This window comes from Paenibacillus hunanensis, from assembly GCF_014645615.1.
Lineage (GTDB): Bacteria > Bacillota > Bacilli > Paenibacillales > Paenibacillaceae > Saccharibacillus > Saccharibacillus hunanensis.
Genome location: NZ_BMMB01000018.1, coordinates 1 through 43375, shown reverse-complemented (window position 1 = coordinate 43375; position 43375 = coordinate 1). Strand labels below are relative to the sequence as shown.

Here is a 43375-nt window from a genome sequence, read left to right as displayed (position 1 = left end):
CTGATCATAGATTTTCAGATAGCCATATCCCTTTTGCACTGGTTCATCGAAATTCAGACGCAAATATCCACTCAGGGCGCTATATTCAAATGTCGCTTGCGGAGCAGTATGATCCGCTGTTCGGAAACTCCACGTATTCGGTTCTGTGAAGTTTGTCAGCTCGCGATCGCCCCAATCCATAAATGTTCCCGACGTAGCTGTGACATAATAATCGGTATTGTCTGCTAGCGCTTGATTCGGTTCCACTTGTAGCGTCTGATTCCCACTGAACCAGTTATAGCTAGCTCCCGACATCGCTCCATCATGAATGGTCATCGTTTGCTGGATCGCATGATCCGCACTCCGATAAATACGAATACTTCCTTCTCGACCAAAATGCATCGGTTTATTGAAGAACATATTCAGGGATGCTTTTTCTCCAGCTCCAGGATCATACAGGTGCACGCTTTTCAAAGCTGGCGTGGAGACATCCGTTACATTAAAGCTCCATCCGGAATCGCCGGTTCCTGCATACGTATTACCTGAAAGGTCGTGGAACATGCCTGACCAGACCACTACTTTATAGCTGTGGTCGTTTTGCAGACCTGTCACATGGAACCAAGCACTATGTTCAGATAGACCCGTGGTATCGATATGGTAGCCCGAAATCATGGCATTTCCTGAAAATAAAATCGAAGCAGCCACTTCGTCTGTCGCCTGATCATAGATTTTCAGATAGCCATATCCCTTTTGCACCGGTTCATCGAAATTCAGACGTAGATACCCACTCAGGGCGCTATATTCAAATGTCGCTTCGGGGGCTACCGTATCGCTAGCTACCCTTGCATATACATCATTACTAACAGTATGAGGTTGTTGATTGTTTTCACTCTGGCTTTGCTCCATGAATGTATCAGCTGCCGAAGCATAGTTCATGGCCATTGGCATTGACATACTGCTTAGCTGAATAATCGTCAGGCTGACACCAATCGCTTTAGTTGTCTTTTCCCATTTTGCTAAACGTAATTTTTTCCTTTTTGTCATCGTTGTACTCCTTTATTTCTATATTTTAGCTAGCTCTTATTTAACTAGAGAGCACTTCTATCATATTTTCGTAAAATGGTCTTACTTCCTGATCGACTTGCAGTGTATGAGTAATAAACAGTGCATAATAATGCATAATCAACTTAGCTTTTCGCACAGGATTGCGTTCTTTCAACACATTTTCAACCTGACTATATAAAAGTTCATATTGAGTGCGACTAGCTGGAATAAGGAGTAATTTAGAATATAGATTATTCAGCCAGCGATCAAATGCACTGTCAAAAATAACGAAGAGTTGCTGTAATTCGTCTCGCTGTTCATGATTTGCATAAAAGTGCATATCTTTAAAAATATGTCTGAATTCTTCAAATGACCTGGTTAGCTCTTGGCGTTCTTTTTGAAGTAAAGCTAATTGATTAGCTAATGTAAATGAAGTCGAATTGGCTGTAGGGTGTAGAAGCCAATCTGTTTCAACTGTATTTGGCGTTAAATACTTAGCTCGGATATCTTTCAAGGCTATAAATGTAGTACCCTTGATATCAGCACCGCCCTGTGTCGTATTAAAAACGTCTTTTTTATTAAATAAGCCGATGTATAATTCCATCTCTTTCTTCATACTCATAAAAGCTGGATTGGTGCCTATCATATCGCCTTGTACGCTAGATGTTTTTACTAATGGAGCCCCTTCAAAATAATGCACAGGATCGATATGATCGATATGCTGTGCGTATCGTAATGCTCCTTTATAAGCGAAATTTTGACCGACTAGAATGATCGGCCCTGCGCCCATCATGCACAGTAGCTGTAAGGTAATAATTGCAATCGAAGAAGCATCATATACAACAGGTAACCCCGTCTGTGCAGCCGGCAAAAAGTAAGCTGCAATCGTGTCCTGACTCGTAATCATATGCCATTTCGGTCCCGGATAATTCCCCAAATCGATCCCACCTACTGACGAGCCAAATATAAGTGGAATATCGTCGATTCCTTGCTCCATCACCTGCTTGACCACGACACCGTTACCTGGATTCGGGTCATAGCTGCATATTGCATCCGGATGTATCCCATGATGAATTAATGTAGATAAAGCTGAGCCGACAGCCAGAATGTAGGCAGAGCGCTCCTGCTTGATCATTTTCAAGTGCTCTATTTCTTCATTCAGCGAAGGCCCTGCCGAGACGATAATAACGGGCTTATTATAGAAGTTTTCTCGCTTTTTTAAGATGTTAGGCGTACTGCGTACATATTGAAAATTACGCAGGCTATTGCTAAGCCAGAACACACTAAATTTATTACTGATCTGCAAATTGCCATGCTTTCCCTTGAGCGTGTTGGACAGTAGGGTGTTAAAAACCTGCTTTTCCTGCTCAAATACATGTGCATACGCGGAAAGTGCACAACTGGAAATCGTACCCGGTGTCCGATCAACAAACCCTCTCAGATGCTTCGCCAATTCCTGCTCATGATCACCCACAAACAGATTCCGCCACTGATCCATATTCCATTCATCCAATACTGCATGCTTCGTGAATTGCTGGAAAACCTCCACGCTCGGCTCATAAATAGAAAATGGAATATGCGGAAATTGCCGCTGAAATTGCAAAATATGATGTCCCAATCCCATCCCAAAAAACATCATATGATCGATCGATGCATTCTTTAATTGTAAAAATAAATCATGTGCTTCCTGCCAGGGAGATTCCTCATTATGTATGGTGGCTTCTCGGTTGCCATAACGGATATGCAAATTGCTATTATCGCCTGTATGAATAGGCTCAATTTCAATCGCTTTCGCCTGCGAACTCCTTCCCTGTAAGATGTCATCCAAATGTGGAAATTTCGTTTTTATTATATATTCATTTTTTAAATCTCCCATTTCATCCTCACTTTCTTATAATTTCAAAAAATTCCTTCTATTAATTGGATTATAATAAACTGCTAATCCTTACTATTATTAATCGGAAAAAATTGCGTCTTTTTTAGCGCTATTTTTTTTATTTAATTCCAGCACAATGAAAACCCTTTCATTTTTCTTCATATACATGTATGCTGAAGTTAATGACGCTAGCAAAATTACCCTTATCCATCTTCGTCACGCTATTTGGGCTGATCCAGCATGTTGGAGTCGAATTTCACGCAACCATAAATGTGAGATTGGAGGTTATCTATGTCCACTTCCTTTATTTCTCCGGAATGGGGTCTCAGTGTATCGGAAACCGTTTGCCCGGATGTACAGACATCGGTTAATCTGCTCGGGATTCATATGCGCGAGGTTAGCCGCGACTGGGAATGTCCGAGCCATGCGCATCATCAGTATGAGATCAATTATGTGCTTCAAGGGACACAGCAAATGAAGATCGGGGATTACAGCTATGTACAGCAGGCTGGTGATCTAGTTATTTTGCCTCCAGGGGTCAATCACATGAGTCGCAGCATTAGCGAAGGAACGCTGGTGTATGTATGCATTCATTTTGAAATGAATGATCGTGTATTCCTGTCCTTGCTGGAGCGAACCAATCAATTGATTTTCCGCAAAAATAGTCTTGCCGCCAGACAGATCGAGCCCTGCATTATGAAGCTCGTACAGGCAGCCGAGCATGGTGGACAGCATATGATCACTCGCCGCATTCGTTTGCAGGCGGCATCATTTGAGCTGTTCAGTGTGCTATGGGAGATTTTGCTGAACGAAGCGGCGCAGGCGTCTCCATCGACGTATGCCCATATGGAGCTGGCTCACCAGATTGCTGCCCGTTTACAGGCGATTGTCAGCCGTAATCTGACGGAGGAAGAGCGTCCAGAATCGCATTATGGCATCGACGACATTGCGGCTGAACTGGGTATCAGTCCGTCGCACTGCAACCGCATTTTCCATCAGGTATTTGCGATTTCCCCGCGCAGCTATTTATCCAATCTGGTCTTGCACAAATCCAAGCTACTGCTCGCCGATCCGCATATGTCCATTCAGGATATTGCAACCACACTCGGCTACCGGGATATTGCACATTTCAGTCGTCAATTCAAACGCTGGTCTGGCATTTCACCAAGTCATTATCGTAAAACACAGTTGCATATGAGTCAGCCGCTTGAAGCAGGTGTGTAATACATTCCGGCAATCTACAGGGGTGGAGGCTGTTCGTCAGAAACAGGCTACCCACTTTTAATGTAGAATCGTCTGAGCGGCTGTCCGATATTTGCTAGCGTTTATACCGTATATCGCATGCAGCCGGGCAGACGTGGCGCTATTGCCCGGTTTTTTTGTTTCGTTTAACCTGTTTTTGTCATGGCACTTCAGGCACCATTACCCATTCGATTATGGAGGATGATATCTTTATGCGCATGGTATTTCGCTGGTTTGGTGAGCAAAATGATACAGTAACTCTGGAACAGATTCGTCAGATTCCAGGTGTGGAGGGCATTGTCTGGGCGCTCCACGATATTCCTGTCGGTGAAGTATGGCCGCAGGAACGCATACGCGAGCTACAAACACTCGCAGAGCAGCATGAATTACATATCGAGGTCGTGGAGAGCGTGAATATTCATGAGGACATTAAGCTCGGTTTACCTTCACGCGACCGTTATATCGCTAATTACAAGCAGACGATTGAGCATCTGGGTGAAGCCGGGGTCAAGGTGATCTGCTATAATTTTATGCCGATCTTTGACTGGCTGCGAACCGATCTGCACCATCCGCTACCAGATGGCTCGAATTCGTTATTTTATGAATATAGCCGTATTGAAAATATCGATCCATTCGAGCTGGTCATGCAAATCCAGTCTAACTCTGCACTGACGATGCCCGGCTGGGAGCCAGAGCGACTAGCGCATCTGACTGAGCTGTTTGAAGCCTATCAGGGCTTTACAGAGGAAGACCTGTGGCGTAATGTGAAGTATTTTCTGGATGAGATTATTCCGGTTGCTGAAGCGAATGGCATCCAGATGGCGATTCACCCGGATGATCCGCCATGGTCGATCTTCGGATTGCCACGTATTATTCGCAATCAGGACAATATTCGCCGCTTCCTCAGCCTGTCGGATAGTCCAGCACACGGCATCACCCTGTGTACTGGCTCGCTCGGTGCTAATCCGGACAATGATATTATCGGGATGGTGCATGAATTTGCGGATCGGATTCCGTTTACCCATATTCGCAATGTGAAGGTGGAGCCGAATGGTGATTTTCAGGAAACGTCGCACCGGACGCAGGATGGTAGCGTAGATATCGCTGGAATCGTAGAGGCGTATCATGAGGAAGGCTTTACAGGCTATTGCCGCCCGGATCATGGACGCCATCTATGGGATGAGCAATGTCGCCCGGGCTATGGATTGTATGATCGTGCACTTGGCATTATGTATCTATGGGGATTGTGGGACGCTCACGCACGAGGTCAAGCGAAGTCCCTCGCATCTGCACAGCAGAGCAGCAAGGAGGATGCATCATGAGCGAACACGAGCAGCAGCATACACAAGCAGCTTCGGATTCTGCCCCTCCTACTTCTCCAGCTGCGCCAACGACGGGTAACAAGCTCGTTGACCAGACACTGCGTGAGGTCATTCGCCATGTAGAGGGCGAACAGCCGCCGACCGAAACAGAATTAAAGCCCTTACCGCTACATGATTCGCTTAGCGGCAAGGTGGTGGTCATTACAGGCGGGGCGGGTGTGCTGTGTCGCTCCATGGCATTGGAGCTGGCACGTCAGGGCTGCCGTGTAGCGATTCTCAATCGGACACTGGAAAAGGGTGAAGCGGTCGTTGCCGATATTCGGGCACAGGGTGGCGAGGCGATCGCGGTTGCCTGCGATGTAACGAAAGAGGATAGCGTGATCGTAGCGGAGACGGCAGTGACAGAGCAGCTAGGTCCGTGCGATATTCTGATCAATGGCGCAGGCGGGAATCGACCGGATGCGAATACAACGGGTGAGACGTTTAGCGAGCAGGATCTGAATGTAGAGAATATGCAGACCTTTTACGATATCGGGGTCGATGGATTCCGACAGGTGCTTGATCTGAATATGATCGGTACGCTGATTCCGACACAGATTTTCACCCGTCGCATGGTGGGACGTCCCGGCGTTACCGTGATCAATATCTCATCCATGAGCGCGTATAGCCCGATGACCAAGGTGCCTGCGTACTCTGCTGCCAAGGCGGCAATCAACAATTTTACGCAGTGGCTGGCGGTACATTTTGCTGAGAGTGGTATCCGAGTTAATGCGATTGCGCCGGGCTTCTTCCTCACGGAGCAAAATCATCGTCTGCTCAAACACGAGGATGGTTCACTGACAGAGCGCTCAGAGAAGATTATTTCTCATACACCCATGCGGCGCTTCGGTGTGCCGAATGATCTACTTGGTACGCTGTTATGGCTGTCTGATGCGGATACATCGGGCTTTGTAACAGGGATTACGGTACCGGTGGATGGTGGATTTATGGCGTATTCAGGTGTGTAGGGAGAGGTTGTATTGGAGGATGTCACGGCATTGCTATAGATGTAGAATGGTATAACGTGAAATGTTTGCTAGAGCGAGCGTGTACGCCTACGTGTATAACTCTGCCTATATCTATATCTATGTCTATGTCTATGTCTATGTCTATGTCTATGTCTATGTCTATGTCTATGTCTAAATAAAGCTTATGACGGTGTACCCTCTATCTAAACGAAATCGCCTATACGCTATGCTAAACTAAATACTAGACTAAAAAGCCTTCCGTTCGTCGGAAGGCTTTTCGCTTTGGAAAAGAGAACGTCCAGTGGAGCAATCTCATTTTCACTATGCAGTTTCGGTTATACGTGTGCGATGCATTAAAAACGATACTGTTCGTTTTCTAAATCTCATCAAAGTGCGAATTTTCCCATAACTGCAACGATTCTGTATACATTAAGCCTTATTCACAACTGCCATTTCTTCCGTCTCATACGACTCGGACAGTTCCTTGCGAAACACCGACCGGCAGACATAGCCTACAATAACAGCAACTGTTGTTAACAGCCCTGCCAGCAAATACATATCCCGCATACCAAAGCGATCCGCGAACCAGCTCAGGAACAGCATCGCCAGTGCAAAGGTCAGATTACTCAGTGCGCTCAGTGCGGACATGACACTTGGCGCTTCCGCAGGCGTAAGATTTTGCTGAATCAAGGTCGAACGAATAACACCTGCTACCTGTACAGGCAGACCGGTAAGCATTAGTAAAATAAGGGCTGGAACCGGATATACATTGAGCGCAAATGCAACAGCAATCGCCACATAGATCATCAGACTTACCAGCATGTATAGGTAAGCGTTCGTCCAGATTCGTTTACCAATCGCTACGACCAGCAGACCACCGACAATCGAGCCGATAAAAAAGCCTGCATTCATAAAGCCGAGCCAGCTTACATCCTGATGTAGCACCTGAATAACAAATGCGAGTACAAACGCACCAATCCAAGCCGCTCCCCCTAATGTATCGATATTATCGATAATCGCAATCAGACGCACACGGCGATTAGCCAGCAATGCTTTCCAGCCACTGGATAGCTGATCACCATAGGAGGGCTTGCTGACTGTATTGTCCGCGTCTCCATCTACAGCTTCCGGTGCAGCTGTTAGTCCAGCACGCGCATACGGATCACGGATAAACGCAGTGAAGAACATCGCCAGAAAATAACTAACCGAGGCAATCCACATCGTCGGTAACGCGCCGATCACAGCGACGATAATACCGCCGAGTGCCCAGCCGGAGCAACGTACAATCTGATCGCTCACCGACATCAGACCATTTGCCTTGATCAGCCCTTCACCTTCTGCCAGCCTAGGAATTAATGCGTTACGCGCTGGATCTGTCCAGCCATCCAGAAAGGACATACCGATGACCGTCAAAAATACCAGTGGAAAATAAGGTGTTGGTGCTAGCCATAAATAGCTGATCAAGCCCGTAAACACGACAAATTGTCCTAGCTGTGAGCCTAATAAAATCGATGTGAGCGGATAGCGCGCCATTACGATAGGTGCGACCAGCCCACTCACCATTTTGGACAATAAGCGAAGGAGCGGAATAAAGATCGTCGTCACCAGCGAGCCACTTGTTGTGAATACAAGTGTGATCAGGCTAAGCTGATAGACAATATCGGCTATATTGGACACCGTCTGTGTACCCCATAGCATATAAAACGATTTTCTTATCACTTGCTACATCCCTCTCTATATAAAGTAAAAGCTAGAGAACACAATATTGATGGTAAGAATCATGGCATAATGCGGTGTAGTATGTATGGATTAGAAATCGGGTACATCTACAATACAATCGCAGATCAATGCAGTACATGTTTATTGATTTTTTTGAAATAAAATACATGTGGCGATGAAAAATCAGGGATGTGATTTTCTTTTCTCACTTATCATTTTTAAGTATCGCACGTCAGCTTACAATTGTATAGCACTTACACACAAAAAAATTCAATAAAATGGAATTTATTTTTATCATTTTATACGCATATACGATATTTATCTATATAAAAATAGCGCAATTAAGAATTATAATAATATAAAAAAATATACAGCAGCCGATGGGGACTGCTGTATAAGTGAATGATCCATAACCTCATCCTAGATAATGCGCTATCCTGAATCCGTTAATGACCTGTTATTTTGAAGCGACGCTGGCAGCTGTTCCTTCATTAATCCTTATATGGATCAAATTCATCCGCACCTGCCATGCACACACCAATCGGACGCAGCACATGCAGTACATCCAGCGTCTCGCGATGCGCATCCAGCACCGTTTGCAGCTTACGGTACACAAATGGACTCTCATCGGTATCCGCACCGCGTAGCTCGACACCATAATCCGTGATCGCCTGACGCATTTGTTCCCGTGTAATGGCTCCACCAGAACGAGTCCGTGTTTTCCAATTCATTTTGCCCGCCGCCTGTGTACGGCTCATCACCCGTCCAGCTCCATGCACAGTGCTGTAGAATGATTCTACATTTTCGACGCTATCTTTGCCACGGACAATGACCGAGATATCACCCATACTGCCGCCAATAAAGCCCAGCTGTCCCGGTGCAGAAGGGGTTGCCCCTTTACGTACAACGATCGTATCCTGTCCAGCATGCTTCTCTTTCCAGGCAAAATTATGATGATTGTGCACGGCAAAATCAGCTTCTGCTCCAATCAATCGTAGCACCTCATCAATCACTACATCTCGTCCTGCGTACGCATAGCGTCCAGCCAGCTTCATCGCACGGTAGTACAGCTCGCCCACCTCATCATCCAGATTCAGTAGCACCGGCGGCTGATCCATATGCTCTCCTGGTGCCTTGGCAAAAAATTCCCGACCTGCCGCCAGATTCAAAAATCCACTCGCCGTCTTATGCCCAAAGCCTCGGCTTCCAAAATGGTTCCCGATCCACAGCCGATCTGTCGCAGGCTCAACGAACAGATCGACATAGTGATTGCCACTGCCTACGGTTCCTAATTGCTGACGAGCCAGCTGCTTCAGATCATTATGCCCTTTTTGCCCGGCAACCTGCATGTATACATTCCAATCTGGATCATCAAACAATTCATGATCGACCATATACCGATTGCCCCGTCCTACGCCAAAGGCGATCGTGCTGGCGATTCGATCCATGATACTGCCGATATGCGGCATCACATCAGATGCCAGCAGATTCGTACGCACTGCCTTATTCCCACAACCGATATCGTATCCTACCCCCGACGGTGAAATTTGACCGCTGTACGCCACCACACCGCCAATCGGCTGACTGTAGCCCTTATGATGATCCGCCATCAACAGTGTTTGCACGACATTGCCATGCTGCGAACAGGTAATCGCCTGACTCACCGCCCCTGCATCAGGATCACCCCATATTCGTACGCCTTCAATCATTTGAAAAGCCATTGTTTTTCCTCCTTTATCGTAAGCTGCCTAGCGTTATGATGAGACAGCTGAGTTCGTATGCTACTTTTAATGTGATACTAAATGCTGCGGCTGCGCTATGGGCATCGTTCTTTTGCTGCTTTACTGCATTGATTATGTTCGATAGACAGATAATTTTTTGATCTTGATGTATTCTGTTTTGCTGAGTTGGTTTTTAGATGCTTTTTATTGTGACTTTGTGTATGACTTCATTGAATTATGAATGGGTATGCATCTGTTTGGATGGGAAGCTTACATCACTTACGGTAAGGAATAAGGGAACGGACTCAGGTGGAGCCCAGGAATCTTTTGAAGTAGTAGAAAATGAAGATTCCTGGGCTCCAAAGTCGTCCTTTTCCCTTATTTCCTTCCCTCCGTTCCGTAGTACTCGCATCAACTTCAGCGTACTTTTGATATCCTATTTACTTTCTAACTTTAAAGCTACAAACAAGTAATTAATATTTATATAGAAAGAACTTTTTAGATGAAGCTATAGATCAAGCTACTTTTTAAAACTCAGAAAATTAAATGCATCATAATATCCAGTTAAGATATTTTTATCTTCTATATAAATCAACTAGCGTGATGAATCTATTATTTAAATGACTACATTATACCTATCTGAATGCTTCAATCACTACCTCAGCACAAGCATCACTGACTCTATATACAGCATGAACTATAAAACAATTGTAGTAGACCTTTAACCGCACATATACAGTCATACCATCGCACCACTATAAAATCTTCAAACGTCCTGCGCACATAGCTTATTACAAAATCCTACAACTGCCAGAGTAGCACAACACACTCGGAACGAAGGCAGCTAGTGATAACCAACCTTTCATCCAATCACAGAACGGAAGGCAGAGAACGATGCCAAAAGACCGACCTTTAAGCCGGGATACGTCCGCTTTTCCCCATTCCAAGTATCCCGGCTTAACCGGAGGTCGTTGGCATGTTCTCTGCCTGGAGTGGTGGCTGCGACAGATCCATCCTTGCTCTCCCCGTCCAGAGTGGCTGGTGCCACAAGTATGCCAGTATGTTCAACGTCCCAGAGCGGTTGATGCAACAAACACACCGATACGCTCACCATCCAGAGCGGCTAATGCAACAAACACATCGGTACGCTCACCATCCAGAGTGGCTCATACAACAGGCACAACAAGCTTGCTCACCATGCAAAGTAGCGATTGCCAAAAGTACATCTCCACGTCATTTGCATTGTCATCTACAGCCGCGGATCAACCGCATCTGCCTCCAGTGCAAGTGCAGCCAGTACACACTCGTGCATACGCTCCAATGGCTCCTTGCGAACGAAGCGTTCGATCGATTCTATGCCCAGTGCAAATTCCATCAGTGCATGGCGTTCTTTTTTGCGAGTTTTGCGCTGCTTGAGACGCTTGAGGTTGTCGGGGTGCAAATAATCCATACCATAAATGATGTGCAAATATTTGCGTCCGCGTACTTTGATCGCTGGCTGGACTAATCTGCCGCTAGCGTGCATAGTCATATATTCCGGCTTGATGACCAGCCCCTCGTGTCCTTCCTCGGTAATGCTTGTCCACCAATCGATCAGCCGCTGCTCATCCTCACTATCCTCATCCAGCTCGACTACCTTATATTCGGTCTCCATCAGCAGATCAGAGCAAGCGGCAAGCTCCTTCGCATGCTCCATATGCCATACATGCTCATGCTCAGTGAAGGCATGATTTTGATGAGCCAAAATGTGGAATGGTGCGATGCGAATGCCTTCCATGCCATCGGTATCCCAGCAATACGCCTGGAACGCTTCGGCAAAGACATTTGCATGTTGCAGCAGCTCTGTCCATTCGCCAACCCATTCCTGTACCGGACGACCGTTCGCTTCGGCAGTCTGCAATGTATTCAGAATCGTCTGCCGATCATGCAGGGCAGCTTCAGCTACATGGGCATACTGGGATGCGATCAGCTCGCGTGCCTTCAGGTTCCACGGTACAATCTCGGCATCAAGCAGTACCATATCGGTCTGATAGCGATCAAAATAGCCTGCCTGCTCCAGATCACTACGTAGCCGCTCCAATATCTCGCGCTCTAGCTGTGGCTGGAAAAAGGCGCGTCCGGTACGTGTATAGATACTGCCCTGTAATGGACGTCCGATATATGGAAGTGCAGCCTGTTCATTGCGGAATAGCAGTACAATCGCACGACTTCCCATATGCTTTTTCTCAGCCACCAGTCGCTTCACATTACGCGAACGATAATATGCTACAGCCTCAGCCGGATGCTCCAGATAATCTGGCAGTGCCGACACATGAGGTGGTGCCATCGTTGGTGGAATATAGACCAGCTCCTCCAGCGGCACCGTGTAATGAGATGTCGTATCAATCGCGGCTTTAACAAACTCGGCACGCACGCCAATCTCTCCATAGCTATCTGTCAGCACGCTATAGCCCTGAATAAACTGTCCCAGATCCGGTGCAGCAAAGCGGCGCTTGCGCAGGCGAATGAGTGGGCTATCTGGATCAGCGGCATAATCCTGCTTCGCTTCCACCGAGACGAAACTTTGCTCTGGATAACGATAGGCTGTCAATTGTCCGCCAAATACAGCGCCCTGATCGATGTTGATCGTGCGATTCGCAATCGTCGGTTGCAGACGTGGATCATGCCCCCAGACGATTAGCTCACCCGATTGATGCTCGTTAAACCAATCCGTACGTATCGGCTTATCTGAATGCTGACCTGCCACGGTTTCACCATAACGACAATAATCGGAAATGCGGTTCGACTGCTTCCCGATATGATGATCGCGAATACCCGCATGCGTTACGACCACACAACGCACACCATTTTTCGTGAAAATGAGATGGGATGGTGCAGCAAGCAGCATATTGCGGAACTCACCCTTCAGCTGCTCCACTGCTTCTTTTCCATGCTCCTGCTCGTATTGCTGCAATTCAGCAACGAACAGCTCATCACCGTGCGTCATATTCACTTGACGACCTTGCAGATAGCGCGCGACCTTCCAGCCGTGGTTGCTATCCACCATCAGCCCCTGCCCTGCGGCAAGCTGTCGTTGCCAGAAACGCATCGTATCGATTGAGCGCGGCCCCCGGCTCATCACATCGCCAGCCGAGACGAGCATACGACCGTCAGCATGATGGTAAATTCCAGCTTCATCCGGTACATACCCAAGCTGCCCGAGCAGCACCAGCATCTCCTCATAACAGCCATGAATATCGCCGATCACATCAATGCCTGCGCCAACCTCATGCAGTAATGGATGTGGTAAACGTACCATTTGCAGTGTCGCTAGCTGATGCGGACGAAGAATATGCACCTGCTGGAAGCCCTCTTTTTTCAGTCGATGGATCTCACTACGGAAATTCCGATAATGCTGCTTGATTCGGTCACGTCCGCGCGGGTGCTTCCGGTCACGATCGCGCTCCAGCAATATTTTTTCCGGTACATCGAGCGCAATGATCAGCACAGGTACATGTAAACGACGCCCCATCTCTACATACTTGGTTCGATCGGCCTCATGAATATGGGTCGCATCGATCCATGTCATCTGATTCAGGCGGCAACGTGCCTGCACGACCTCATCCATAATGTGGAATGCCCGATCGGAGATCAGATGGTATTGCTGATATAACACCTCACTCTCATCGCGTGACGGGCGGCGCCAGTCCAGATGCTCCAGTCCACTCACCATCTCACGAAAACGGTCAGAGGATACAACTTCATCCGGCTGTAAAATACCCTGCTCGATCTGCTGCTGTAGCCATGTCGTTTTACCACTGTTGGAAGCGCCCATCAGCAGTACGATCGCTCCTACAGGTAGCTCCAGTACAGGTGCTTCATCCGAAGTGACTGCACGAGACTGATTTTGCGGCTCATTAGCTGTATACGTATCGCGACCGTCACCTGAGCGCTTGGCATGCCCATCATCCAGCTTTGCTTGCTGGTTTTTAGCATCAGCGCTCATATCGTTTTGCGATGACATCTCATGTTCTCTCTTTTGCTGGTCACTCATCCTCTATCCCCTCCTATTCGTTGGAAAATGGCCATTTGCGTAGGCTGTCCATATTCATCTGAACGCTCGCCGATTCCTTCAAATGTCACCTGGTATCCACCGTATTCACTCCACTGCTGGCAAAATGTCTGGAATTCCGCACGTGTCCATTCAAAACGGTGATCCGCATGCCGCATCCGCTGTTCGTCCAGCTCATAGATAGCGTTATATTCACGGTTTGGTGTAGTCATAATAAGCGTTTGTGGCTGGTAATCATTGAATAGTGTGCGCATCACCATCGGCAATCTCGCTTCATTAATATGCTCGATTACCTCGCATAGAATCATCACATCATGGCGACTCCAGCGCTCATCCCTGTAAAAGAGTGAGCCCGTCGCCAGCTGGGGCACGACATTCGCGCCCTTTTCCTCCATTGCCGCAAAACGATCCAGCGCCCGCACGCCTGCATAAGCAGACGGCTCGACCGCCCATACCTGCTCCACGCCTGCAATCGAAGCCAATCGCTCAGACAGCTTGCCTTCTCCTGCACCAAAATCGACTACGCGGCGGTGGGATTCAAGCTCGCCCACACAAGCGACAATCGCTTCATACCGCAGCTCATTCAGCCGCGGTGCTTTAGCTGTTTTCTGGGCTGGCTCGGAAGCTGCTTCCGCTACTTCTTCTGATTCCACTGTATTTTCTGATTTTGCAATTTCATTGATCGAGCCATCGAGCAGATTCGAAGGTGAGGCTTCCGTTTCATTCATCGCTTGCTCTGCTATCCCATTATCCAGCTGCGAATCGGCATCCTCATCCGTTGCACGCACAAAGCGACCACGCGTATCAAAATCCTGTGCTACCTCTTCCGGTAACCCCTGACGGTACAGGCGCAAAAGCGGAGCGAATCGCAGTGAGCGGCGAGCGATGAACGCATGCTGTGGATGCTCCAGTAGCCAGCCTTCACCGTAGCGATGCAGCTTTTCAACCTCTTCCTCGCCAATGTAATAATGCTTGTAATCATCCAGCACGGGCATCAGCACGAATAGCTGACGTAGCAGCTGCTGTAATGTCGTCCTACCTGTTAAATGAACTGCGCGAATCGTGCTGCGCTCCTTTAGCTTAAAGGAATACGATGTCTCTGGACGCTCCAAGCGCACGTCATACCCAAGCGATGTGAACAACAACGTCATAACATCATCCGGCAAATTGGAAGCGACCGGGCCAAAGCTGACCTCCATCGGAAAAGGGTGCTGCACCCATTCGGCATAGTCTGCCTTGGGCTTGCCATTGAGCGCAGTTCCAAGTGCAGACCGCAGGTACGAGCAAAACAGACTGCTCACTGCAAATTCGCGGTCATTAATATACTGTGTAATGTCATAGCTATCTGGCGTTCCTTTCACCAGCTCGACAGGATCAGGTGTTACGAACAGCAGCACCTCCAGCTCCTGCTCTGCGAATACGGGATATACGATACGCACACGCGCGCCTTTTTCATCGCGGTCATACAGGTTATGCGGATTTTTCGCAAGTAAATGCGAGATCATGCCGGCATCCTGTCCGACTGATCGAATTTTTAAGTACATGATTACTGCCTCCTTTGATAGGGTGTGGCTATAGGTTTGGACTTGCTCCGCTGGAGCTTTGTTTGGATCTTATGTGCGAGTAGTTGCTTATGATATTGCTGTGTAGTCAATAGACATTTGATTAAGTTAGTGCTTTTAGTGCTTTTAGTGCTTTTAGTGCTTTTAGTGCTTTTAGTGCTTTTAGTGCTTTTAGTGCTTTTAGTGCTTTTAGTGCTTTTAGTGCTTTTAGTGCTTTTAACATGTTCTATGCTTCAATCTGCTTCGACTTGCTTCGTACTTCTTCCTTCTACACTACTACTTCCCTTGGACGATGGCGAATATCGTTGCGACACAACCCATTTTATATACAAAAAAGGCCGCAGACTTTTCAGTCCACAGCCGGTTTGCCTTGCAATCTTCCTGCTCATACTGTCCGTTCACTTCCTTGCGAGCATGTCGCCTGAAAGTGTACACAGTAAGCTAAGATAAATTGTTCGGTTGTATGTATCTTCGATATGCAGAGTTTACAGCTTATCTAGCGTCTGTATCAGGCTACGCACAGGAAGGCGTGCAAGCTCCGAACAGGCGAGAAAGCAAGGTTGTATGCCACTGCGAAGATCCGGGTGGAGTGATCAGTCAGTTCAATCTGTATCGTATTGCTATTATGCTGGAATTGTTTGGATTCCTCGGGACGAGGATTATACTCGTTACGACTCAACTCGCTTAGCAATGTGAATGCCTGCAAATACAGATTGGTGTTCATCATCTCTTCCGGACCTCCTTTTCTCTCGAAGTGTAATGTATACGTAGCGGTCAGCGTCTGCTGCCCTCGAATAGTCAACATCATAAACTGCATTTCCGTTTTCTGTCAACCGCGAATTTGCATGAGTACATGCTTCGCTGTGCCCTTTAAATTAGCACAACAGATGGCTTCTGCTTCTGCTTCTGCTTCTGCTTCTGCTTCTGCTTCTGCTTCTGCTTCTGCTTCTGCTTCTGCTTCTGCTTCTGCTTCTGCTTCTGCTTCTGCTTCTGCTTCTGCTTCTATCGCAAATTATACACCAGCAATGCCAGTGCAAACATCACAAGCGATAGCACCAGACACCACATCGCCCAGCGCATGCGCTGTTTTTTGCGAATACGCCGTTCCTGTGCGGCTGTCTCATCCACATCGCTAACATAGCCGCCGCCCATCCACGAGCTACTCAAAAACACCGCTCCTGCCATCGCGATCAATCCCGCCCACACCAAACCATTTACCATATCGCTCTATTCCCCTTTTACCATTCCAAATGTAGTGACCTATCCATTTCACCAGCTATACAGAGCATAATTATACAAATACACCATATTCACTCTATAGCGCTCAGTATTAACTCCTCACATGCGCCCTGCTCTTGCATCAGATGGAGCCCTATCCCGATACTTCTTAAACGTACGGCTAAAATAAGAAATATCGTTATATCCCGCTGCCATCGCGACTTCTGATACTGTCATCCCTGTATTGAGCAGCAAATATTCCGCCCGATTAATCCGAACCTGATTCACATATTCGGTTACCGTGCGCCCGGTTAATTCGCGGAATACACGGCTAAAATGAAATCGACTCAAGCCTGCCAGCTCTGCCAGCTGCTCAATCGTCATTTCCTCCGCATAATGCTGCTCAATATGCTGTAGAATCGGTGTAAAGCGCTCCACATTGCGCATCCGATTTTCCGTATGTCGCCAATCGGACAGATCATCGACATAGCCTCGTACGAGTAAAGCAAGCAGTCGATACATGAGCGATTTCACCGCTAATTCATGACCGATTCGGCGATCGCGAAATTCATCGATAATGTCCTCCATACAGCGCTGTAGCCCGGTATCCCCACGAATATAGCTATGGAAAATCAGTCGATTTTGCGTCATCGGAGTGATAAAGCGTGTCTCTACCGCATCCTGCGAAGGACTTTGCAGCGACTGCAAATCCGCGATCAGCGCATAATACACCAGCTCACTCGACAGGCTGATGCCCTGATGCAGATCATGACTATTCAGCACGATCAGATCGCCTGCCTGTACATGAATCGGCTTCGCATTACACTCGATCATCGCCTCTCCACTCTCCACATATAGAAACTCCATATGCCGATGCCAATGATGCGGAAATAACACCTGTCCATACTCACGTGATCCACAAAAGTTCACCTTGATCGGAAATGAAGGATCAGGCATACTCATCGGCTCTTGCAGATTAACAGGCCAATTCATGGCTGAAACCTCCTTCGCACAGAAATCTCCTTCCCTCACTATACCCCATTCTCACTTCGTATACAGCCGTCCAGACGAAAAACGCTCTCAAAATAGCACAATTGTACAAATAAACCGCACGTCCATTCATGCTCCAGCAAGGCAAACGATTATATAATCCGGATAATTACACAGCTACATATTCAGCCATTATGAATAGGAGAGTCGATCATGACAAAGACGATTGGAATTGGTGTGATTGGGACTGGCAGTATTTCGGAGTTTCATCTAGGCCCCTATGCAAGACATGAGGGTGTAACGATTCGTGGCGTATGCGATCAGAATCTGGAGCGTGCGCAGACCGTTGCGGCAAGCTATGAACGGGCACAGGCTTACAGTGATTATCGTGAGCTGCTCGCCGATCCAGAGATCGATGCGGTCAGTATATGTACCTGGAATAATACGCATGCAGAGATTAGTATCGCTGCACTGCGAGCAGGCAAGCATGTACTCGTTGAAAAGCCGCTATGTCGCACGATGGAGGAAGCAGAACAAATTGCTGCCGCTGTAAAAGAGACGGGCAAGCTGCTAATGGTCGGCTTTGTACGTCGATACGATAACAATGCGCAGCTACTCAAGCATTTTAGTGATCAGGGCGATTTTGGAGATATTTATTATGCAAAAGCTTCCTATATTCGGCGCTTCGGTAATCCGGGCGGCTGGTTTAGCGATATTGAACGTTCAGGCGGCGGCCCGCTGATCGATATCGGTGTGCATGTTATTGATCTGTGCTGGTACCTGATGGGCAGACCGGAGCCATTATCCGTGAGCGGCAATACGTATTATGAGCTGGGCAATCGCGCACATATCCAGCATCTGTCTCACTACAAAGCAGCCGACTACGACGCCACCAAGAACGATGTCGAAGATATGGCAAATGTGATGATCCGCTTTAAAAATGGCGCCTCCCTGCTCGTCGATGTAAGCTTTAGTCTGCACGCGCGTGAAAATGAGGGCATGATCAAGCTATATGGCAGTAAGGGCGGCTTTGAGGTCGATCCAGCGCTATCGATTACAACGGAAAAATACAATACCGTACTCAATGTGCAGCCGCAGGTCGATCATCCTAGCTTTCAGTTTGCGACAGCATTTGATAATGAGATTCGTCATTTTATCGAATGTGTGCGTACAGGCAGTCAGCCGATCAGCCCCGTGGAGGATGGTGTACAGATGATGCGGATGCTGACAGGCATCTATGAATCGGCGCGACTGCGTCGGGAGGTGATTCTATGAAGCTTGGACTGAGTACGTATAGTCTGCATGGCAAGCTTGCGTCTGGTGAGATGACTGTTCCTGATGTGATCGACTATGCCGCAGAGCATGGTGCGGAGCATGTGGAAATTGTACCGCTTAGCTACAACTTGACCGAGCAGCCTGAGCTACTGGAGCAGATTGTCGAACGTGCCCATACACGCGGGATCGAGCTATCCAATTATGCGATTGGTGCTAATTTTCTGAGTGAGGATGAACAGCAGGTGGAGCAGGAGATTCAGCGTGTGCTGAGTGAAGTCGAGATTGCAGCTAAGCTTGGGGTGAAGCTGATGCGCCATGATGTAGCCTCCTCACCGGATGTATCGATCGCTAACTTCAATCGACATCTGGAATCACTTGCTTCAGCCTGTCGACGTATTGCCGATCATGCGGCAGGCTTTGGCATTACCACCAGTGTGGAAAATCACGGCTATCTTATTCAGCATGCTGATCGTGTGCAGGCGCTCATTCAGGCAGTGGATCGCCCTAATTATAAAACTACGCTTGATGTGGGAAACTTCGTCTGTGCAGATGAGAACCCACTAGCTGCGGTGCAGAAAAATCTACCTTATGCTTCTATGGTGCATATTAAGGACTTCTATATTCGTCCTGCACATCGCAATCCGGGTGCAGGCTGGTTTACAAGCACGAGCGGCATGTATTTGCGCGGTGCAATTATCGGTCATGGCGATCTGGACATGTGGGAAATTCTGCGCCTGATCAAGTCGTCTGGCTATGATGGGTATCTGTCCGTTGAATTTGAAGGGATGGAGGATGGTGTGAGCGGAGCCGCAATCGGGCTGGACAATGTACGTCGAATCTGGGATGCCGTGTGACGAATGTCTTTCGACCAAATGAATGTTTACCGAATGGATATTTAATGAAGATACGATCATTTATGTATACACCAAGCCTTATTTTTATATAGCAGATCATTCATTAGACTAGCTTCATCATTTCATTCTGGAGACGAATATAAGATGACGTAATAAGGTCAAACCAACTATTTCTGCAATCGATAAAATCTTATTTAGAGAACATCTACTATTATATATCAAAATATATATCGAAAGGATGTGGCTTTATGGCAGCACTGGGCAAAATCGGCGTTATTGCTGATGCGTTCAAGCTGAATTTGCGCGATAATCTCAGAAAAGCACAGGAGGTTGGCGCAGACGGCGTACAAATCTGGGCAACCGAGGGTGCAATGGACCCGGACAATCTGAATAGCGAGCAACGGCACGAGCTAAAGTCATTTATTCAGGAGCTTGGTCTTGAAGTATCCGCATTGTGCGCAGATTATGGTGGTCATGGCTTTCGGAAGGAAGCGGACAATCTCTGGAAGATCGAAAAATCCAAAAAAGTAATGACCCTTGCGCTGGAGCTAGGTAGCCCGATCGTCACCACACATATCGGTGTAATTCCTGAGCAGACGAGTGATCCAGAATATGCGATTATGCAAAGAGCGTGCAATGAGCTCGCTTCCTTCGCTTCAGATATGGGCGGTTATTTTGCTATCGAGACAGGGCCAGAGCCAGCAGAACGCTTGAAAATATTCCTCGATTCGCTCGATAACAAGGGGGTCGCTGTCAATTTTGATCCGGCTAATATGGTGATGGTCACCGGCGATGATCCTGTACAGGGCGTTCATACACTCCGTGATTATATCGTGCATACACATGTGAAGGACGGGATTCGGACGGCTGAAGTCAATCCATATGATGTATATGGCGATCTGAGCCATGAGCAGATTGCTGCGTTCGAGGATGGCAGTATCGGCTTCCGTGAGGTGGCATTAGGAGAAGGTCAGGTCGATTTCGCTTCTTATTTTGAAGCATTGCAGGCGATTGGCTACACAGGCTATTTAACGATTGAGCGTGAGGTAGGTAATCAGCCAGAGCAGGATATTCGCCAGGCTGTGGAGTTTATTCGTCGATTTAAGGCGAAATAAAGCTACAGGGCTTCATCGCAAATTCAATATTTCAGTATTTAATAGAAGCTCTATTCGTATTTTATCATTATATAAACTCTATGCGATGAGAGTGCTACCAGAAAATAAATGCAAGTACTACCGCACTGTTCGATGGATTCAAGATAGCTAATTTAAAAGAAGCAAGCTTACGTATAAAGCTAGCATATCGTATGAAAGCAACGGAACTAGACGATCAAGAGCCAGAACGCACATAGGTGCATACTGGCTCTTTTTTATGATCCATCAGAAACCGATAACAGCTCGCAGCTCCCCATACAATCCAACACCTATGTACAGCGCAATTCCCCAGATCAATACCGCAGAGCTACGATTCAGCCAGCGGAACCATTGCCCGCTCTGATCCAATCGCCCAATCGTCATGCCAGCTACCGCTAATATGACAAACCACAGCCATGATACGATAATACAGGTCAACGTAAAGGCCCACCGCTCCCCATCTTCATAGCGTAGCGAGTTCGTACCAATCACGCCGATCGTGTCGAGCAGTGCATGTGGATTAAGCAGCGATACAGACAAAGCAAAACCGATTTGCCGTCTGGCACTCATAGGAACTATTATCATCGCATCAGTGCCTTCCTTCTCCTCTATCTGTTTATTTGGCTCTACTGTGGACGTATGGGACGAGGATGCAGAGGCACTTTTCCATGTCACCCAGCCCATATAGATTAGAAATAGCACACCTGCCCCCATCAGCACCAGCTTCACACCCGGTAAGCCAAGGACAATAACCGAGACGCCTCCAACAGCCACACTAATTAATAGCGTATCGCATAATCCAGCGGTAATCACAACAGGAAGCACAGCACGCCAGCGACGCTGCACAATCCCCTGCTGAAAAATAAATACATTCTGCACGCCAAGCGGCAGGATCAAGCCCAATGCCAGTATAAAAGCATGTATAACTACACCAGCCATATCTGTCTCCCCCTTTTACATAAAGCCCATTGTATCAATGCCTGTACCCTCATCCAACAGCCAAATAAAATGTCTGTATCCCAGCCAAATGTTCTTTTCTTATAGGAAAATCGAATTATTCCTTTCATCATGATCTATATACAGCCGCTTAATGAGCTAGCTATTGCTCCTGCTCCTGCTCCTGCTCCTGCTCTTGCTCCTGCTCTTGCTCTTGCTCTTGCTCTTGCTCTCCAAGTATGAGTACTCTCTCTTTCCATTATCTACATTTAAATCTCTATAGCTGCTCTTCTATATGCAGGCATAGCATCTGGTCATCTTCACTTAAAGTAAGCTTCCTTCAAACCATACTGCGATGCACATAGTTCTAAATGCTTCGCCTGCACATTAGGATTCACACGGTACTCCCTGCACTTACATCTCACTGTCTTCCACATACACCTGTTATACTGAAATGTATCATGCAGGGCATCGTTTATCGTGAGGAGGAAGCTATCATGAACAGGTCTAATCGCTCCTGGCTGTTAGAGCGCGATGGAACGATCCCACTTTATCGCCAGATTGAGCAGCAGCTACGGCAACGTATTAGTAACGGCGAATGGCCTGTAGGTACACGCCTGCCTTCACAGCGCAAGCTAGCAGAACAGCTCGGTGTGAATCGCAGCACGATCACTCAGGCGCTGGATGAACTTGCTTCGTGGGGAATGGTCGAGGGCAATAAGGGCGGCGGGACACGAGTGGTCAATAATACATGGAATCGTCTGGCAGCAGCTACGATCGATTGGGACAGCTATGTGGAGTCTGGAGCACATCAGCCGAATTTACCAGCGATTCGCCAAATCAATGAGGCGGAATATGATTCAAGTATCATCCGTACCGGGACGGGAGAGCCGGGGCCTGACCTGCTGCCAACGGAACATGTACGCCGCATTCTAGCCGATACAAGTGATGAGCCTTTTCTTGGCTATGAGGAGCCGAAGGGCAGCCTTCGCTTACGAGAGCAAATCGTTCAGTATGCCGCACGGCAAGGCATTTCATGCAGCCCTGAATCGATTTTGATCGTTTCTGGTGCGCTTCAGGCGTTACAGCTGATTGCGGTTGGGCTGCTCCAGCGACCATCGTGTATTGTAGCGGAGAAGCCTTCATATATTCAGTCTGTACGCGTATTCCAGTCTGCTGGTATTGGTGTACATGCTGTGCAGATGGATGAGCACGGCATACAGATCAACCATCTACAACAGCAGATTACCGAGCACCAGCCCGGTCTGCTGTATACGATTCCGACGTTTCATAATCCGACTGGAACGATCCTGTCCAGCGAGCGCCGAGCAGAATTGCTGGAGCTCTCCAGCAGCCTGTCTCTACCTTTAATTGAGGATGATGTGTATCGAGAGCTATGGCTCGATGAAGAGCCGCCTCCACCGCTCAAGTCACAGGATCGACAGGGCAATATTTTGTATGTGGGCAGTTTATCAAAAATGATGTCGCCGGGGATTCGTGTCGGCTGGATCATTGCACCAGTTCCAGTGATCGACCGACTCGCCGATATTAAAATGCAAACCGATTACGGCTCCAGCGGCCTATCGCAGTATGTCGCTGCACGCTGGCTGGCAGATGGTCATCAAGAGCAGCACCAGACATGGGTACGTCAGCAGCTTCGCACAAGACGAGCCCGCTTACTGGCTGCATTGGAGCAGTATTTTGGCGATATCGCGCAGTGGAATGCGCCAGCAGGCGGCTTTTATATCTGGCTCAGCCTACCGACGAACGTGAATGTCCATCGCCTGTTTACGCTGGCGTTACGTGAGCAGATTTTGATTCATCCGGGTTATATGTATGATTGGCAGGCATCTCACCACATCCGTTTGTCGTATTCCTATGCAGACATGAAGCAGCTGGAGCAGAGCATTTATCGATTGCGTCAGCTCGTTAAGCAATGTATGAATACGTAACCGCTTGTTATCGTTGAGCCGATTCGATGCCGCCAAGCCTATAGGCGTGCATGATGCATCTTACAGCCAGTCACTTGAGCATTGGATCGATGAGCGATTGTATTGTGTCTGGTGACTATATTTACTATAAATACAGCATGTACGCCTATTCTTATTCGATAAGCGTACACCTATTTATTTGCTGTAATATCGTTTGAATCATTAGGCAAAAAGAGCTTTAATAGTATATAAGGAGCTTAGTATTTGCGAAGTGATAAAGTTATATTATATTGCAGATCATGCTTCAGGATTCAATGAAAAGGGGGCGAAATCGCCTGTGAAAAAATGGTCGTATCTGCTCATTCTACTGGGCATTGCTGTTTTGCTCTATCCCAAGGCATCTGAATGGTATGCTGACTGGCAGCAGGAGCGTTTGCTAGCACAGGCAGAGCAAAGTGAAGTCGCTGGCTCAAGCGCTCAAAATAATAATTTAAAAAATGAATATTCTCGCGTAAATGCTCTACTAAATGAGGGGGCTGCTGCCGATAATAATAATAGTGCTGATTCCGCGCTGACTGCGGCAGCTCAAGGCGACATCATCGGCATCATTACGATTCCTGTGATCGATGTAAAATTGCCTATCGTGGAAGGCGCAACGCGTGATAATATGCGCAGTGCTGCCGTACACATTTCGGAGACGAATCAGCTAGGAGCTATTGGCAACTTTGCTGTTGCTGCTCACCGGGCTCACAAGTATGGACGACTGTTTAATCGTCTGAATGAGTTGAAGCTTGGCGATACGATTCAGATTGAGGCGCAGGGTCGCTCCTACACCTATACTGTCGATAAGATTCACATTGTTGAACCTACCGATGTATCGGTGTTAAACGCAAATGGCAAAGAGCAAGAATTAACGCTTGTCACCTGTGATCCACTCATTAATCCTACTCATCGACTGATCGTTCATGCTCATCGAACCGATCGTCAAAGTTAATTCATTTAACAAGGCTAACAGTGTTATTCATTTCGCGTATTTTAGCGAATAAAGATTGAGATTTCGGCAAAAAGTGCTATGATTAGATTGTGGTTACTCAGTAACTTTTTACGGGTGCCACAAGCCTTCATTTCTCTGTTACTTGATATCGTGTACCTGGTACACATTCGCATAGCTTGAACGACTAGATCAAAGCTTTTGCACGATAATGGCAAACCTGTTGAAAAGCAGGGACGCAAAGCTAAAGGGCCTTACTCATTACCGAGTTGGCAGCCAGCTACCGAATGGATAAGCTTTTTTTGTATTCTATTAATTCCAAATTTTATAAAACTTGTACGATAATGGCAAACCTGTTGAAAAACAGGGACGCAAAGCTAAAGGGCCTTACTCGCTTACCGAGTTGGCAGCCAGCTACCGAAAGGAGTTTTACTTATGAAAAAATTGGTAATTGCTTGCTCGCTTGCTACATCGTTCCTGTTCGGTGCTATCAGCCCTGCATTTGCAGCTGAAACGACAAATTCCGAATGGCTGGACGCTTCGAATATCGACAATGGCTATATCGCCGTTAACTATACTCCTGCATCGGCTGCACGCACAAAAGTGATGATCGCAAAAAGTGGTACAACGTACACTTACGATCTGAACACAGTAAGTGCAGCATCGAACTTCCCTTTACAGCTGGGTGACGGAACATATGAAGTTACACTGCTGGAAAACACATCGGGTAACAATTATCGCAAAGTAAGCTCGGATTCGCTGGATGTTACACTGAGCAACCCTAACAGCGTATACCTGGCTTCGACTCAAAACATCAACTGGAAAAACAGCCCGGCTGTTATCGCTAAAGCACGTGAGCTGACTGCTAACGCAACAACAGACACAGCTAAAGCACAAGCGATCTATGATTACATCACTTCGAAAGTAAAATACGATTATGCACTGGCAGCAGCACTGCCAGCAGTATACATCCCAAGCCCTGCTCAAACACTGACTTCGAACAAAGGCATCTGCTACGACTACGCATCGCTGAATGCAGCAATGCTGCGTAGCGTAGGAATTCCAGCGAAGCTGGACATGGGTACTTCGACTAAAGTCAAAGAATACCACGCATGGAACGAAGTATTTCTGAATGGCAAATGGGTAGTTGTAGACACAACTGTAGATGCATCGATGAAACAAGGCGGTAAAAAAACAACACTGACTACAGATGCTAGCCAGTACACAGCAGCAAAAGTATACTAATTCATTCAACTCAAGTCTTCGTATACACAGCTTCATAGCTCAAATAAACGGCGTACTGCTTAAAGCGGTACGCCGTTTGTTTGATAATTGTTTGATATATTCGGTGCATCGAGACATTACATGAATTGCACGAATAGATTGAGGTTCTGTATTTAAGTTCTATATTTAGGTTTTGTATCTATGTTCTATATTCAAGCTCATTGTATAGCTTCTTTATTCGCATTTCATTCAGATTTATTTACTATATGAATTTCGATATGTAGCTTTTTTCTCTACATTCTATACCGAGTCTTTAAGTAGGATTCAGCTTCTCTGCTGCTTTATGACTATCAGTAACTCTGACATCTTCATCTTCAACCAACCAAACAAGCGCGCTAGACTCAGGCATATACTTGAGTCCAGCGCGCTTGTAGTTTTAATATTTTTTAATTTGTCATTTTTTCCTTCTACTTATATCCTTCTGTTTATAGACTTTGACACTTCCTGATGTTACATAAGCCATTATACCTCTGGATAATCATTACTCTTTTTGCTACGTGGATCGGAATAAACATCGTCTTCCTCTGGCTTGGGCTTGTTCAGCTCGCCACCCATGGCTTTGAGAAAATGTAGTCCAAATGTCAGCGTGGTGCGTACGTCTGGATCACGCATCATTTTCAGCAATGCCAGCATTCCAGGTGGCTCTTTATCGATATGATCGCCATATTGACGATTCGTTGGATCGATCTCGCTGATTTGACCGAGACTGCTGCCCAGCGCATTGATCAGGCGATTCATTTCCAGCGGATCAATACTGCCGAACATTTCGACCATCGTGAGTACATTTTTAATAAGTGGCGGCAGATTGAGCGCATTAATCAGCTTGACGCCATGTAATCCCAGCTCGGTACGATTTTCCAGTGCGGCGCTTGTAATATCGAGTATCCCGGCATCGTTCAGCTCCTTCACAATACCGATCGTCTTAATAATCGCTTCCTTATTGCTGGCAATCGCATCGATCACCTGACTGAGCGACTCTGCCTGAATTTCCGCTGCTGTAGGCTCGTGACGTTCAATTCGGTTAATGGCTCTGGCCATGCTGGGCACGCTCCTTCCGTATGGTATCCGCAATTGGCTCGTAATCGTCGCGCTTCCACTTATCTTCTACACGTACGCTGATCTGCGGATGCCGCTGGGCAAAGCGATGATTCACCTGTGGCAATGGAGATACACCGCGATCCTCCAGCACTTCCATCCGCACATTAATCTCCTTGTAGCTTGGTGTGTGCGTGACTTTATCGGTGTGGCTGCTGGTCAGGCGATTCACGGCTTCGCTCGCGTGCTGCGTATTCATCGGCAGATATAGCTCTTTGCCACGTACACGATCCGTGACAACGACCGACAGTTTCACTGCTCCGAATGGCGATACAAGACGCACCTTCGCTCCTGTCTCGATTCCGCGTTCCGCTGCTAGCTCTGGCGATACCTCCAGCCAGGTGGATGGCACCTTATGACGAATATTTTCCGATTGATACGTCATATTGCCTTCATGGAAATGCTCCAGCAAGCGTCCATTGTTCAGATGCAGATCATACTCTGCTTCAGGCTCAAATGGCAATGTCCAATCCACTGGATACAGACGAGCCTTACCATCCGGGAAAGCAAAGCCATCGGTGTACAATAGCTCGGTGCTGCTACCATCCGGTTTCACTGGCCATACCTGACTGCTCCAGCCCTCCAGACGCTCATAGCTTACACCAGCGAACATAGGAGCAAGGCTTGCTGCTTCGTCCATAATCTCGGACGGATGACGATAATTCCAGTTTGCACCCAGCGCATTTGCCACATCCTGAATAATGCGCCAGTCGGGACGCGAATCACCCAATGGCTCCAACGCCTGATGGAAACGCTGAATACGGCGCTCAGTATTCGTAAACGTACCATCCTTCTCCAGACTTGGCGAAGCAGGCAGAACCACATCGGCAAATTGCGCAGTACGAGAGAAGAAAATATCCTGTACGACGAAGAAGTCCAGCTTGGCGAACATCTCTTCTACAAAATTAGAATTGGAATCGACAAATGCCATTTCCTCACCAAACAGATACATCCCTTTGATACGACCATCCTCAATCGCATCGACCATCTGATGATTATCCAGTCCCGGTTGATCCGGCAGCTTCACGCCCCATGCCTGCTCATAGCGAGAACGCACTGCATCATCGCTCACCTTTTCATAACCTGGGAAGAAGTTCGGCATCGTACCAAAATCACAGGCACCCTGTACGTTGTTATGACCACGCAGCGGATACGCACCTGTACCTGGACGGGCAAAATTGCCTGTTGTTAGCAGCAGATTGCAGATCGCTGTCGATGTATCTGTGCCGCCACGATGCTGTGTAACGCCCATCGCCCACAAAATACAAGTACTGCCCGATTGGTGGATCATTTCCGCGGTACGAATCAGCTCCTCACGTGACAGACCGGAATTCTCTTCCGCATATTCCAGCGTGTACGGAGCGAGGGATTCGCGGTAAGCATCAAAGCCTTCCACATGCTGATCCAGGAATTCGCGATTTTCCCAGCCCTGATCGATAATATACTTCGTTACTGCCGACAGCCATACGAGATCAGAGCTTGGCTTCGGATGCAAATGCAGATCAGCACGCTCTGCCATTTCATTTTTACGAATATCCGATACGATCAGCTTCTGACCGTGTAGCTTGTGCGCGCGTTTTACACGCGTAGCCAGTACCGGATGGGACTCCGCTGGATTCGCACCCACGATCAATACAAGCTCAGCCTGCTGAATATCCTGGATCGTACCGGTATCGCCACCCAGACCGACCGTACGCATCAGACCGGATGTAGCGGGAGACTGACAGTAACGTGAGCAGTTGTCCACATTGTTCGTTCCCATAATTGAACGAGCGAACTTTTGGAAAATATAGTTTTCCTCATTCGAGCATTTGGACGATGCGATATAAGCAAGGGCATCGGAGCCGTGCTGATCACGAATACCGCCCAGCTTTTCAGCGATAAGTGACAGGGCTTCATCCCACGAAGACTCAACGAAGCGGTCACCCTGACGAATAAGCGGCTTAGTCAGGCGCTCCTCGCTATTTACGAAGTCCCAGCCCCATTTCCCCTTAATACAGGTGGAAACGCCATTCACCGGTGCATCTACAGACGGCTCGATTTTAAGAATATCGCGCCCCTTCGTCCACACCTCAAAGCTACAGCCTACACCGCAATATGTGCAGACGGTTTTCGTTTTTTCAATGCGAGACTTGCGCATCGAGGCTTCCATCTCGGACACCTGAAAAATACTGGAGTAGCCCGGCTCCACTTCCTTGGTCAGATCGATTAGCGGCTCCATCAGTCGGCTATCGATATCGGTAATAAAGCCTGCTTCGCCAATCATCGATGTCTCCATTAATGCATTACAGGGGCAGACCGTTACACAATGCCCGCAGGAGACGCAGGAGGATTGATCGATCGGTACATCATTATCCCAGACGACACGTGGCTGCTCACGACTCCAATCGATCGATAACGTTTCATTCACTTGCAGATCCTGACACGCCTCTACGCAGCGACCGCACAAAATACACTGATCTGGATCATAGCGGTAAAACGGATTGGTATTGTCGATTTCATAGGGCTTATTGCGAAACGGATAGCTCTGGTGCTCAATACCAAGCCGCTCGGTCGTATTATGTACGACACAGTTTCCGTTGTTATTATCGCAAACCGTACAGTATAGCTCATGATTGCGCAAAATACGGGACATCGATTCCTGCTGTGCATCCTTGACCAGATTCGTCTGCGTGGATACACGCATGCCCTGCTTCACCTCGGTACTACATCCACGCACGAGCTCACCATCCACCTCGACCATACAGGTATCACAGGTGTTGATGGGGCCAAGCTGCTCGTTATAACAGATTTGCGGAATATACAACTCAGGTACTGCATTAACAGCCTGCACAATTGTCATACCGGGATGCGCTACTACAGATCGTCCCTCTACCTCAATCGTCCATGTCTCATTCGTGTCCATTTTCATTGTGCTTGGCTCACCTCTACTCTGCAAAATAAAGTTCCATCGTTCCTACTCCACTCTATCTGTCCCCATCGTGTACACCTGGTCTACTAAAGGCGCTGTTATACGATTTCACTGTCTGCATCTAAGCTGTCGTGACGTATCTAGCTCAGCAGCTATAGTTAATCCATCGCTATAAACTGTACTATTGGAGACTGTATGCGAGTGTACTGAAGGCTATAATCGTGCTGTTCATTGTGTGCGCTCGCATAAGCAAGTAGACGATTTAGCTACTAAACGGATAGCCTACAAGCTAGCGTTACGAAGACAGCGTTTTGACATCTATTACCCCGTTTGTGCAAAAGTATGCAGCAACTCGTATAAGAATGTTATTAATGTAGTTACATATGGATAGGGATAACCTGATTTATAAGCACATCGAGCCATTGCTCCTTGCAAGTAACTTTACTATTTTCAAGGCTGGCTCAATCCATAGCGATGCGTATTGGGATTACACTATCTTTTCGCATCTGACACATATCGCACCTAACACATAAAATTTGCTAAAATTGAGGAATTTTAAATTTTGGCTATAATCAATTCGTAATTAAGTCACCGATATAAATAATAGCAGCAGGCATGTCCTAACAGCCTGGCATTTTAACGACTTCGTATGATCATGCCTTGCTCCTTATTTTGTTCACTATAGCTCAGGGGGAAATGAAGATGAGTAAACAAAAGAACTACGTCATGCTGTACATCTCGGCTGGGATTCTAGCGATCTCGCTCTTAGTCCACTTTCTAGCGCGAGAGCTGCACTTTTTTGGGGGTATGATGCAGCATGCTGGCGGCACGATGTCCATGAACGATGGTATGATGAGTAACAATCCGCAGGCGCTAAATCTATTACTGCTGCTACCTATTGTTTTGCTGATCATCGCCTACTGGCTGTATGCAAAGCGTCCTTCCGATCCTAAGGTTGCTTTGTTTAACACACTATCCATGGTATTCAGCAGCATATCGATGATCTCGGGCGGCAATGGGGATGTCGTCTTTCATTTCTCGATCTTTATGGTAATCGCCATTTTATGCTTTTATGAGAGTATTCGTTTGATTACGATCGCTTCAGCTCTATTTGCAATTCAGCATATTGTGGGCTTTGTGTGGTTCCCACGCTTAATCTTTGGTACAGATACATACTCGCTGACGATGCTAGTCGTCCATGCTTTTTTTCTCATTTGTACTTCTACTGCCGTCAGCGTTCAGATCATTACGAATCAGCGCTATAAGCGTACCTCGCAGCAAACACAGCAGCAGGAGCGCGGTCGGATTATCGGTTCGGTCATTCAGCGTCTGAATGATGTAGCCAATGGTATCGGGCAGGGCTCATCTGAATTGATGCACATTGCCTCCTCTGCTGCTCTACATGGTGAAGAGATGAGTTCGCGCATTGATGGCGTGTCCAAAGGCTCCCTTTTACAAAAGGAGCAGGCGAGCCTTGCCCTGGACGCAGTCGCGCAAAATAATAAACAGCTCGAACAGATCCATACTGCGATCGATCTGGTGCTCCGGCGATCCGACGAAACCGCTAGCTTTACCGAAACGAGCAATCATAGCCTGGAGCAGTTAAATTGTGAAATGGGCTTACTGCTACAGGCGGTTCAGCAATCACGCCAGCATATGCACTCGCTACAGCAGCACTCCCAAAATATCTCGCAAATCACAACCTTTATTCAGGAAATCGCTGCTCAAACGCAGTTGCTCGCCCTCAATGCCTCGATCGAATCGGCACGAGCAGGCGAAGCTGGCAGTGGATTCGCTGTCGTCGCTCAGGAAATTCAAAAGCTGGCGCATCTCTCCGCCGAATCTGCTTCGCAGATCACGTCTTTTCTAGCAGAAATGACGCTGGATACACACAAATCTGCCGATTCGATGGAGCAGGTAAATACAAGACTGGATGCTGGCGTAGCCGCTACAAAGCAGACACGCGAGACATTGGAACGTATATGGAAGCATAGTGCCGAGGTCGGTCAGGGTGTACAGCATATTTTACAATCCAGCCAGCTCGTGTCTGCCTCCTCGATTCATATCTCTGGTTCGGTGGAGCATATCGCAGGGATCGCAACTGCCTTTGTAGACAACTGTGAGGATGCAAAAGAAACGGCTGGACGACAGCATGCTACGAATCAGGAAGCCATTCGTGTCGCTCATTCCCTTACCGCTGCATCCGAGGGCTTGCAGCGTGTGATCGATCAGCTACGAGCAGAATAAACGGTGCTGATGTTACATGCAGATCCTACGATGGCATGGAGTCTGTATGGGGCTTCGTCTGTCATCCCCTTACTATGATCGACTTTACATCATTCCTTTTTCGGAGTAACGTTAAAGGATGGGCTTGCTGCCAAGCCTCGACTGCTAAGGAGGTTTGATTCGATGGAAGCTTCACGTTACACAGGAGCGAGCTACCGTATATTGATTGCAACAGCTGTACAAGCTGAACGAAATGCAATCCTACAAGCTCTACCCTATCACGCTAGAGAACGCTACGAGGTGATTATCGTTGGCGTCGGGCCAGCAAGTGCTGCGGCAGAAACTGCTGCTCATTTAGCTCTGCACAGCGATGAGTATGGTCTGGTCATCAGCGCAGGGATTGGAGGCGGCTTTGCACCACATGCACCAATAGGGAGCATCGTGCTTGCCGATCAGATGATTGCTGCTGATCTCGGCTCGGAGACACCGGATCAAGGCTTTATTACGGTAGATGAGCTAGGCTTCGGTCACTCGACTTTGCAATCGGATCGTAGCTCTACCCAGACTGTCGCTGCTGCACTTCAGGCTGCTACCATTCCTGTACATGTCGGTTCCGTGCTGACCGTATCGACTACAACAGGCTCGGCAGAGACAACGACTGCGCTCCTACAGCGTATTCCCAATGCTGCGGCAGAAGGTATGGAAGGCTTTGGCGTAGCGGTAGCTGCGAACCTATTTGACCTGCCGGTTATGGAGCTGCGTGCGATTTCCAATACAGTAGGGCCGCGTGATCGTGATAGCTGGCGTATTCCAGATGCCCTCAAGTCACTTGGGCAAGCAACCCGTATTTTAGCGGAGGTGCTCTAAATGAAAATTGCTTTTTCTCCATGTCCTAACGATACGTTCGTCTTTCACGCCTGGGTACACGGCCTAATCGATGGTGCGCCAGAGCTGGAAGTCACGTATGCCGATATTGATATTACGAATAACTGGGCTGCATCTGGTGAAGGCCCAGAAGTGCTGAAAATCTCTTATGCTGCTCTACCATGGGTGCTGGAGGATTATGCGCTCATCCCTTGCGGAGGCGCACTCGGTCGCGGCTGTGGCCCGCTCGTGCTGACTGCTGATCCCGAAGCTACAGATGCTGCTGCATTATCTGGCAAACGTGTTGCCGTGCCAAGCGAGCGCTCTACTGCCTATCTGCTATTCCGTCTGTGGGCTGCACAAAATGTTCCGGGTGGAATTGGTGAAGTGGTCGTGATGCCATTTGACCAGATTATGCCTGCGGTGCGTGATGGACAGATCGATGCCGGTCTCGTTATCCATGAAGCACGATTCACGTATCCGAACTATGGTCTTACCCTGCTCCAGGATATGGGTAGCTGGTGGGAGCAGGATACCGGCCTGCCGATTCCACTCGGTGCGATCATCGCACGCCGCTCATTGGATCGTGAACAGATTGCGAGCTGGGCGCGTGCATCGGTTGAATACGCATGGCAGCATCCGCAAGCATCCCGTGATTATGTACTGGAGCATGCACAGGAGATGGACCCGAACGTTGCTGATTCGCATATTGAGCTGTATGTTAATGAGTTCACACGTGATCTGGGCGAGGATGGTTACAATGCGATTGAAGCACTGCTCGGTCGCGCTGCTCGCGAAGGGCTGGTACCGGAGTTTGACCTCAGCCTGCTGCGTAAGTAATCAGCCGAGCTGTCTGGCAAGTCTATGATATAGATAAAATCGGGCTGTATCTATCTGTATGATCGGCTTGTAACGAATGTAGATAAACGAGTACAGATAAACGAATACCAATCGATCATCGATGTGACTATTTTCAGCAAGCATAGGAACAAAAAAAGCCTTTCCACGAAGCATTAGTAGCTTCATTGGGAAGGCTTTTTTGTATAGCTATATCCGTATATAGAGCTATATATGATGCGTATCACATAACATGGTGAATGAATATCACTATGCAATATAATGATCCATTTATACGAATATACGAAGTCGAGCAATGACAATCTATAACGAACGATAAAAAATCTATAACGGTACATGGACAATATTTCCGCTTATCCAAATCCCTGCTCATACAAACTGGATATTTTTTCTTTTTTTCGCAGCTCTGCGGTAAAAAGTTTGCCAAAGCGGGTATATATCCTGTATACTGGCAATGTAAGTATCAGATGATAGCACAAATAGCCCCTTTTGCCGAAGGGACTGTAGCTTGGCATCTGTATTCTTTTATTTAGGAGGTGAATCCTCATGGCACAAGGCGTACTGTGTGAAGTTAACTCTTGCACTCACTGGGCAGAGCAAAACAAATGCACTGCTGAAACAATCTTCGTTACTAGCCACGTTAAACAAGAAGTGACTGAAGCTCAAGAAACAGATTGTCAAACATTCGAAAAGAAATAAGCTTTGAATATTGCTCCACCGAGAGAAGGGACTTTGCCGAGTTCCTTCTTTCTTTTTATATTCTATCAACAATGATTATTATTATCAAGAGGTTTTGCAAAATTATTGAGAAAAGATTGAGAATCTTTGGAATTCCTGTCGTAGCAAGGGTTTAGCTAGGCAGTACATAGAAAAACCTTTTAACTTTATATGCAATCAAACAAGGACAGCCTGCCAAAATCGGGGCTGTCCTTGTGTTTGATTGAGAATCATCGTCATGCTGTCTACAGCATATGGTGACGAATTAGCTGAGTTTGAACTTGGATACGGACTCTGCCAGACCTTCGATATCTTGCTTGGATTGCTCCATCTGCTCGCTAACACGATTCGTCTGCTGCACAATATCATCTGTTTTTCTGGCGATCATACCGGTTCCCTGTGCCCCTTCATCTGCGGCAACGGAAATTTCATGAATCGTCTTCACGACATTTTCAACCGATGCGAGCAATTCCTCAGAGGTTGCGCTCAGATCACCTGCAATCGCATCAATCTCCTGCGCACTCGTGGCATAGTGCTCGGCAGAGCTGAGCATCATACGATAATCCTTCCAAATATTCGTATCAAAAAGCTCTAGCAGATTGTTGGAATGTGAGGACAGATTATCGACCGAGCGAGTAACGACGCCAGTAATCGCATTGATGCGATCGGCAGCGTTTTTCGAATCCTCTGCCAGCTTGCTGATCTCGCTAGCTACGACAGCAAAGCCTCGTCCTGCCTCACCTGCGCGCGCCGCCTCAATGCTTGCATTAAGCGATAGTAGATTCGTCTGAGCAGCGATCTCGATAATCGAGGTAACGAGCGAGCGAATCTGCTCTACGGATTTGGATTCTTCCAGGGCTTGAATCAGATTCGCACTTGCCGTTTTGTACGTGCGATCACTCTCTTCATACGATGCCTTGAATTGAGTAGTGAGCTCTACGGCGCGCTCGGTTAATTGCTCTGCTGCACGCGCTCCCTCCTGCGCCTTGGATGCCACAGAATGTACAGCCGCTTCAATCTCATTGGAGGTGGCATTCATCTCCTGTGCCGACGCTGCGGTCTGTTCCATCCCTGCCGACAGCTGCTCGGTCGTTGAGGAAATGTCATGCACACCTGCATCCAGCTTGTTCATCTCCTGCTCTACATTGCCGATCTTCGTCTGCAAGCTAGCGCTCTCTTCCATCACCTTGCTAAAGGTGAGACGGAACTGTCTGCGCGCTTCACCAAGCGCCTGAATGATCACAGCAAACTCATCCTTTTGCGATAAATATGGAGTGAATTTATCCACATACAGCAGATCAAAGCGTGCTGTCCGGTCAATCAGATCCAGTGTATCTTTTGTACGTCTTCTTATATTCATCACGATGAAAAATACGATAATCGCCGATAGGATGGCAGCAGCGGCGAGCTGAATATAGGTGAGTACAACCATTTGTTTTTTGAGAGCAGCATTACTGTTCAGTGAGTCGGTGCTGTACTGATCAATAATATCGCTAATTTTATCGATATTACCTCTGGCTGCGCTGAATTGCTCATCAGCATTCGTTGCACTGGTCAGCGTACGTGTATTGACGTTGAACTCCTGCTTCCATGCATTGTAATCCTGGTTAAATGAATCAAACAGCTCGAATGTGCTTTTGCCCGTTTCCTGATCCTTGTACGCTTTGAAAACGTCAGCATTTTGCTCCATAATGGCTCTTGCTGCCTGTACACGATCATATACCTGCTTGGCATTTTCATTGTAATCGCCAACCTGCTTCTGGATATCCCCTTCATTTTGCAGGGTTAGCAGCTTCGTTTGTGCGAGTAATGCCTGGTAAAAATCGCGGTCAGCATTAAGGATCAGATAATCGATTTTATACGAATTATCATACAAGGATGAAACAATTTTCTTTTCCATCGTATCCAGATTGCGCAAAGCCAGAATCGAAAAAACGATCAGGGCAACCATCAGTACAACAACGGGGAGTAGCACTTTGGCACTGAGGCTCCAGTTATTAAATTTGAACATATTCATACGACTTCCTCCTGGTAATAAGCTATTAGATAAGTTGAGATGAGAGATAGTGCAATGAATGTGCAAAGTCTATGCATTTCTGTCGTTTACAGTGGCATGCCGAGTCTTTTTGGTTCATATGAACCATCATTTGGTGCTATCACTAACACCTATATCGGTAAAATCATCCAGTTATTTATGGTCAAATATCTTAATTATAAGCAACTTATCAAATTTAATTACTTTTCAGTATTTTTTTCTCAATTAAATTGATAACCATCCAAAAAAAAGCCTGTGCTTTCCCCATGTTATCGGTTAGCCCTGCGTCACCGCTTCGGGTAGATTCGTATGTAGGGGAGAGCTTGTGATGTGCACGAGCAGAAAATAATTTGGGACACAGCAAAAGCCACCCTGATTCTTCAAGGTGGCTTGCATGAAGATATGAATCTATGATATCGATCTATGTTTTGTTAGGCTTCATGAGCAGCAGCATCGCTTCAACATGATCGCCTCATGTGCTTACGAGTAGTACAGAAAATTAAGGAGCGAGCAGATGCTCAGATAGCGGAATATTTAACTCGTCGATGCCTGTTGCCACCAATCCTGCAATCTTTATAGCGCCTTGCTCCTGAAAATGAGTATTATCCTGCACACCATCAGGGAAATACGGATACTGCCCAGCCGCTACATGTAGGAAGATAGATTTGGTGCCTTCAATACCAATCGTATTATACAGCGCTACACTACGTGCATTCAGATCGATCAATAGCGTATTCGTTTCGGCAGCAACCTGCTTCATCGCTGCTACATATTCAGGAAAGCTCGGCTTGAATTGCCCATTGGCTGCATTATAATCGCGGCGAGATACAGGAGTCACGAGAATCGGGGTAGCTCCCTTGCTGCGTGCGCGATCAATATACGTTTTCAGGTAATTCCGATAATCATTAACCGGCGTATAGCGTTCAGGTTTGGAGGAATCGGCATCATTATGCCCGAATTGCACCATGAGATAATCGCCGGGCTGTAGTAGCGCTACAATCGTATCCAGTCGTCCCTGCTCGATAAAGGAACGTGAGCTACGTCCACCGATGGAATGATTGCTAAACTGCACACCATCATCAAAATAGCTTGCGATCATCTGTCCCCAGCCTGCCTGTGGACGCTGAGAAGCGCGATACGTCTGTACAGTCGAATCACCTGCGAGATAGACAACCGGGATATGTACAGCTGTAGTATCAGACGTTGTCTGCGTATCGGAGCTTGCACCGTTGTTATCTGCTGCATTTGCTCTACTTCCTCCTGCCATTCCACCGCTAAACCATACTCCCAACAGTAACACCATCGCCAGCAGCCCTACGGATGATCCTCGCCAATTCCGATTCATGATTCATTCATCCCTTCTTCCCGAATTATGAAGCGCTTACATTATTGATCATATCGATTTCCTTCTGTAGCGGGGAATAGACTAAACCGTGTGGTTTGTTTAAAATTCAGTGGTTTAAGGATGGATTGTATGTAGATTGCGGGATTATGGGATTGGGTTTCTGTAATGTTGTATGGGTAGCTGCGGTAAGGAAGGAGGAGGGGAAGGGCTTGTGTAGGGTAACAGGCTTTGTTTATTTTAAAGAAAATGCACCTCTGAACAAGCAGCGATTGTCCTAATAAGACGGACAATCTACTGGCATTGTGCAAGAGGTGCAGGATAAAGTACAGATATCGTTTTTAAAATAACGTCGTGGGCGCGTATACTTTAACGCGAGACCATGCTGTATAGCTCGGGCGTCATCTGCGAGCTAGGAAGATCGCGATAGCCAAATAGTCCGTTTTTGAAAACAAGCTGTACTTTGTAGCCGTTCTTCTCTTGTTGCTTGGCATATGCTCCAGTGTATATCTGACTATTTGTCAGAATACGCTTCATCTGGTCAGGAGAATCGATCACAACAGCATGTTTATTCACGCTATTATAAGGTACATTGCTATCTGCATGATTGTCACCTTCTGCGCGCGGTAACAACTGAATTGCCTTCAAATCCTCTACTCGTGTTGTAGCTGAAAGCAGGTTTTTCTTTTGTAGCCAGTTGTATATTTTCGGTTCGTTTGCACTTAACATATACATTTTTTGCAAAATATTGCCCGAACCATTCATTGGAATATCAATACTTACCTGCACAACAGCACCTGATGAATAGTCATCCCACGAATTTTTAGTCGTTTGGATTTGTTCGATTAAGAATTGCTTGAATACGTTTAAATCTTCCGGATTGCGAATCATTTTAGAAGGTGTTGTCCAGTTTGTATCTGGATTGTTAATTTGAATAGGTCCCTGATAATCCGCCAACTGATTTAAGCTATAGTACGTATTTTTGTAAGGCAACTGATTAACGATAGGTAATAAATACGCTTTATAACGATCTCTTGGTATAAAGTAGTTCCGTGTCATAAGACTACCATCTTTAAGCAAATAAGCAATCTGAAACTGCTGATTATTGTTCTCCCACGGATTATATTGCTTGCCATAGTCTGAATTCGGACGCTCCGCTACAATTTGCCGATGCAAATTAATAATGGCATCCATATACTGTCGACTATCAGACAATCCAGTAGGATTAAACGTTCGGTCAATCAATAGACCATTATTGGAAAAAGTACTATTGTACAAGTCCTCTGATAGATTAGAGCCTATATAGACGCCTTGAATATTATTAGGATCAGGTATTCTCGATGAATAACCATTCACATTGGCTACAGGCAACCAGAGAATCAGAGCAATAACTGCACCATAACCACCTAGCATACGTATAAGTTGCTTGTCTGCAACCTGCCATGTTTTACGAATAATCATATCGGCGATAATTCCACCTACTAATGCACCCAGCACATAGCCGGTCACCATCACTAGCGGGCGATCAAGCACTAATCTCATAGAGAGTAGTCCAGCAAATAAGGACATCACCAGCATTACCAGTAAACGGAAGATCGGGTTAACATACCGGAATACTATACCGTTACTGGAGCTTTCGGCAGGACGCAATCGATATAACATATAAGCAAAAGCAATGCAGATTACAATCGATATGACATATTTCCATCCTTCACTTGCTTGTAAAGGGGCATAACTGAACTGTGCAATTCGATAAATCGGCGACCACAAATTAGACGCTGGCACATCGGGATCACTATTCAAATATCCATATAACAAGACGTTCAAATGATGCTGAAACATGACCATAAACATAAATGGTAATAGCAATAAGCCCATAGATAATAGCAACTGTAAAATCGACTGACCGATACAAATGCCGACCAATACTGTAAATACGAAAACAAGTATGGTCATTACAGAGATGGATACCGCCCATTCGATCAGTTGTATCTGACTAAAAGATACACGTACTAACCCAGGACGCATCATCGATATGATCAGCGTTACCACCCAGGTTGGAATGATAATAATACCTGAACCTACACAAAATACAATAGTGAGTAGCTGGTGTCTTTTTAACGGTAAGCTATGTAATAGATCAGATAGCTTCCGCTCCTGCATATAACGTGTCAAAAACACTGCAACTAACGCAGGGAAGGCGATGATGAGAATAGACTGCATGTCACCATGAATCTCAAACAGATGATTTAAAACTAGAGGTTCGCGATATTCAACATACTGCTCCTCATTGATCAGACCAAGTGGTAATAAGCACAACATTGCCAATCCATACACTACCCCCAGCCAACCCGCCTGACGAAGCGCATACCACCATATTCCCCGATTAAAGAAGTATCGGCTGAACGTCATAACCGGCATCCCCCATTTCGTAAATGAAAATTTCCTCCAGTGTCATCGGCAAGATGTCGAATACATACGGCTCGTACACACGGAATATCTCGCTAATCTGCTCTACGGTTCCTTTAATAATATAAGTGCCTACACTGCCACGCTGCTCTTTATGTACGATATCCAGTAAGCCGGATACCGCTTGCTCATGTCGCTCATCCCGGAAGGCGACTTGAATTTTGTGCATATCTAGCTTGAGATCGTCCAATTCTCTGCTCATCAGCAATTTGCCTTCATGCATAATGCCCACATGATCACACATATCCTCAATCTCTCTCAGATTATGTGAGGAGATCACAACGGTCACTCCATGCTCGGCAACCTCTTGAAATAGTAGATTTTTCACCTGTCTGCGCATCACAGGATCGAGTCCATCGATCGGCTCGTCCAGAATAAGTAGCTGTGGCTTACAGCTCAGAGCAAGCCATAGTGTCGCTTGCCGCTGCATGCCTTTGGACATGCGATGCAGCTTACGCTTGAGATCGATGCTTTGGAATGCAGGAGCTAGCTGCTTGAAGCGCTCTTCGCTCCAGGTTGGATAGATCGAGCGGTAAAAGTTTGCCATTTGCCGGATCGTGGTCTGTGCGAAAAAAGCAGGTCGATCCGCGAGAAAGACAATATTTTGCTTGGTCGCCGGATTCTCATATACGGTCTGCCCATCCAGCGTTACTTTTCCCTGATCTGGACTGTAAATGCCTGCAAGTAGCTTGAGCAGTGTCGTTTTACCTGCACCATTGGAGCCAAGTAGTCCAAAAATAGACCCTTTATGTATATTCAAGGACAAATCTTCAACTGCATATTCCTCTTCAAATCGCTTGCTGGTATGCTCCAGCTTAATCATCCTGAACGCCTCCTTTTCCTTCCATTGCCTGACGATATAGCTTCTCCATATCCGATTGAGTAAAGCCTAGGTAGATCGCTTCTGCAAATAGCTTTAACAGCTGCTCGCGCATCGCTTCACGCTGGATATCCTGAGGCTGCTGCTCCGCAGGCGAGACAAAGCTGCCTTTGCCTGGCTGCGAATAAATATAGCCATCTCGCTCCAGCTCACGATACGCCTTCTGAATGGTGTTGGGATTCACCGTCAGCTGAGCAGATAACGCACGCACAGAGGGAAGCTGCTCATCCGGCTTCAATATGCCGTACACGATCAGTTCCTTGATCTTATCCATCAGCTGCTCGTAAATGGGCTTGCGACTGCGTATATCCAGCTCAAACATGGATAACCTCCTTTCACTGTATTAACTGTACTACTATTATTAATACAGTTGGAGAAGATTGTCAATGCTTTCCATATCATATAGTCATTAGATATTTTCGTTATCTTTATGAATAGGGTATGCTGAAAGCGTCAAAAGGTTGATGAATTGCTTAAATAAGAATAGACATATCTATTTTTGAAAAAAGAGCATTCATATCTGATGATGAATCGAAATTAGAAATTAAAGCAGACATCGAAGCACAAGCAACCGAGCAAAACTAACGAGCATGATAGGTGCTACACAATGGACTGTAAAAGGGAAGGTGGATACCGATGATCCGAGAAATTAAAAAGGAACAGGCATGGCAGGTGCGACATGAGGTGATGTGGCCTGATCGCGAGCTAGACTATGTAAAGCTAAAAAAGGACGATCAAGGCTTGCATTATGGCTTATTCGATGGAGATGAACTGGTATCCGTCATTTCACTGTTTTTGCATGAGTCGGAAGGACAATTCCGCAAATTCGCCACACGCATACCATGGCAAGGTCAAGGACACGGGAGCAGACTGCTATCCTTTATCATGACAGAAGCCGAACGACACGGATTACGCCGCCTATATTGCAATGCACGCATAGAAAAAACCGCCTTCTATGAACGCTTCGACCTGAGAGCTACAGGCGAATCCTTTCAAAAAGGCGGCAAAGATTATATTATAATGGAACGCTATTGGAGCGGTTGAGGCTACACAAAAGGGAAAGCCGTTACAGCGATACACGCTATTCAAAGCCAAGCGGACAGCCCCTAGGCAGACCCTACAATTCATTCTAATTCAGCACGATCAAGCTATTGATCCTCTTCATCCCTAGTCAACCGACCTACAATTAGTCAATGTGCTAATCGACAATAGACTAGCCCATATCGATTCATATCCGTTAGCTCAAGAAGCTCATTACAGGCTATACGACCAATGAGCTTCTTCAGCTCAACGCGCACCAGCAATGAGCTGAAAAAGCTCGATGTGCATAAGCAAAACCGATCTAGCCAGCTCCAACCGACCTCAATCCGTCCCAGCCTGTGTATCCATAGCCAACAACGAAGTATACTGACTCACCTGATACTCTAGCTCTGCAAAACGAACAAACCGCGCCGCCCGATACACTTCCTTCCCCTCATACATCAACATCACTACCGGCGAAGTAAAGATCATATACGTCGCAGCTAACTCCGGCGCATCCTCCATATACAAATAAGCTCCTTTAACCGCAGGATACCGCCCCAGCAACGCCTCCAACTGCGGCTGAACCGCATCACAAACACTACAATGCTGGGTCTTAAACAACACAAGCACCAATCGCTCCACCCGTAACCATTCATCCAGCGCCAACGCACTAACAAGAGACTCCATAATCAACCTCCCTCACACCCCGATAGTCTATTTTCATACCCTCACTATACCACGAAGCCCATCACTGCCACCCGTGTCTGTGTCTGTGTCTGTGTCTGTGTCTGTGTCTGTGTCTGTGTCTGTGTCTGTGTCT

Annotated in this window: 32 protein-coding genes and 2 riboswitches; of the genes, 14 read left to right on the top strand and 18 right to left on the bottom strand. The window is 46.9% G+C overall.

The features are described from left to right. Together IEX62_RS22445 and IEX62_RS22440 are read right to left on the bottom strand one after the other, a co-directional pair. A partial coding sequence (locus IEX62_RS22445; RefSeq protein ID WP_188778493.1) for an Ig-like domain-containing domain occupies window positions 1–1023 on the bottom strand: 1023 nt, incomplete at its 3' end. A gap of 40 nt (window positions 1024–1063) precedes the next feature. Then, a complete protein-coding gene (locus IEX62_RS22440; RefSeq protein WP_188778490.1) occupies window positions 1064–2899 on the bottom strand; it encodes a motility associated factor glycosyltransferase family protein in 1836 nt (611 codons plus the stop codon). A 291-nt stretch (window positions 2900–3190) separates the two neighbouring features. Here IEX62_RS22440 and IEX62_RS22435 point away from each other — a divergent pair, with 291 nt between their 5' ends. The 3 genes from IEX62_RS22435 (at window position 3191) to IEX62_RS22425 (ending at window position 6470) form a co-directional block, all read left to right on the top strand. Further along, a complete protein-coding gene (locus tag IEX62_RS22435; RefSeq protein WP_188778488.1) occupies window positions 3191–4123 on the top strand; it encodes a helix-turn-helix transcriptional regulator in 933 nt (310 codons plus the stop codon). Window positions 4124–4353: 230 nt separating this feature from the next. Further along, window positions 4354–5463, top strand: a complete 1110-nt coding sequence (uxuA, locus tag IEX62_RS22430) for a mannonate dehydratase (protein ID WP_188778486.1) — start codon at window positions 4354–4356, stop codon at window positions 5461–5463. Then, on the top strand, window positions 5460–6470 hold the full coding sequence (locus IEX62_RS22425) for an SDR family oxidoreductase (protein ID WP_188778484.1): 1011 nt from the start codon (window positions 5460–5462) through the stop codon (window positions 6468–6470). The genes uxuA and IEX62_RS22425 overlap by 4 nt, the downstream gene beginning before the upstream one ends. 429 nt (window positions 6471–6899) lie before the next feature. Here the strand turns inward: IEX62_RS22425 and IEX62_RS22420 are convergent, their stop codons facing one another. From IEX62_RS22420 to IEX62_RS22390, 7 genes are all read right to left on the bottom strand, one after another. Beyond that, a complete protein-coding gene (locus tag IEX62_RS22420) occupies window positions 6900–8189 on the bottom strand; it encodes an MFS transporter (protein ID WP_188778481.1) in 1290 nt (429 codons plus the stop codon). Window positions 8190–8680: 491 nt separating this feature from the next. Next, window positions 8681–9910 carry an RtcB family protein gene (locus IEX62_RS22415; protein WP_188778479.1) on the bottom strand — a complete coding sequence of 410 codons (1230 nt, stop codon included), beginning with the start codon at window positions 9908–9910 and terminating at the stop codon, window positions 8681–8683. Window positions 9911–11159: 1249 nt separating this feature from the next. Continuing rightward, window positions 11160–13943 (bottom strand): polynucleotide kinase-phosphatase, encoded by a 2784-nt coding sequence (locus tag IEX62_RS22410; protein ID WP_229686025.1) that lies wholly within the window; start codon window positions 13941–13943, stop codon window positions 11160–11162. After that, on the bottom strand, window positions 13940–15505 hold the full coding sequence (locus IEX62_RS22405) for a methyltransferase domain-containing protein (protein WP_188778477.1): 1566 nt from the start codon (window positions 15503–15505) through the stop codon (window positions 13940–13942). Before IEX62_RS22405 ends, IEX62_RS22410 begins: the two co-directional genes overlap by 4 nt. Before the next feature lie 526 nt (window positions 15506–16031). Continuing rightward, complete coding sequence (locus tag IEX62_RS22400; RefSeq protein WP_188778475.1) at window positions 16032–16250, bottom strand: hypothetical protein; 219 nt, start codon at window positions 16248–16250, stop codon at window positions 16032–16034. A 275-nt stretch (window positions 16251–16525) separates the two neighbouring features. Next, a complete protein-coding gene (locus tag IEX62_RS22395) occupies window positions 16526–16744 on the bottom strand; it encodes a hypothetical protein (protein ID WP_188778473.1) in 219 nt (72 codons plus the stop codon). A gap of 117 nt (window positions 16745–16861) precedes the next feature. Then, window positions 16862–17734: an AraC family transcriptional regulator gene (locus IEX62_RS22390; protein ID WP_188778471.1), complete on the bottom strand. Its 873-nt coding sequence runs from the start codon at window positions 17732–17734 to the stop codon at window positions 16862–16864. Window positions 17735–17944: 210 nt separating this feature from the next. On the opposite strand from IEX62_RS22390, the gene IEX62_RS22385 reads away from it, so the two are divergent. The 3 genes from IEX62_RS22385 (at window position 17945) to IEX62_RS22375 (ending at window position 20975) form a co-directional block, all read left to right on the top strand. Further along, window positions 17945–19006, top strand: a complete 1062-nt coding sequence (locus IEX62_RS22385; RefSeq protein ID WP_188778469.1) for a Gfo/Idh/MocA family protein — start codon at window positions 17945–17947, stop codon at window positions 19004–19006. Further along, window positions 19003–19860 carry a sugar phosphate isomerase/epimerase family protein gene (locus IEX62_RS22380; protein ID WP_188778467.1) on the top strand — a complete coding sequence of 286 codons (858 nt, stop codon included), beginning with the start codon at window positions 19003–19005 and terminating at the stop codon, window positions 19858–19860. The genes IEX62_RS22385 and IEX62_RS22380 overlap by 4 nt, the downstream gene beginning before the upstream one ends. Window positions 19861–20108: 248 nt before the next feature. Beyond that, window positions 20109–20975, top strand: a complete 867-nt coding sequence (locus IEX62_RS22375; RefSeq protein ID WP_188778466.1) for a sugar phosphate isomerase/epimerase family protein — start codon at window positions 20109–20111, stop codon at window positions 20973–20975. Window positions 20976–21239: 264 nt separating this feature from the next. On the opposite strand, the gene IEX62_RS22370 is transcribed toward IEX62_RS22375, so the two are convergent. After that, window positions 21240–21932: a LysE/ArgO family amino acid transporter gene (locus tag IEX62_RS22370; protein WP_188778464.1), complete on the bottom strand. Its 693-nt coding sequence runs from the start codon at window positions 21930–21932 to the stop codon at window positions 21240–21242. 494 nt (window positions 21933–22426) lie between these two features. Between IEX62_RS22370 and pdxR the strand changes: the two genes are divergently transcribed. The 3 genes from pdxR (at window position 22427) to IEX62_RS22355 (ending at window position 26096) form a co-directional block, all read left to right on the top strand. Next, a complete protein-coding gene (gene pdxR, locus IEX62_RS22365) occupies window positions 22427–23881 on the top strand; it encodes a MocR-like pyridoxine biosynthesis transcription factor PdxR (RefSeq protein ID WP_188778461.1) in 1455 nt (484 codons plus the stop codon). Between the two features lie 316 nt (window positions 23882–24197). Continuing rightward, complete coding sequence (locus IEX62_RS22360) at window positions 24198–24854, top strand: class D sortase (RefSeq protein ID WP_188778459.1); 657 nt, start codon at window positions 24198–24200, stop codon at window positions 24852–24854. A gap of 200 nt (window positions 24855–25054) precedes the next feature. After that, window positions 25055–25139: riboswitch (cyclic di-GMP riboswitch) on the top strand. 48 nt (window positions 25140–25187) lie between these two features. Then, window positions 25188–25273, top strand: a riboswitch (cyclic di-GMP riboswitch). A 13-nt stretch (window positions 25274–25286) separates the two neighbouring features. Beyond that, a complete protein-coding gene (locus tag IEX62_RS22355; protein WP_188778456.1) occupies window positions 25287–26096 on the top strand; it encodes a transglutaminase-like domain-containing protein in 810 nt (269 codons plus the stop codon). Window positions 26097–26597: 501 nt separating this feature from the next. Here IEX62_RS22355 and IEX62_RS22350 read toward each other — a convergent pair. Together IEX62_RS22350 and fdhF are read right to left on the bottom strand one after the other, a co-directional pair. Further along, the gene (locus IEX62_RS22350; RefSeq protein ID WP_188778454.1) at window positions 26598–27173 is read right to left on the bottom strand and encodes a helical membrane plugin domain-containing protein; all 576 of its coding nucleotides are present in this window, start codon (window positions 27171–27173) and stop codon (window positions 26598–26600) included. Beyond that, window positions 27157–30141, bottom strand: a complete 2985-nt coding sequence (gene fdhF / locus IEX62_RS22345) for a formate dehydrogenase subunit alpha (RefSeq protein ID WP_188778452.1) — start codon at window positions 30139–30141, stop codon at window positions 27157–27159. Before fdhF ends, IEX62_RS22350 begins: the two co-directional genes overlap by 17 nt. A gap of 702 nt (window positions 30142–30843) precedes the next feature. On the opposite strand from fdhF, the gene IEX62_RS22340 reads away from it, so the two are divergent. From IEX62_RS22340 to IEX62_RS22325, 4 genes are all read left to right on the top strand, one after another. Next, the gene (locus IEX62_RS22340; RefSeq protein ID WP_188778450.1) at window positions 30844–32388 is read left to right on the top strand and encodes a methyl-accepting chemotaxis protein; all 1545 of its coding nucleotides are present in this window, start codon (window positions 30844–30846) and stop codon (window positions 32386–32388) included. A 162-nt stretch (window positions 32389–32550) separates the two neighbouring features. Then, the gene (locus IEX62_RS22335) at window positions 32551–33234 is read left to right on the top strand and encodes a futalosine hydrolase (protein WP_188778447.1); all 684 of its coding nucleotides are present in this window, start codon (window positions 32551–32553) and stop codon (window positions 33232–33234) included. Then, a complete protein-coding gene (locus IEX62_RS22330) occupies window positions 33235–34071 on the top strand; it encodes a 1,4-dihydroxy-6-naphtoate synthase (RefSeq protein WP_188778446.1) in 837 nt (278 codons plus the stop codon). It begins immediately after the preceding gene. A 564-nt stretch (window positions 34072–34635) separates the two neighbouring features. Beyond that, on the top strand, window positions 34636–34788 hold the full coding sequence (locus tag IEX62_RS22325) for a DUF1540 domain-containing protein (RefSeq protein ID WP_188778445.1): 153 nt from the start codon (window positions 34636–34638) through the stop codon (window positions 34786–34788). Window positions 34789–35071: 283 nt separating this feature from the next. Here IEX62_RS22325 and IEX62_RS22320 read toward each other — a convergent pair whose 3' ends face one another. From IEX62_RS22320 to IEX62_RS22300, 5 genes are all read right to left on the bottom strand, one after another. Next, window positions 35072–36823, bottom strand: coding sequence for a methyl-accepting chemotaxis protein (locus IEX62_RS22320; protein WP_188778442.1), 1752 nt, complete (start codon window positions 36821–36823; stop codon window positions 35072–35074). A gap of 517 nt (window positions 36824–37340) precedes the next feature. After that, window positions 37341–38186: a rhamnogalacturonan acetylesterase gene (locus tag IEX62_RS22315; protein ID WP_188778440.1), complete on the bottom strand. Its 846-nt coding sequence runs from the start codon at window positions 38184–38186 to the stop codon at window positions 37341–37343. Window positions 38187–38552: 366 nt separating this feature from the next. Beyond that, window positions 38553–40595, bottom strand: coding sequence for a hypothetical protein (locus IEX62_RS22310; RefSeq protein ID WP_188778438.1), 2043 nt, complete (start codon window positions 40593–40595; stop codon window positions 38553–38555). Next, on the bottom strand, window positions 40570–41475 hold the full coding sequence (locus tag IEX62_RS22305; RefSeq protein ID WP_188778435.1) for an ABC transporter ATP-binding protein: 906 nt from the start codon (window positions 41473–41475) through the stop codon (window positions 40570–40572). The genes IEX62_RS22310 and IEX62_RS22305 overlap by 26 nt, the downstream gene beginning before the upstream one ends. Then, window positions 41468–41854: a GntR family transcriptional regulator gene (locus IEX62_RS22300; protein WP_188778433.1), complete on the bottom strand. Its 387-nt coding sequence runs from the start codon at window positions 41852–41854 to the stop codon at window positions 41468–41470. The genes IEX62_RS22305 and IEX62_RS22300 overlap by 8 nt, the downstream gene beginning before the upstream one ends. Window positions 41855–42168: 314 nt before the next feature. On the opposite strand from IEX62_RS22300, the gene IEX62_RS22295 reads away from it, so the two are divergent. After that, the gene (locus IEX62_RS22295; RefSeq protein WP_229686023.1) at window positions 42169–42576 is read left to right on the top strand and encodes a GNAT family N-acetyltransferase; all 408 of its coding nucleotides are present in this window, start codon (window positions 42169–42171) and stop codon (window positions 42574–42576) included. A gap of 318 nt (window positions 42577–42894) precedes the next feature. Here IEX62_RS22295 and IEX62_RS22290 read toward each other — a convergent pair whose 3' ends face one another. Beyond that, window positions 42895–43242, bottom strand: a complete 348-nt coding sequence (locus IEX62_RS22290; protein ID WP_188778430.1) for a thioredoxin family protein — start codon at window positions 43240–43242, stop codon at window positions 42895–42897. Between the last annotated feature and the right edge of the window lie 133 nt (window positions 43243–43375).

Bases quoted from the DNA above. Each gene is read 5' to 3' on its own strand.
- IEX62_RS22440 (WP_188778490.1), bottom strand. From the start codon at position 2,899: ATGGGAGATTTAAAAAATGAATATATAATAAAAACGAAATTTCCACAT.
- IEX62_RS22435 (WP_188778488.1), top strand. From the start codon at position 3,191: ATGTCCACTTCCTTTATTTCTCCGGAATGGGGTCTCAGTGTATCGGAA.
- uxuA (WP_188778486.1), top strand. From the start codon at position 4,354: ATGCGCATGGTATTTCGCTGGTTTGGTGAGCAAAATGATACAGTAACT.
- IEX62_RS22425 (WP_188778484.1), top strand. From the start codon at position 5,460: ATGAGCGAACACGAGCAGCAGCATACACAAGCAGCTTCGGATTCTGCC.
- IEX62_RS22415 (WP_188778479.1), bottom strand. From the start codon at position 9,910: ATGGCTTTTCAAATGATTGAAGGCGTACGAATATGGGGTGATCCTGAT.
- IEX62_RS22410 (WP_229686025.1), bottom strand. From the start codon at position 13,943: ATGAGTGACCAGCAAAAGAGAGAACATGAGATGTCATCGCAAAACGAT.
- IEX62_RS22405 (WP_188778477.1), bottom strand. From the start codon at position 15,505: ATGTACTTAAAAATTCGATCAGTCGGACAGGATGCCGGCATGATCTCG.
- IEX62_RS22400 (WP_188778475.1), bottom strand. From the start codon at position 16,250: ATGATGAACACCAATCTGTATTTGCAGGCATTCACATTGCTAAGCGAG.
- IEX62_RS22395 (WP_188778473.1), bottom strand. From the start codon at position 16,744: ATGGTAAATGGTTTGGTGTGGGCGGGATTGATCGCGATGGCAGGAGCG.
- IEX62_RS22390 (WP_188778471.1), bottom strand. From the start codon at position 17,734: ATGAATTGGCCTGTTAATCTGCAAGAGCCGATGAGTATGCCTGATCCT.
- IEX62_RS22385 (WP_188778469.1), top strand. From the start codon at position 17,945: ATGACAAAGACGATTGGAATTGGTGTGATTGGGACTGGCAGTATTTCG.
- IEX62_RS22380 (WP_188778467.1), top strand. From the start codon at position 19,003: ATGAAGCTTGGACTGAGTACGTATAGTCTGCATGGCAAGCTTGCGTCT.
- IEX62_RS22375 (WP_188778466.1), top strand. From the start codon at position 20,109: ATGGCAGCACTGGGCAAAATCGGCGTTATTGCTGATGCGTTCAAGCTG.
- IEX62_RS22370 (WP_188778464.1), bottom strand. From the start codon at position 21,932: ATGGCTGGTGTAGTTATACATGCTTTTATACTGGCATTGGGCTTGATC.
- pdxR (WP_188778461.1), top strand. From the start codon at position 22,427: ATGAACAGGTCTAATCGCTCCTGGCTGTTAGAGCGCGATGGAACGATC.
- IEX62_RS22355 (WP_188778456.1), top strand. From the start codon at position 25,287: ATGAAAAAATTGGTAATTGCTTGCTCGCTTGCTACATCGTTCCTGTTC.
- IEX62_RS22350 (WP_188778454.1), bottom strand. From the start codon at position 27,173: ATGGCCAGAGCCATTAACCGAATTGAACGTCACGAGCCTACAGCAGCG.
- fdhF (WP_188778452.1), bottom strand. From the start codon at position 30,141: ATGAAAATGGACACGAATGAGACATGGACGATTGAGGTAGAGGGACGA.
- IEX62_RS22340 (WP_188778450.1), top strand. From the start codon at position 30,844: ATGAGTAAACAAAAGAACTACGTCATGCTGTACATCTCGGCTGGGATT.
- IEX62_RS22335 (WP_188778447.1), top strand. From the start codon at position 32,551: ATGGAAGCTTCACGTTACACAGGAGCGAGCTACCGTATATTGATTGCA.
- IEX62_RS22330 (WP_188778446.1), top strand. From the start codon at position 33,235: ATGAAAATTGCTTTTTCTCCATGTCCTAACGATACGTTCGTCTTTCAC.
- IEX62_RS22325 (WP_188778445.1), top strand. From the start codon at position 34,636: ATGGCACAAGGCGTACTGTGTGAAGTTAACTCTTGCACTCACTGGGCA.
- IEX62_RS22320 (WP_188778442.1), bottom strand. From the start codon at position 36,823: ATGAATATGTTCAAATTTAATAACTGGAGCCTCAGTGCCAAAGTGCTA.
- IEX62_RS22315 (WP_188778440.1), bottom strand. From the start codon at position 38,186: ATGAATCGGAATTGGCGAGGATCATCCGTAGGGCTGCTGGCGATGGTG.
- IEX62_RS22310 (WP_188778438.1), bottom strand. From the start codon at position 40,595: ATGACGTTCAGCCGATACTTCTTTAATCGGGGAATATGGTGGTATGCG.
- IEX62_RS22305 (WP_188778435.1), bottom strand. From the start codon at position 41,475: ATGATTAAGCTGGAGCATACCAGCAAGCGATTTGAAGAGGAATATGCA.
- IEX62_RS22300 (WP_188778433.1), bottom strand. From the start codon at position 41,854: ATGTTTGAGCTGGATATACGCAGTCGCAAGCCCATTTACGAGCAGCTG.
- IEX62_RS22295 (WP_229686023.1), top strand. From the start codon at position 42,169: ATGATCCGAGAAATTAAAAAGGAACAGGCATGGCAGGTGCGACATGAG.
- IEX62_RS22290 (WP_188778430.1), bottom strand. From the start codon at position 43,242: ATGGAGTCTCTTGTTAGTGCGTTGGCGCTGGATGAATGGTTACGGGTG.